General features: G+C 45.8%; 35 protein-coding genes, 1 tRNA gene and 1 pseudogene. 23 read left to right on the top strand and 14 right to left on the bottom strand.

Annotated features, from left to right (window positions below):
- Positions 1-141 precede the first annotated feature (141 nt).
- From QUA33_RS28300 to QUA33_RS19655, 9 genes are all read right to left on the bottom strand, one after another.
- Positions 142-327, bottom strand: a complete 186-nt coding sequence (locus QUA33_RS28300) for a helix-turn-helix domain-containing protein (protein WP_445243265.1) — start codon at positions 325-327, stop codon at positions 142-144.
- Positions 328-453: 126 nt separating this feature from the next.
- Positions 454-615 carry a hypothetical protein gene (locus QUA33_RS19620; protein ID WP_333100409.1) on the bottom strand — a complete coding sequence of 54 codons (162 nt, stop codon included), beginning with the start codon at positions 613-615 and terminating at the stop codon, positions 454-456.
- 85 nt (positions 616-700) lie between these two features.
- Positions 701-1,897 carry an LPS export ABC transporter periplasmic protein LptC gene (gene lptC, locus QUA33_RS19625; protein ID WP_333150439.1) on the bottom strand — a complete coding sequence of 399 codons (1,197 nt, stop codon included), beginning with the start codon at positions 1,895-1,897 and terminating at the stop codon, positions 701-703.
- Between the two features lie 183 nt (positions 1,898-2,080).
- On the bottom strand, positions 2,081-2,686 hold the full coding sequence (locus QUA33_RS19630) for a LabA-like NYN domain-containing protein (protein ID WP_006631885.1): 606 nt from the start codon (positions 2,684-2,686) through the stop codon (positions 2,081-2,083).
- A gap of 105 nt (positions 2,687-2,791) precedes the next feature.
- Positions 2,792-4,384, bottom strand: coding sequence for a methionine--tRNA ligase (gene metG / locus QUA33_RS19635; protein ID WP_333150441.1), 1,593 nt, complete (start codon positions 4,382-4,384; stop codon positions 2,792-2,794).
- An 833-nt stretch (positions 4,385-5,217) separates the two neighbouring features.
- Complete coding sequence (hrcA, locus tag QUA33_RS19640) at positions 5,218-6,360, bottom strand: heat-inducible transcriptional repressor HrcA (RefSeq protein WP_445243266.1); 1,143 nt, start codon at positions 6,358-6,360, stop codon at positions 5,218-5,220.
- Positions 6,361-6,721: 361 nt separating this feature from the next.
- Positions 6,722-7,591, bottom strand: coding sequence for an alpha/beta hydrolase (locus tag QUA33_RS19645; RefSeq protein WP_333150443.1), 870 nt, complete (start codon positions 7,589-7,591; stop codon positions 6,722-6,724).
- A gap of 1,173 nt (positions 7,592-8,764) precedes the next feature.
- The gene (locus tag QUA33_RS19650) at positions 8,765-9,490 is read right to left on the bottom strand and encodes a hypothetical protein (protein ID WP_006631881.1); all 726 of its coding nucleotides are present in this window, start codon (positions 9,488-9,490) and stop codon (positions 8,765-8,767) included.
- An 85-nt stretch (positions 9,491-9,575) separates the two neighbouring features.
- The gene (locus tag QUA33_RS19655; RefSeq protein ID WP_333068633.1) at positions 9,576-9,755 is read right to left on the bottom strand and encodes a hypothetical protein; all 180 of its coding nucleotides are present in this window, start codon (positions 9,753-9,755) and stop codon (positions 9,576-9,578) included.
- A 243-nt stretch (positions 9,756-9,998) separates the two neighbouring features.
- Here QUA33_RS19655 and QUA33_RS19660 point away from each other — a divergent pair, with 243 nt between their 5' ends.
- The 7 genes from QUA33_RS19660 (at position 9,999) to QUA33_RS19690 (ending at position 15,983) form a co-directional block, all read left to right on the top strand.
- On the top strand, positions 9,999-10,550 hold the full coding sequence (locus tag QUA33_RS19660) for a GNAT family N-acetyltransferase (RefSeq protein ID WP_172187348.1): 552 nt from the start codon (positions 9,999-10,001) through the stop codon (positions 10,548-10,550).
- Between the two features lie 326 nt (positions 10,551-10,876).
- Positions 10,877-10,950, top strand: a tRNA-Pro gene (locus QUA33_RS19665).
- Positions 10,951-11,102: 152 nt separating this feature from the next.
- Entirely contained in the window at positions 11,103-11,939 is an 837-nt protein-coding gene (locus QUA33_RS19670) for a Tic22 family protein (RefSeq protein ID WP_333100417.1), read from the top strand.
- Between the two features lie 120 nt (positions 11,940-12,059).
- Positions 12,060-13,040, top strand: a complete 981-nt coding sequence (locus QUA33_RS19675) for a HemK/PrmC family methyltransferase (RefSeq protein WP_333150445.1) — start codon at positions 12,060-12,062, stop codon at positions 13,038-13,040.
- A 223-nt stretch (positions 13,041-13,263) separates the two neighbouring features.
- The gene (locus QUA33_RS19680) at positions 13,264-14,415 is read left to right on the top strand and encodes a YcxB family protein (RefSeq protein WP_333150447.1); all 1,152 of its coding nucleotides are present in this window, start codon (positions 13,264-13,266) and stop codon (positions 14,413-14,415) included.
- A gap of 13 nt (positions 14,416-14,428) precedes the next feature.
- Positions 14,429-15,022 (top strand): L-threonylcarbamoyladenylate synthase, encoded by a 594-nt coding sequence (locus QUA33_RS19685; protein WP_333150449.1) that lies wholly within the window; start codon positions 14,429-14,431, stop codon positions 15,020-15,022.
- A 25-nt stretch (positions 15,023-15,047) separates the two neighbouring features.
- Positions 15,048-15,983: a HAMP domain-containing sensor histidine kinase gene (locus QUA33_RS19690; protein ID WP_333100421.1), complete on the top strand. Its 936-nt coding sequence runs from the start codon at positions 15,048-15,050 to the stop codon at positions 15,981-15,983.
- A gap of 180 nt (positions 15,984-16,163) precedes the next feature.
- On the opposite strand, the gene QUA33_RS19695 is transcribed toward QUA33_RS19690, so the two are convergent.
- On the bottom strand, positions 16,164-16,652 hold the full coding sequence (locus QUA33_RS19695) for a GNAT family N-acetyltransferase (RefSeq protein WP_333100422.1): 489 nt from the start codon (positions 16,650-16,652) through the stop codon (positions 16,164-16,166).
- 515 nt (positions 16,653-17,167) lie between these two features.
- Positions 17,168-18,151, bottom strand: a complete 984-nt coding sequence (hemB, locus tag QUA33_RS19700) for a porphobilinogen synthase (RefSeq protein ID WP_333068624.1) — start codon at positions 18,149-18,151, stop codon at positions 17,168-17,170.
- Between the two features lie 439 nt (positions 18,152-18,590).
- Here hemB and QUA33_RS19705 point away from each other — a divergent pair, with 439 nt between their 5' ends.
- Both QUA33_RS19705 and QUA33_RS19710 read left to right on the top strand, forming a co-directional pair.
- A complete protein-coding gene (locus QUA33_RS19705) occupies positions 18,591-19,574 on the top strand; it encodes a DUF1517 domain-containing protein (protein WP_333150452.1) in 984 nt (327 codons plus the stop codon).
- 328 nt (positions 19,575-19,902) lie between these two features.
- On the top strand, positions 19,903-20,457 hold the full coding sequence (locus QUA33_RS19710) for a cyclic nucleotide-binding domain-containing protein (protein ID WP_333100424.1): 555 nt from the start codon (positions 19,903-19,905) through the stop codon (positions 20,455-20,457).
- 225 nt (positions 20,458-20,682) lie between these two features.
- On the opposite strand, the gene QUA33_RS19715 is transcribed toward QUA33_RS19710, so the two are convergent.
- Both QUA33_RS19715 and QUA33_RS19720 read right to left on the bottom strand, forming a co-directional pair.
- Entirely contained in the window at positions 20,683-21,129 is a 447-nt protein-coding gene (locus tag QUA33_RS19715) for a hypothetical protein (RefSeq protein ID WP_333150454.1), read from the bottom strand.
- Positions 21,130-21,495: 366 nt separating this feature from the next.
- Positions 21,496-22,266 (bottom strand): hypothetical protein, encoded by a 771-nt coding sequence (locus QUA33_RS19720; protein ID WP_333150456.1) that lies wholly within the window; start codon positions 22,264-22,266, stop codon positions 21,496-21,498.
- 952 nt (positions 22,267-23,218) lie between these two features.
- Between QUA33_RS19720 and QUA33_RS19725 the strand changes: the two genes are divergently transcribed.
- The 9 genes and pseudogenes from QUA33_RS19725 (at position 23,219) to QUA33_RS19765 (ending at position 31,071) form a co-directional block, all read left to right on the top strand.
- Positions 23,219-23,917 (top strand): class I SAM-dependent methyltransferase, encoded by a 699-nt coding sequence (locus QUA33_RS19725; protein ID WP_333150458.1) that lies wholly within the window; start codon positions 23,219-23,221, stop codon positions 23,915-23,917.
- Between the two features lie 357 nt (positions 23,918-24,274).
- A complete protein-coding gene (locus QUA33_RS19730; protein ID WP_333150460.1) occupies positions 24,275-24,901 on the top strand; it encodes a 7-carboxy-7-deazaguanine synthase QueE in 627 nt (208 codons plus the stop codon).
- Between the two features lie 121 nt (positions 24,902-25,022).
- On the top strand, positions 25,023-25,466 hold the full coding sequence (locus tag QUA33_RS19735) for a retroviral-like aspartic protease family protein (RefSeq protein WP_333100431.1): 444 nt from the start codon (positions 25,023-25,025) through the stop codon (positions 25,464-25,466).
- Positions 25,467-25,539: 73 nt separating this feature from the next.
- Positions 25,540-28,500, top strand: a complete 2,961-nt coding sequence (gene uvrA, locus QUA33_RS19740; RefSeq protein ID WP_333150462.1) for an excinuclease ABC subunit UvrA — start codon at positions 25,540-25,542, stop codon at positions 28,498-28,500.
- A 182-nt stretch (positions 28,501-28,682) separates the two neighbouring features.
- Entirely contained in the window at positions 28,683-29,525 is an 843-nt protein-coding gene (locus QUA33_RS19745) for a hypothetical protein (protein ID WP_333150464.1), read from the top strand.
- 57 nt (positions 29,526-29,582) lie between these two features.
- A pseudogene (locus QUA33_RS19750) lies at positions 29,583-29,962 on the top strand (element excision factor XisH family protein).
- Complete coding sequence (locus tag QUA33_RS19755; protein WP_333150466.1) at positions 29,950-30,270, top strand: XisI protein; 321 nt, start codon at positions 29,950-29,952, stop codon at positions 30,268-30,270. The pseudogene QUA33_RS19750 and the gene QUA33_RS19755 overlap by 13 nt, the downstream one beginning before the upstream one ends.
- Positions 30,271-30,385: 115 nt before the next feature.
- Positions 30,386-30,679: a type II toxin-antitoxin system HigB family toxin gene (locus tag QUA33_RS19760; protein WP_333150468.1), complete on the top strand. Its 294-nt coding sequence runs from the start codon at positions 30,386-30,388 to the stop codon at positions 30,677-30,679.
- Positions 30,680-30,693: 14 nt separating this feature from the next.
- Positions 30,694-31,071 carry a transcriptional regulator gene (locus QUA33_RS19765; RefSeq protein WP_333150470.1) on the top strand — a complete coding sequence of 126 codons (378 nt, stop codon included), beginning with the start codon at positions 30,694-30,696 and terminating at the stop codon, positions 31,069-31,071.
- Between the two features lie 91 nt (positions 31,072-31,162).
- Here the strand turns inward: QUA33_RS19765 and QUA33_RS19770 are convergent, their stop codons facing one another.
- The gene (locus tag QUA33_RS19770) at positions 31,163-31,657 is read right to left on the bottom strand and encodes a GAF domain-containing protein (RefSeq protein WP_333150472.1); all 495 of its coding nucleotides are present in this window, start codon (positions 31,655-31,657) and stop codon (positions 31,163-31,165) included.
- Between the two features lie 387 nt (positions 31,658-32,044).
- Here QUA33_RS19770 and QUA33_RS19775 point away from each other — a divergent pair, with 387 nt between their 5' ends.
- The 5 genes from QUA33_RS19775 (at position 32,045) to QUA33_RS19795 (ending at position 42,251) form a co-directional block, all read left to right on the top strand.
- Positions 32,045-32,917, top strand: a complete 873-nt coding sequence (locus QUA33_RS19775; RefSeq protein WP_333150474.1) for an alpha/beta hydrolase — start codon at positions 32,045-32,047, stop codon at positions 32,915-32,917.
- Between the two features lie 422 nt (positions 32,918-33,339).
- Complete coding sequence (locus QUA33_RS19780; RefSeq protein WP_333150475.1) at positions 33,340-34,629, top strand: glycosyltransferase family 39 protein; 1,290 nt, start codon at positions 33,340-33,342, stop codon at positions 34,627-34,629.
- 118 nt (positions 34,630-34,747) lie between these two features.
- Positions 34,748-34,978: a hypothetical protein gene (locus QUA33_RS19785; protein WP_333150477.1), complete on the top strand. Its 231-nt coding sequence runs from the start codon at positions 34,748-34,750 to the stop codon at positions 34,976-34,978.
- Between the two features lie 122 nt (positions 34,979-35,100).
- Positions 35,101-36,207: a hypothetical protein gene (locus QUA33_RS19790; protein ID WP_333150479.1), complete on the top strand. Its 1,107-nt coding sequence runs from the start codon at positions 35,101-35,103 to the stop codon at positions 36,205-36,207.
- A 548-nt stretch (positions 36,208-36,755) separates the two neighbouring features.
- Entirely contained in the window at positions 36,756-42,251 is a 5,496-nt protein-coding gene (locus QUA33_RS19795; protein WP_333150481.1) for a response regulator, read from the top strand.
- Positions 42,252-42,390 lie beyond the last annotated feature (139 nt).

Genomic DNA, 42,390 nt, shown 5'->3' on the forward strand with positions numbered 1-42,390 from the left:
TGATTTATAGATCACACCAAACTCTCGCTCTACATAAGTAACCAGCTCATCTAAATTCCAATATTCTTTATTCTTTAACCACTCGATTACTTCAATATTTTGTCGAGCTGTTAAATACCCTTTTGACCCTTTATCTCCTAGTTAGATTCCGGCGAGGCCTTTGGTTTTAAATTGTTTTTTCCAATAACCAATAAAAAAATTACTTACACCTAAAATATTGCTGATTTCATGGTATATATTACCTGAGAGCGCCATCCTTACAGCTATTGCTCGTTTTAGTTCTCTTGCATCGATATCGCTTCTAATGAAAGATTCTAAACAATCTATTTTTTTTGCCTATCTTTTTGTTGCAGCTGTAAGTTATTCATTTTTTTATGGTCACGATCGAGTATTGCATATAATTGTATCACAATCATGATAATGATTTAGGATTGCTATAGTACAATATGCGTTTTAGATGCTGAACAGCTTAATCTCAAATACCCTATCTAAAAACTGCAGTCTCACCCCGGAACGCGAGAGTAACTTTTCAACAGCCTTAAACTCTCTACAACTGAACCCATCAATTAAGATAGATTCATCGAGTCCTTCTAACTTTTCTAAAGTTGTTGTCATCCCAACCGCTCCTTACTAAATCTAATCTTAATTAGATCCGTTTTCCCCTGCGTTAATCTGCCAACATCTGCAGTTGCAACTCCCTCTACTGTCCCAAATTTCCCTTATACTCGTCCGGTACAAATTCCGTAACCACTTGGCCACCGCCACCGTCGCCTTTGACAATCACAGTTTGATTTTTCAGCTCTCCCGCTGCCCTCGGTCCAGTCAAATTAAACACCGGATGTAGTTGCTTGTAAACCACATTTCCTTCGGCGTCGAAAGTCTGGTTAGTTAAATACCACGTTACTCGATCGGTATTTAATTGAGCTTGACGTTTTTCCCCAATTCCTACCACATTGCCCGTCAAATAAAATATTTTTTTCTCTAAATCTCCGCGCCCCGTATCGCCAGTCATCGTCACCTTTTCCACGCGGTGCAAAACCTTCACAGGCCCGGGCGATATCACATATTGCGCGGGAAAATTCCAACTCATCAAACTGCTTTCTATTTGCAGCGGTGGGTCTGATGGCATCAACTGAGCATTTTTTGTCAGCGTCGCAATCTTGGTCTTTAAGTCTACATCTACTTGGTCGGCAAAACCGCTGTCTGTTACTATTTTATCTTTGTATCTGTCTATTTGAGTGGGTTTGTCGCTGTTTACCTTTTGTTGCCCCACAAACCACACTAAGTGCTCGGTTCGCAATTGCAAAATCGGATCTTTAACATTGGCCACCACAGAACCGAATAACTCCATCCTCTTAGCCCTGCTGAAAACCCGCGCTTCCTTCGCTGAAACCGTCACCTGTTTGTTCTCTCCCGTCAAATTGTTACGGACAACTAAAACATCCTCCTTTGGTCGCCACTCCAACTCATTTCCGCGTAACACCACTCCATTTTTCAGGTCTGTAGCGACTATGTTACCTTTGAGAAAAATCTGATTTCCTTCCTGAAATACCTGCCCGGTTTCTCCCTGAATGTCATAAATCTCTTTGCCGTCCTGAAACAATTTGCCTACAGGTTTCTCAACGTTAACTATCTTTTTATCTTTGCTGTAAACGGCATTTTGCGAGTTTACTTTCCAGAACGTCTCGCCCTTTTCGTTTGCTTGTTCTAGAGTTACTTTGTTTAAAGTTAAAGTGCTGTTTGACTGTTGAGCAGTTTGGAGATCTTCAGCTAATTTATTCTTTTGAGTCTCTTGCGGAACTGAACAAGAATCAATCCCCAAAAGCAGTGCTGCTAAAAATAGCAGCCTCCATTTTGGGGATTTGAAATGGGAAAGTTGGGATGTGAGATTAATCATTGGGCATTGGGAATTGGCAATCGGTAATTGGGAATCGGTAATTGATAATTGGGTATTGAAAAACACTTAATCAAAAATTAAAAAAGTTTCATGCTTTGTTAAAATTTTTAACTTCTAATTCTCCATTATTCAAACCATTAACCATCACCCATTACCCGTTACGCATTATCCATTACCAAATCCCTATCTGTCGTCGTGTTCCTCCATCAAGCTCAGACCAGACAAAGGGCGGTAAGCATAATTAGGGCGCGATGTTTTTTGGATGTCGTCCTTAATCATTTCCAAATCGATATAGCGATCGGCTACATTAATCAAACTGTCGCTCGTCATCGATCGCAAACTCACCACCTCCACCCGCACACCGCGATAGCTCACAGCGTCTACAGCATAAGCCAAATCGCCGTCACCGCTCACCAGTACCGCCGTGTCGTAAGACCCCACTAAAGCCATCATATCCACCGCGATTTCTACATCTAAATTCGCCTTCTTAGAACCATCTGGCAACTGTACCAAATCCTTAGAAATCACGCGGTAGCCGTTGCGGCGCATCCACAGCAAAAACCCCTGCTGTTTCTCGTTAGTGCGATCGACACCCGTGTAGAAGAAAGAGCGCAGCAGCCGCGAACCCGCAGTTAAACGGCACAACAGCTTAGTGTAATCAATCTCAATTCCTAACTGCAAAGCTGCGTAAAAAAGGTTAGAACCGTCAATAAAAATTGCCACTCTACCCCGATTTTCTAGAACCTGTTCCGGCGTAAAAAGGTCGTTGCTTTCTATTCTATTCAACATGATTGTTATGCCTCAATTTTTATGAAAGATTGGTAAGGAAATAACTGCTAATTCGTAGTCTGTCATAACACCTAGATCGCTGACTGCCAACTATGAAGGTACTGTTTACAGCAGTTCGAGCCGCTTAAAAACAGGTTGGGGTTCCCCCAGAGTTTGGTTTGCAGGCAAAGCGCCCCAGGCAGCATGAGCTGCAAAATTCGCTAAACTGTTAACTGTAACTCGATCGTTAAAGTCAATTGAAAAACCTAGCTGCTGATAGATAGCGTTGCTGATATTGGGAATAATCGGCGATAAAAGGTAAGATGCTAGTCTAACAGATTCCAGAACAGAATATAGCACCTGTGCGACACTTTCGATCTGTCCCTGCTTGTACAAACTCCAAGGTGCTTGCACGTCAATAAACTTGTTCCCGGCTCGAACTAATGCAAGTACGGCTTCGCAAGCCTTGCTAAAAGCCAAGTCTTCGTAAAAACCCGCTACTCGGTCGCCCAAACCCCGGCTCATAGCCTTGAGAAGGTTGTCGTCCTCAATGTTTTCTCCCAACACATTTGGTACGCAGCCACCACAATATTTGCGAGCCATGTTTAAGGTACGATTAAGCAAATTTCCCAAATCATTTGCTAGCTCAGCATTCAATATATTGATAAACCGAGTTTCGTTAAAATCGCCGTCCTCTCCGAACTCAATTTCTTTGAGGAAATAGTAACGTACTGCATCAGCGCCGTATTTGTTGACCAATTCGACAGGGTTTAAAGTATTACCCTCCGTTTTCCCCATTTTTTTGCCGTCTTTGGTCAAAAACCCGTGTGCGAAAACGCGACCCGGCATCGGTAGATCCGCTGACATCAGCATTGCCGGCCAGTAAACTGCGTGGAAGCGAAGAATATCTTTGCCGATCAAGTGCAAGTCAATCGGCCACCATTTAGATAAAGCATTCTCCAAGATTGGGTCACTGTCCGGATCTAGCAAGGCGGTGACGTATCCCAGCAAAGCGTCAAACCAGACGTAGATGCTGTGACTGGGGTCAACTGGCATTGGTAGACCCCATTCGAGATTCACTCTAGAAATCGAAAAGTCTTGCAGTCCAGAGTTGACGAAACTGAGCACTTCGTTGCGTCGGCTTTCCGGCGCGATGAAGTCGGGACGTTCTGCGTAAAATGCCAGCAGTTGGTCTTGATAGCGCGAGAGACGGAAAAAGTAATTTTCCTCGTCGCGCCACTCAACTTCCTTGCTGGTGTGGACGGAACACCGATTGCCCGGCAACAATTCCCTTTCATCCTTAAATTCTTCACAGGAGACGCAGTACCAGCCTTGTTGCTGGTTCAAGTAGATGTCGCCGGAGTTCCAGACGCGGTGGAAAAATTCTTTGACAATGTACTCGTGGCGTCGCGAAGTTGTGCGGATGAAGCGATCGTACTGGATGTCGAGTTGCTCCCAAAGCGCCTCAAACGCCGGAACCACTGAATCGCAGTGAGCTTGGGGCGATCGTCCCAAACTCTCGGCTGTCCGCTGAATTTTCTGCCCGTGTTCGTCGGTCCCCGTCACCAGCAAAACAGATTTACCCCGCAGCCGCTCAAATCTGGCTAGGGCATCTGCAGCCATAGTCGTGTAAGCACTGCCAACGTGAGGTAAATCGTTTACATAATACAGAGGCGTTGTTATCGCAAAGGTATTCTTAGTTTTATCAGTCGATTTCATTGAATGCTAAAAGAAAATTCCCTAAATTTAGTTTCGAGCTTAACTCAGCAGTTAATTTTTTTTTGAATTGCAATCAAGCCAAATTCACTGCAAGTTATTTGCAATTGTCTAAGCCGGGCTATTCCCAAAAGAAATATTGCTTTCATCTCCACACTAATCTTTTTTAGTTGTTTTTGACGAACTCTCTAAAATGTCTTAATATTTTGACATTCTGCTGCCTTGGGAATCGACGATCGCGGGCTTCGCGCCTCCTCAATTTATTTGTCGCAGCCGCTATCCCTAGGGCGGGGGATCGCCCACCCGGTTTGCAACAAAACTCATCGGTTAAGCTGCTAAACCTCCCATTCGACTAACACTCCGCGACCACTTTCTCTAAATGCGCGATCGCTCACCATCGCCATCTCTTGCTCCCGATCGCTGGAAAGTCGATCGCCCGCAACTCCTGCCACTTTCCGAGTCGCTCATGGACGCAGAAACCGGGTTGTTTACGAAACTCTCTGGTCAAGCGCGAAGCTTTAGTTTCTTACCCCACAAAGAGTATAAAACCACATTGCGCACCCTCAAGTGTCACTATCGGTTTTTACTTATTTTTATGCAGCAATAAAACTATAAGTTATACTATAATACCGTAGATTAACGTATAAAAAAAAATTAAAAGCATAATTTATTACTTTAAAGATATAGTTTTCTGCGTAAATATGCTGTGTAACACCCCAAGGTGCGGAATGTGGGATAAAAGCCTAAGTTTTTTGTCACAAAACCCGGTTTATAAAGGTTGCGAGTACGTCCACAGACAATAAAACCCCAAGCCAGTTAAGCTTGGGGATATCACATCAGGGTGCATCTAACAAGGGATGATCCGATCGCCCTCGATCGCCATCAGGAAAACTAACTCGATTTCCACCAATAGCTTCTGACAAATAATCGGCTGCCGCTTCCACCACCGCGATCGCATTTTCGTAAACCATCCGCGTCGGTCCCAAAACCCCAACACTACCCACCGGGACCGATCCCCGGCGGTAAGTCGAAGAAATCAAAGTACAACCACGAATTGGTTCTAAGGAATTTTCCGAACCAATACGCACCGTTACCCGCTTGCCGGGGGTGTCTAACTCAGGCGATTCAAAAATCAAAGGCCAAAGCAGTTCCTGCTCTTGTTCGAGCAATTGCACCAAAGTTTGAACTTGCTGCAACTGCGAAAACTCAGGCAAGCGCAGCGCTTCTGCCAAACCGCCGATTAGAATACGCGTGTAGGTTGGATTGCTTTGGCGGCTGCTCAAAGCAGTCAGCATCGTTCCCACCCACTCAGCGTACAGCTCAAAGTCCCGGTCTAACTCGCTCCAGTCTACAGCCGAGAGTTCCAAGAGCGATCGTCCGCGCAACTTGGTGTTCAAAAAATTCGACAAAATCTGCAATTGGCGATCGACAATTTCGGCATCAGGCGTGTTACCTTCTGCGTCCCTCGGCAACTGCACCAAAACCGATTGAGTTTCGTAAGCATCCGTCACCACGATCAGCATCACCTTTCCCGGCTCTAGCTGCACCAGTTGCAAGTGGCGCAAGCAAGCCATATTGGTTTGCGGTATGGTGATCATGGCTATGTAACCGCTGATAGTTGCCAGGATTTGAGCAGCGCCACGGAGTGCCGCGTCCATGCGACCATCCGACCAATTGAGTTGGTCTAGTACCTGTTCCACCTTGCGGGCGAGCGTATCAGAGGGCTGAATCAACTGGTCTACATAAATTCGGTAGCCGGAGTCAGAGGGGACTCGTCCTGCCGAAGTGTGGGGCTGATAAAGCAGTCCAGCTTTTTCAAGAGTCCCCATCGCATTGCGAATTGTAGCTGGGCTGACGCTGAGGTTGAATTCGTCAGCCAAAGCTTTTGAGCCAACGGGTTCCGCTGTAGCTATGTAGTGGCGAACCGTTGCCCAAAGGATGTGTTGTTGCCGATCGGTGAGGTTAACGCGCACAGATATTTAAGCAGAATTAGAATTTAGAGTTGAAAGCCACTATTTAATCGAAACGTCTGTCCGAAGAGGGCGAGCGGGCAGACTTATCTATTTAAGATAACAGATTTAGGCAAAGGCAGAAGGAACAGGCAAGAAGGAAGAATGTTTTAACTTTTAACTTGTATAGCAACCGCCCGGACGCTTAGGACGTTCTTAATCGCACTTTCCCCATCTGGCCCATTACTTTCCTCTCTCCTAGAGAACAACTCAAGCCTTCTTCCTTATTCCTTTTTCCTTCTGCTATAACTTTCTATTTGGGAGCTTCGTTTCCCCGAACCGGATCTGGGTCCAATGCCTGATTCGTCGGCTTTCCTTGACCCAATTCGCTTTAAGTGTGTTCTTTCAGAATATTTTGCAGGTAACTAACCACTGCATCCGGCTGTTCCACCATTGCCAAATGGCCACAATCGGGAAGCTGAAGGACATTCTCGCCGCAACCTTGGAACATCCAATGAAAGCTAGCCAAATGCAGCACGTATTTTGGTTCCATAATTTTGTCTTTAGTACCGGCAATAAAATAAACAGGCTGCTTGAGTTGGGACACAATTTGTGGCAAGAGGTGAATCTCCGCTTCTGTGGTCGAGTCCAACAAAGCCCCCAAAGCTGCCTCTGGATGAGCTCCCACGAAATCTATTAAGCGCTGCCGTCCCCAAGATCTTCCGATCGAGCGGGCTACAGAATCGCGGGCAAAGACGAAATCTGCTAAGGGCAAGCGAGGCAGCCAGGCCGGACGCATTGTTACTAGCTGCTTGCCGACCGCTCGAAACCGCTCGAATTCTTCCTTAAGATAGATGCCACCCCCTGCATTGATGCAGACCACACCTTTAATACGATCGGACAATTGGCTGGCTCCCCATAGAGCGATCGTACCGCCCAGAGAGTGTCCCACCAGCCAAGCAGAAGATATATCGAGTTTTTCGAGTAAAAGTTCCAAATCGCGAGCGTAAGCTGCGGGAGTGTAACAGGAATTTAGCGGTTTGGAACATGGACGAGCATCGCCTGCGTCCGATTGAGAATCGCCAAACCCCCGTAAATCATAGGTAAGGCACTGATAGTTTGATGCCAAGCGATCGGTCAAAGGTTGCCAGTAGTGGCGGCTTAACAGCCAGCCATGGACAAATACCAGAACCGGGGAAGTAGCAGTCGGAGCCGTCAAATCGTAAGCGTGCCGAACCCCTAGGATGTCGATTGTTGCCATACTTTTATCCTACCCGCTCCATAAGACCTATGTAAACCTATGTATAGCCTTTCTCAGAAAGAGAGAGTACGCCGAAACCCTGTTTTCTAAAGCTTTTTCAGTGAAATTGCTTACCTCATCTACTCAAGAAGCGCTATAAGTAAGTCAAGAAGACTCAACTTTATCGATTTACCTCTTACTTCCTGCTGCAACGCGCGGTCTTAAGTTAACGCTACAAGATTTTTCTCCACTTCACTGGCAATCTTGGCCTAACTTGCCCTTTTATCCGATCGCCCTGGAATAAATATTCCTTCTCTCCCAGCGTTATATGTTTTTTGCAGTATTCAATTTTCTGTCTGCTGTATGATACTCGCAAGCATGACATACATCAGCGCGATTTTTTGAGCGCATTTTTCGACAACAATTTTCCCAGTTTTAGCCGATTTGGAAATCGTAAATCTTCGGAATCTCAGTATCAATTTTGATTACAAATATTTTGGTAGTCTAGTCCAAATTAAATTCGTACTTTCCACATTCAACTATTAAACCAGAAAAATTGTGATGATTCAACAATGCTTTAATCTATCACTTATATAGCTAAGTAGCCTTACTTATACCTAGTTTTGAAAGAGGTAATACGTAATTTTAGGGGATTTTTGCGAATACTTACGACTTTTGCGTGTAGTTCCGCAAGCTGATTTTACGAACTAAAAAAAGTCAGCAATATAGCAATCCTCCCATCATTGGTGAATTTATTAAAAACTCAGAGCGGGTTCGGGGAGGGTTGGGGTGGGGTAAAAAATTTACGACTCCTGCAAGAATTGCTATATTGCTGGTGAAACTCCCCTATGTCTCTGGCATATCTTTTCTATTAATACCAATTCACTATGAAGCTGCATTTAATATAACGCTAAGGATATAGTTCCAACCAGAAAGACATCAGCCTCATTTAGTGTATCTTCATAGTGAATTGGTATAAGGCGGTTATTTTGTAGATAAAGTACGCCATCAAGCTTAAAAAGCTTGACAACATCGTTTCGGGGTCTCCCGTGTTTATAATAACCGCTATCTAGACTCGTTTGTACGAACAATGGTAATGGTGTCGATCTTTTTGCCCTATCTCACTGGAAAACTTCTGTAAACTAATGTCTACTTAGAGAAATCTAGTTATTTAGATATCATCGCTAACTTGCCCTAAAATCGCTCGCCCAGCAATCTTTGTCGCACCCCCTCAGCGATTTTCTGCCCCAGATATTCGGGAATTAAACTTTCATTGGGCCCCAACAAGTAGAGAATTAGGCGAGTTCGCCCCCGCCAAACCAGCAAATTAGCATTTACGACCAACAAATCCTCTTGCCAGATGGCATACATAACTTTGTAAAAAAGTCCAGGTTGATTATCTGCTTCAATCAGCAAAGCTGGCAAGTGGAAAACCGGATCGACGTAGAATTCAGTTGCCACATCTTCCAAACCCGCGTCTAAATTAAATTCCACCGCCAACATCTCTTCAACCTCAAAATGTCCCGCCAAGGCCTCTCGAACGGCTCTACAGACGTTTTCTGCTGTTTTATCTGCCAATACCTTGCCACCGCGAGATACGACCAATTTGATAAATACCAGCATGGGCGGGTAAATTTGACCGTACAGACTCAGACTGTGAATTGTCAGTCCGTAGGCCGCGAGCACTCCAAAAATATCGCTCAGTAGAAAAGACTGGTTCCGGTAAGCAAAATGCAGGGCACTTTTGTTACCTTCGGCTCGGATTTCGATGACTGCTTGCCGAGTTTTGTAAAGCTGGTAAGCTAATTTGAGGTTTTGCAACTGGATTTCGCTGCTGACAAATTGCTCATAAAACTGCGGAAACGCTCGGTTAAAGCGCTTGAGGAGTTCTAGTGTAGATGGTTTTAAACCCGAAGCCATAATTGAGGAGAAGGTGCGGGAGATATATGAGGTATTGACTCTTCCATGCCTTATGGCAATGGGATTTTCGATTCGACGATTCGACTTAAATTGTGCCCGTCTCCTCACTAAAAGCAAAAGTCAAATCTGTCTGAGAACTTATCACGAGAATGTCACCGTTGCGCCATTCCAGTGGTATTTCCCACCAAGGGTATAAGTTCCGACGCGATCGGCGGCACTCAAAAGAAGCAATTCCCAAAATGCCTCTGTCCTGGTTCGGCAACAAATTTTACCTTAAAAGCGGGTTGTCCGGGCACTGGCTAGCAGAACAGTTCTACCAAACTTGACAGAATCAAAAAAGCGCAGACTCAATGTTGGACGACAAATCCCTGTTTTCGGCGTAAGATGAGTGTACCGTAAACTGTTCCTCAAGAGGTTACCCGCAATTCATCCCACGCCGATCGGAGTGGATTTATCTTTCGGGTTCTCTTTCTCGTGGTCCAACTTCTACTACCTTAACCGCGCCTGCATGGGTTTTTGGAAAAACTTATTTAGTAGTTCTGAGTCTGCCTCTGTACCCCAAACAGCGGATTTTGAGGAAGATGTGGCTGTTGGGTTAGGCGATCCGCTTTCCCCAACGTTTCGCAAACCCGCCAGCGGCAACGCTCGCATCTTTTTCAGTTGCGATCGGGACATTGACCTCTACGAACTCGAAGAACTTTGTAATGCAGTGGGTTGGTCCCGCCGTCCCCTGCGTAAAGTCAAAAAAGCTATTCAGCACAGCTTCCTAGTCGTCTCTATGTGGGAGATGCGGGGCAGCCAGCGACGGCTGGTGGGTTTCGCCAGAGCGACTTCAGACCATGCTTTTAATGCCACGCTTTGGGATGTGGTAGTTCATCCCGACTACCAGGGCAAGGGCATGGGCAAAGCGCTGATGAAATACATCATTAAAAAACTCCGCAGTGAAGATATCAGCAACATTACCTTATTTGCTGATCCTCAAGTGGTGGACTTTTACCGCAATTTGGGCTTTATGTCCGATCCAGAGGGGATTAAAGGTATGTTTTGGTATCCAGATTAGCGAGCGAGGTGCAGGTCGGCGTTGATTTGTTGAGGAAATACAATACAATATTGACGCTGCCAACACCGAATGCACCTGTGCGCTGCGGTCAGTGAGGCGTGGATGTATCTCGGTATCAGGGCCCTTATGAAGCTGTGCAAGTATTGTCAGTCGATTTGAGCCGAACACGATAGGAGTTAGGGGCTGGTATCGGTTTTTGGGTGGGGTCAAACCGCACAACCTGAAAAAAACTTTGCCTTAGCTGCATCTAGAGCTAAATATTTAATAAAGCTTGACAAGCAAGCGGTTTTGTGTGTTAATGGTTAGAGGTTAGCTAACTATAACACCGGGATGTAGCGCAGCTTGGTAGCGCGCCTGCTTTGGGAGCAGGATGTCGCAGGTTCAAATCCTGTCATCCCGATCGCACAATGTTAAATAATAGATTTAAGCAGAACTGTCTCAGATGTTTACATTTCGTCAAAATGAAAACAAATTGAGGCAGTTTTTGACGATCGTGTTAAGTCGCCAGTCTTTGCGTTAATGTGTTTCAGGATCGCTCCTGATGGAAAAAACATGAAATCATTAGTTCGTTTGGGCGCAATATTGGGAATTGTCGGCAGCACTCTGCTGGGCCCCTCCCCAATTGGCAAGATGTCTGCACTGGCACTGCCGGAGCCGCAAATTTTGGAAAAATTGCGATCGGTGCCAGTATTTACGATTACAGACGCTCAGGGTGCGCCCCTGATCGCTTCTGTTCCCAAGCAGGGTCAGGGTCAAACTGGTAATGCTTCCGTGGCGGGAATTTTCATCAGCCAAAAAGATGCTCAAGCTTTTGTCGATCAACTGAAAACCAGAAATCCTCAGTTGGCGGCCTCGGTGCGCGTGATGCCGGTGTCGCTGGGGGAAATTTATCAGATCACTCAAGCAAATAAAGGCAAGCCGGAGGAAGTGCAATTTGCTTTCGTTCCGGCTCCGCAGCAGGTGCAGTCGGCTAAAACTGTACTTCAGCAGACTGGTCAACAAGTTAACGAGTTCAACGGTGTACCTCTGTTTTTGGCCAGAGGCGGTGCGGAAAATGGTTATTTGACGATTCAGCGGGGTCAGCAAGAGGTGATTCCCTTGTTTTTTAACAAGGAGGATTTACAGGGCATGGTCGATCGTTTTAAGCAGCAGCAGCCGAACGTGACCGCCACAATTAAGATTGAGGTGGTGAACTTGGAGAGCGTTTTGGAAGCTTTGCGTACTGAGAACGACCCGTTTTTGACCCAAATGATTTTGATTCCGTCGCGGGAGTCGCTGGAATTTGTGCGATCGCTCCAACCTTCTGGTGCGGGCCAAAATCAACAGGTGGCTCCGGCTCCAGCTCGGCCGGCTCCAGCCTCTCCGGCTCCAGCTCGACCGGCTCGCTAATAGTTAGCCAGCAGTCATCAGTCATCAGTTATCAGTCATTGATTAGTAGGTTGGGTTTCTCGACTCAACCTACTATTTACGGATTAGAAATTAGCAATTAGCAATTATTACCAAAGTCTTATGTTAGTTTCGGGTTTAGAGGTTTGGCAGTGGATGAATCAAGCTAAAACCGAGGCGATTACCTATGACATTCCCCTGGCAGAAATCGACTGGCTGTTGCAAGAGCTGGCTGGTTTGGATAGGTTGGCTCTGCGTTTGGAGTCGTTTAAAGATTTGCCAAAAATAGAATTAAAGTTGTCTTTATCTGAACTTGCTCAATTGTGGCAGCGGCGCTTGCAGGAACGGGTGCCGGTGCAGTATTTAATGGGAGTTGCACATTGGCGGCATTTTTCGCTCAAAGTAACGCCGGCGGTGCTAATTCCGCGTCCTGAAACGGAATTGCTGATCGATTTGGCTGTAGAAGCTGTTAAAAGCCGTTTAGAAGCAGAAAATATTAATCAAAAATCTACCCCCCCCAACCCCCCCTTACTAAGGGGGGGAGAAAATTTAAACTTCTGGGAGCTTCGGGGGGAAGAATTTGCCAAATCGCATTGGGTGGATTTGGGGACGGGCAGCGGGGCGATCGCGATCGGCTTGGCTTCTGCGTTGACAAATGCTAGGGTTTATGCCGTAGATTGCAGTTCGGAAGCTTTGGCAGTTGCTCGACTAAATGCTGAGAATTTGGGTTTTTCATCGCGAATTAATTTTTATCAAGGTTTGTGGTGGGAACCGTTAGCCTTTCTCAAAGGTCAAGTCAGCGGCATGGTCTCTAACCCGCCTTACATTCCCAGCAGCACCGTGCTGACTCTGCAACCGGAAGTTTTGAAGCACGAACCTCATTTGGCGTTAGATGGCGGTTTGGACGGGTTAGATTGCATCAGGCATTTGGTAGAAACGGCTCCCGATTATTTAGAATCCGGGGGAGTTTGGTTGGTGGAGATGATGGCGGGACAAGCTGAGGCGGTAGCTGATATGCTGCAAAGTCACGGGAGTTACCGTGAAGTTCAGATATTTTCTGATTTAGCAGGAATCGATCGGTTTGCTTTAGCCTATCGGCGGTAGGAAGCAAGGCTAGCAAAGAGAGAATTTTTCGACTCTGTATACTTGCTTGATTTTGAGAGATTATAGTTGGGGTAAAAACTGCGATCGCACTCAGCACCCAAGAGGTATCACTGTGAAGTTGGAATACCAGTTTACTTTCAAAGAATATTTAGAAGCTAATAGAATTTCCCGGAAATTGAATCCTTTCGAGACAGTCAAGTTGTGGAGTCTTCCTATCGTTCTTGTGGGGTGGGGAATTGTCAATATTATCGCTGACCAACATCCCCTATGGGGTTATTTCATTCTAGGTTTTGGCATCTGCTACCTCCCTCTTGTGAATTTCTTAAAGTGGTGCAATATCAGCTCCTTCAATCGGTTGTTCTTTTGGTATATGCTTTTCTTTCCGACGATAAAATTTGGCATCGAACCGGGAATTTCAGTTGGACCTTTTTTGTTAATAGGGGCAATTTTACAACTTCTTCATTGGCTATTTCAATTTTTGGTACTCCTGTTACTCTCTCCGTGGAGACAGAAAACTAATATTTGGCACGAACTTGTTACTCTAAAAATGACTGAATGTGGACTGGAGTTAGAAACTGCAAAGGTTAGCCTCAAACTCAAGTGGCTATTTTACTCGCACTGGTTAGAGACAAAAAGTTTGTTCGTTATCTATTTTGACGAGTTTTCCAACATACCGCATTTTTTTCCAAAAAAACCATTTAATCAACAGCAGCTTCAAGGGTTTAGAGAATTGCTATACAGCAATATTCCGCCAGTTCCTCAAGTTGTTGATATGCAAGCCAGAAATTTTGAGTTTCAACTGAATTTTCAAGATTCCATGGAAGCTCTTGATGGGGATACAGAACAAACCTCAAAATCTCTCAATAGAAAATTCGTTAAAAGGGAATTACTAATAGGAGTCTCCTTTATTGTGATAGCAATTATATTCAAAGAAATCTACTTGTTAGTGGTGGGCGTTTTTTTTGTAGCCCTGCTAGTCTTATTGGGTAAAATTGTAGATATTTTTTTTGTGAACCCCCGCGACATAAACATAGAGATGCCTAGGGGCTTCATGGAGATGAACTGGGGGGAACCTACGACTGTGGAAGTGATAGGAGAGCGGCTGACATTTAAAACTCCGAGTTGGGAAGGAAACTTTAAAGGGGAAGCTTTTAAAGTCTTTATTGAAACCAACAATTTATTATTAATTTATCCTTTCCCGTCTCTCTATCCTGTGTCAAGACAAGCATACTTTATAGTTCCCAAGCGTGCATTCAGCGGTGAAGAGGAATTGTCGGATTTCAAAAAAATGCTGCACAACAAGATCGGGAAAAGCGGCTATAATTATTTCAAGAAAATGCAGGCGCAATTTCTCAATCTAAAATCTAAAATCTAAAATCTAAAATCGAATGGCGCAAGTTTCGATCGACTCCTTGATTCAAGGGGCAATTTCTGGTAATCATATCGTCAGTTTTCCTACAGATACTGTACCCGCTTTGGCTGCGCGTCCCGATCGCTCGGAGTTGATTTTTGCAGCTAAACGCCGCAGTCAAGACAAACCGCTGATTTTGATGGCAGCATCGGCGAGGGCTTTGTGGCCTTACGTGCAGGGAAGTCCAGCAGAGTTAAACTTGTGGCAGCAAGTAGCCGAATCCTATTGGCCGGGGGCGTTAACTTTGGTGCTGCCGGCTTCGCCAAAAGTCCCGGCGGCCATGAATCCCATCGATCCGACTACAATCGGAGTACGAGTTCCTAACTTTCCCCTTGCGCTCAAGATTCTAGAGCAGACAGGCCCTTTGGCTACTACCAGTGCTAATGTATCCGGCCAGCCGCCTCTGGAATCGGTGGCAGAAATTGAGGCTCAGTTTCCGGAAGTGTTGACATTAGTTCCTTCTGAATTAGCAACAGCGACGACAGCTTCGAGTTTGCCTTCGACTGTGGCTAAATGGACTGGCAGCGATTGGGAAATCTTGCGACAAGGCACTATCGAGTTAGAATGCTAAAAGCTAAACTCCAAGGCAAAGCAATATGGCGCCGATCGGCTGGAGCGACTTTATATATTTAGGTATGGGACTGGGGCTGGGTTTGGGAAGCAGTTTGATTTGGCGCCTGCGGCAAAAAAGCTCGCAACAGCCCGAACCTGCGCCCAAAGTGGCACCTCCTCCTCAAGAAATTCACTTAGAGAAGTTTGATGCCCTTTCCGAGCAACTTAAGCAAACTCAATTGGCTTATCAGATGGCATCGGAGATGAGCCAATTTAAGGCGGGTTTTTTGGCTCGAACTTCTCACGAGTTGCGATCGCCCCTGAGCACTATGATTGGTACGCTGCAATTAATTCTCTCGGATTTGTGCGACGATCCTGCTGAGGAACGAGAGTTTGTCGAGCAAGCTCACGCCGCGGCACTCAAGTTGGTGAAATTAATAGATGAAATTATCTCTGTTGCTAAAACTGAACACGGCACTGAAAGGATGGATATTGAGCCGATTCAGTTAGCTAAAGTTTTTGACGAGGTTGATGATTTAACTTACTTGCAAGCTGCTAATCGCGGCATTCGTTTGGAGATATTGCCGCCCGATCCTGGGATTTATGTATTGGCAGATTTGCCGAGGTTTAGACAAGTTTTAGTAAATTTGGTAGATACTGCTGTTGCTCAGATGGAGGAGGGGAGTATTTCTGTGTCTGCCCACGCTTCACCGGAATCTGGGTACGTTCACATTTGGGTGGACGATCAGCGTTCAGTGAGTGCTTGGAGCGAGTCTTGGGATTTGCTGAAGCACGATTTGGAGTGTGATGTTACCAAGAGCAGTGATAATTCTCAGGTGTCTTCTGGAATGAGGTTATTGATGAATCAGACTCTTTTAAGTTTGATGAGCGGCAAGTTGGAGGTTCTGGCCGTGCCTTCTGAGTCCGAAGAGTGCAATTTTAACCGAACTCAGTGTTCTATTCCTTTGGCAAATTCGTGAAGAACGAAGAAGGGAATGGATTGTTTAACGGATTGAGGGATGGAGGGAAGAAGTCAAGCGTCAAGATGAAAGAGTGAAGAAGGAAGGAAGAGGGAAATTATCTATCGGGAGTAAGGTGCGCGCTGCGCACCCTACATTTAAGAGATTTTGAGGCAATTTGGGTGCAAGTTTTCTGCTTATTTAACAATTAGCAGTTAGCAATTCGCCGTTGCTAATTTCTAATTCGAGATTCTCTTCTAGAAGCTGATTTTCAAGTACCATGGTGGTGCTAGCGTTTTTCTGAAAACCGATGCGCTCGTAGAAGCTTTGTTTGTAAGTTGTCATCAGGTAAACTCGCTCTACTCGGCACATCCGAGGGTGACTCAAGACGGTTTGCACTAATTTACGGCCGAGTCCTGCACCTTGGTAATCCGGGTGAATGGCGACATCCCAGATGGTAGCTCGATAGATCCCATCTGAGGTGGCTCTGGCAAAGCCGATCGCCCGTGAGCCGTCCCAAACTGTAACCACGGGTTCGCTGTTGGCGATCGCAATTTCCCAATCTTCTATCTTGCGTTCCCTCGCCCAAAAGGCGGCGGCTTTAAATAGTTCTTGGATCTGTACGATGTCTGCGCGATCGCGACCTATACAAAATTGAATGTGACTGGAATCCCTAGTCGTTGATGTCATGCTCAATCTGCCTTCAAGTTGTATCTAAACTGTGTTACTTTTACTGTTTTACAGGAGTGAAAGTTGATTTTGCTTGGGAACTATCAATGGTTGAATTCGCCATTTACAAAACTATTTTTAGTTATACATATTTTCTAACTAATTTCAGTGATTATTAATACTTTTTGGGGTAAATTCTGTAAAAAATTCTTTGAGTCAAAATTCTCAACTTATAACTCATACCATTTGAGATTTTAGATTTCAGATTTTAGATGGGGAATGACTGATTTTTTAGGGTTTGGAGTTTGTCTACAGAGAAACCGGGTTTTTTCTAACGTCTATTTCGTTACAGCCCACCGAAACTGTAAAAACCCGGTTTCGAGGCATCGTTTATTGGTAAGCGTAAGCGATAGCTAGTCTGTTGCCTAATTGCTCGCTCAAAAATCATCTATCGATAGAGGTATTGACTCCACGAAAACACCCGAAGATTGTGCTGTGGAGTCAATTCTTTAATCTCTAATCTCAAATCGAGGGAATCAGTTTTGCAGCCAGCGGGCGGCGTCTTTGGCGTGATAAGTCAAAATCAAATCAGTACCAGCACGCTTAAATCCTGTCAAAGTTTCCATCACTACTCTTTCTTCATCTATCCAACCGTTGAGGGCGGCGGCTTTCACCATCGCATATTCTCCAGAAACGTTGTAAGCAGCAACTGGCAGGTTAGTTGCTTCTTTCACGCGCCAGATGATGTCCATGTAAGCTAAAGCCGGTTTAACCATCAGCATATCTGCGCCTTCGGCAATGTCGAGAGCAATTTCTTTGAGAGCTTCGCGACCGTTTCCGGGGTCCATTTGATAGGTGCGCCGATCGCCAAATTGCGGAGCAGAATCTGCAGCATCCCGGAACGGGCCATAATAAGCTGAGGCGTATTTTGCCGCGTAAGACATGATGGGAATATCTTCAAATCCAGCGGAGTCCAATCCTTCGCGAATTGCTCCGACAAAACCGTCCATCATTCCCGATGGTGCGATAATATCTGCACCGGCTTTAGCTTGAGCAACTGCGGTTTTCTTGAGCAATTCTAGGGTGGGATCGTTCAAGACTCGGCCGCTTAAATCTCCGACTTCCAAATAGCCGCAGTGACCGTGACTGGTATATTCGCACAGACAAGTATCGACCATGACGATTAAATCTGGTACGGCTTTTTTAACTGCTTCCGTCGCTTGTTGGACGATGCCGCAGTCGTGCCAAGCACCTGTAGCATCTGTGTCTTTATCTGCGGGAATGCCGAATAAAATAATAGCGGGAATGCCTAGGTCGTAGACTTCTTTTGCTTCTTCTACTATTTTATCTACCGATAGCTGGTAAACTCCGGGCATCGATGTGACTTCTTTAGCAAAAGCTTCCCCCGGTACGGCAAATAAGGGGTAAATTAAATCGCTGGTTGTCAAGATATTTTCCCGTACCATCCGGCGGAGTTGGGGATGGTTGCGGAGGCGGCGGGGGCGGTGAGTTGGAAACATTATGTTTGTTTACGGTAGATTAAGTCCTGCTTTCTAGGACTGGCGGCGTTTATTTAAAAGTCTAAAGCTTCTTGTTGGCCGATCGCCCTGTACTTAAGTAAAGTTCTGTAAAAGCCAGGAGGTCGATTGTTTGTAGTAACTGAGATGTTGCACCATTGTCAATAACCATTTTATGGGCGGGCTAGAATATCCCAACCCGTACTCGCCACAGGAAATTCAGTCTTTGTGGAACAGGTCCGAAAGCCGGCTCTTGAGAATGGTGCCAGAATGAATTAGTAAGGAATGCAAGTTCTTTACAGCTTTTCTCGTTTGCAAACTCAGGCCTAACTGTGGTTGGATCGGTTGGTACGGATATCTCGCTGGCTTCATACCTATAACCAGGCTGCCCAGAAGCCAGGATAGACGGTAAATTATAAATGTATCGAATAGTAACGGTCTTATGTACAAGCAACTAATTTCAAAGATCAAACCGCTTTTGAAATCACTATTTGCGATCGGTCTGGTACTGACGCTAGCCCTCGGTAACGCTGATGGAGCTCTGGCGGCCCGCAGTGGCGGACGCATCGGCGGCGGATCTTTTAGTGCTCCGGCGCGCAGTTACTCATCCCCGAGTCGCACTTACGCGCCGTCGGGAGGAGGCTACTATCCGGGCGGCGGCTTTGGCGGTGGCTTCGGTTTCCCGTTCTTGCTGCCGTTTTTTGGCTTTGGGGGCGGGTTTGGCGGCCTGTTCTCGATTTTGATTTTTATCTCGATTGCTAATTTCCTCGTCCAAAGCTTCCGCCGCGCCGGGGGTGGAACTGACGAACTCGGCAACAGCGCCCCTACTACCACTGTATCTGTCGCCCGCTTGCAAGTCGGTTTGCTAGCAGAGGCCCGCGGTTTGCAAGCCGAACTCGACGCCCTAGCGCTAAAAGCGGATACCGATACCGCAGCAGGTCGCGCTCAAGTGCTGCAAGAATCTACCCTGGCGCTGCTGCGGCATCCTGAATACTGGGCTTACGCGGGCGCTGAATCTGTGCAAACTCGCTTGGAAGCAGCCGAAGCTAAGTTTAATCAATTTTCTTTGGCAGAACGCAGCAAATTTACTGAAGAAACGCTCTCGAATTATAACAACCAGCTCCGACAAGCAGGGAGCAGCAAGATCCTGCCTGGTTTGCAGGAAAATGGTGCGCTGGTTGCTTCTGATTTGAATTCAGATCCCGGAGAATATATTGTGGTGACGGTGATTGTCGGTTCTCAAGGTAAATTGCAATTGCCAGCCGTGAAAAATTCTGAAGATTTGCGCCAAGCTTTGCGCCAGATTGGGGGAGTATCGAGCGAGCAGTTGCTGGCGGTTGAGGTGCTGTGGACTCCTCAAGCCAACGGGGACACTCTGACCGCTGACGATATGTTGGCCGGCTATCCTGATTTGCGATCGATTTAGTGAGCAAGACTGGGCGCGGAGCATTGTCTGTCGCGCCCCATGCCGTACCAAAGCTGTGTGGACGAACCCGATGGCTTTGGAGAGGGCATTTGGCGGGATGTTGGGGAGGCAGATCGAGTTAAAGAAGATTGTTTAACAAATGCTAGTATTTAGAGATTATGATTCAGCGTGATTCATCTGCTATGGGCCAAGCCTACCTCATAGGGGTTTTGCAAAGAAGTTAGGCAGGATAAAAAACTGTATTGAGCGAGGACTGCTTCGGAAGAAGTGGCGATCGCGTGCCATCTAAATTTTATATAAAAGAAGAAGCGATCGAGAGCGAAAACTTATGGCCGACAGCAGCAGAAAAAAAGCACTTTTTATTTTGAGCCAGTTAAATAATGACGATATCAACTGGATCGTCCAAAAAGGCAAAAAGGAAGTTCTCGATCCGGGCGGGATTTTAATCCATGAAGGGAGACAGATAGATGCGCTCTACATTGTTTTGAAGGGGAGTTTGAGCGTTTTGATCGAGGCTGAACGGACTAGAGAACTAGCTAAAATAGCCAGCGGAGAACTTGTGGGAGAAGTCTCTTTCATTGATGCTCGCCCTCCTTTGGCAACGGTGAAGGCAATGGAAGAAACTCACTTGCTGGCAATTCCCCGGCGACAGTTAGTAATCAAACTTCAACAGGATATGGGCTTTGCTTCCCGGTTTTATTATGGAATTTCACTGTGTCTGGCAGACAGGATGCGCGGTACGATCAGACATATAGAATACGGTCGCAATATTGAATTAGATCAACCAGAATTTGAACGAGAGGATATCAATCCTAACGTTCTGGAAAATTTGGCGCTAGCTGAGGCTAAGTTTAATTGGCTTAGGGAAAATGTTAAAGCTTGAGGAATTTTAAGGCGTTTTTGAGCAGGCTGTGAAAACTGGCCGATTGATACGGTAATTGAGAGATGTATGATGTAACCTCTCAACTCAAAAAACCGATATGCCAAACAAAATAGGGGCGGGCTGTACCGGAAATATCGATCGATAACTGCCGGAACTATAAAAACCTGCCCCTTGGGTTTGCAGTTGCAATTTCGCGCGCTGAAACGCAACTACCAACCACACAATCTAGATAATGCCCGGCCCTTTGCCACGGGTGTCTGCATCCGTTGTCAGTTTTCCTTCCTCGCCTTTTTTATCTTTAACTTCTGCTAGAATTCGAGCGCGTTCTGCGGCTTCAGCTTCTTCTTTTGCTCTCAAATCGCCCGGTTCGTTGATGTACATTTCCGGTTCGATCGCGTAATTGTTAACGAGACCTTCTTTGTCTACTGTATAACCATCGGTGGTGTGAATGCTTTCGTCATCGGTTTGGTCATCAGTTTTGGCACTTTTCTGCTTCCCTTCGGTGGTGGCGTGCATAAAGTTAGCCCCTTCCCGTTCTTGCCGTGCTGCTGTCTCCGCAGGAGTAATGCCCCTATCGTAGTGGGGGGCTTCCATATTGGCTTCGATTTGTTCGTCAGCCGGTGTTGATTTGCTAACTTCTTCTTTGGGGGGTATTGGTTGACGATTAGTCATGATTTATTCCTGTGTTATCTTTTCAAAAAGGTCTTTGCGCTATATTTAAATACTAGGTCAAAGCTAGCTCATTCACAAACTATCTTTGGTTATAGTTTACGAAAAATTGCTGTTAGGGAAAATACCTTAACTGAGTCTTCCTGAAGACTGATAAAATTCGGTTTTTCTTAAGATTTTAACTACCTGTGACTATTTGTCATCCATCTAAAGATAGGTAATTGACAAGTGGATGTTGAGGATTGGGAATTGGACTAATGACTAATGATAGCAGTTTAGAGCCTGAGTTTTACGGTAGGCCAGCTCTCAAGCCAGATAGTCATCAGTCATTCCCAATTATTCAATTCTTTAATCTAAAATCATCTGAGTTTACGATTCTTTAAAGAAGCGGATGATTTCGCGGACATGGTTGAGAAATTGTCCGTCATCGGTGAGTTGGGCGATCGCACTTTCTGCATCTCTTCTCAGTTTAGTGTGTTCTGCCTGATTTGTCGCTTGCAAAGATTGTAGAGATGCGGATACAGTAGTTAGTTCTCTTCTGATAGCTTCCCGTTCCCGGTTTTGGACAGCCACCCACGAATTCGGATTGTCTGAACTTAATTGATTGGTCAAGTCTCTAACTGTAGACTCTAACCCTGCAAAGCGGCTGCGGAGTTCGACAATATCTTCGCGGGGATACAAAAATTGGCTGCGGATACTTGTCAGCCGTTGGGCTAAATACTGATAACCTCGGATAGCTGGACGCAGTACAGTTAACAGCAGTGCAGCACCGGAACTGAGATAGCCAATAGCACTAATTCCGGTGGCGGCTAGGGCGTAAAGTGCGATCGCGCTAAACAGGTGAAGTGCGATCGCCGCAAAGAGCGATCGGCTAACTAATACAGTAACGTATTTGACTTGTTCCCGATCGACAGCAATGTTTTTTTTAGTCGATTCTGCGGCTTGCGCTAAAACTTCTTTTGCTTCAAAATGAATATTCCAGGGAACTGTAACTATCAGCAACAGCCATTCAAAAATAGCAATGGCAATTACCCAATCAATAAAACTGCCGGCAGGGACGTGCAGCCATTGGAGAATGGCAAAAACTAGCAGCAAAAATATGCCTGTGACGGCACCAAAACCTGCGAAAGTGTAATACATAGCGATGCCTTGGTGGAATGTTGTTTTGATTTTGGGTAGCTTATTTCGGTATAGAGGAATAAGCTGTGACAGTTAAGTAATCGTCCTATTAATCCCGGTTTCTAAGTTATGAGTAATAGTGCGGCTCAAAGGTTGCTACAAGCCGGGCTTTTGCCCACAAATACTTGCTCTACCTCAATCGTGAAATGTTATTTTGATTGTGGGTAGCTTGTTTAGGTGTGGAGGAATAAGCTGTGACAGTTAAGTAATCGTCCTATTAAACTCAGTTTGTTAGTGAATAGTAATACTCTGAGACACCCGGATTTCCCGACTCCTGGTTTGTTTCAGGAAAATAAATCGGCTTTAACCCATAAATAAGGCTTAAAGGAAACGGTTTCTTTTTTGGGAGTGCGTAAGTCCTCAATAATTAGTCATTCCGGGTTAAGTAGAGCGACACGAAAAAACTTAAAAATGTAACAAACTGTAAACAAATCACAACCTCTGGGATTGCTTCATTCCACTGGCAATGACATACTTATATTTTTCGCAGTTTGTCTACTTCGCGATCGGGATGAAGTCACTTTCTCCCCAACTCATACATTTGAGATTTATTTGAGATGCGAGATGGGCAATAGCTTATTGTGTATGGGCTTGCAGCTTGTCTACCGTTGCATTAATCTTTTGAAATCGTATCACTAACGGCGTTACACGGTGCTAGAAAAGCAGGAATCTCAAAACGCTCCCCTCTTCCATTTTTCTTTTCCAGAGCTGCTAAATCACCTGTAGCTGAGATAAACTGATTTGGAAGTAGATCTCGCGTTTTGCAATTTGCCTCTGTGTAACCGAGACACTGCTACTGCAACCTGTCATCAGCCACAGCAAAATAGGTGCCAAAATTAACTCTACAGTCTCCGATTTCCATTAACAGCGCATCTATAATCTAAAATCAAAAGTCAGCAGCAAGGACAAACCGATGGCGAACTCAACTCTTGGCTTAGAAAATCAACTTTACGATTATCTGTTATCTATTTCTCTGCGGGAGCCAGATATTCTCGCTTCACTACGGGAAGAAACTGCTAAACATCCTATGGCCCAGATGCAGATTGCTCCCGAACAAGGTCAGTTTATGGAGCTCGTGGTGCAGCTTATGGGAGCGACCAAAACCTTAGAAATTGGCGTTTTTACTGGTTATAGCTCGCTGTGCGTAGCTTTAGCGCTGCCTTCAAACGGTCAGATTATTGCCTGCGATGTCAGCGAGGAATATACTGCGATCGCACGACGGTATTGGGAAGCTGCGGGCGTTGCTAATAAGATTTCTTTGCAGTTGGGTCCCGCAATAAATACTCTCGACAAACTAATAGCCGAGGGACAAGCTGGAACCTTTGATTTTGCCTTCATCGACGCTGATAAAGAAAATTATGAGGCTTATTTTGAGCGATCGCTGCAACTTGTACGAAATGGCGGTTTAATTGTAATTGACAATGTTCTGTGGTCTGGACGAGTTGCCGATCCTCAAGTACAAGACGAAAGCACCACCGCCATTCGTACTTTTAACGACAAATTGCGTAACGATCCCAGAGTTACTCTCAGTGTTGTCCCCATTGCTGATGGACTGACTTTGGCCCTAAAACGCCGTTGGGCTACTCTGATGGAACCGGAACAGGATAATTAAAGAGTTATTTGCGGTTTGTGGTGGATTTCTAAGGACTCATACCAAAGCTATGAAGAAACCGGATTGCTGAGTCAGTCGATTTTAGATTTTAGATTTTAGATTTTAGATTTACCCCACAGATAAATCTGGGATCTTGAACTTTGGTCTAAAATTTTTATCTTTCCACGACAGGAGTACGTGGCACGGTATCCGTTTTTGGGCTGGGTCAAGCTTCTGGGATAAAACGGATAATTTTTTTTCATAAACCCCGTTTATAGGTTCAGGACTGTTTTTATTTGCTGCAAACCGCGAAGAAATAACAATTTAAGAATATTATATCTAAACAACGTAATTAATTGATTTGAGGCGTAACTTCTGGTGTCTAATTTACAACTAAAATTACCAATTCATGAAACTTTTCAGTGTACTGTTCAAGGCGAAGGTTATTGGACGGGGACTTTAGTTGATTTTATCAGATTGGCCGGTTGCCCTGTGCGTTGTCCTTGGTGCGACACAGGCTACGCAAATGGGGGCAAAGGTTTGCCGTCTGTGCCGCAGTCGATCGCCCAATTGCTCGCTCAATTGCAGTCTCCAAGGGTTGTCATTACTGGCGGCGAACCTTTCATTCACCGCGATTTGCCGGAGTTAGTTGAAGCTTTGTTAGAAGCTGACAAGCAGGTGAGTATTGAAACTTCCGGTGCTTGCTGGCAGGATGTTTCCCCCCAGGCTTGGATTACTCTTTCTCCGAAGGAACACGTCAATCCTAAATATCCGGTGCAAGAGCTTTTTTGGACGAGAGCTAATGAAATTAAGTTGGTGATTAGCACTGGCGAAGAAGTTGAATTTTATCACAAGCATTGGGAAGATAATGTGAATATTCCGGTTTTCTTGCAACCAGAATGGAACTCCCAAAAATCAGCAATTCCCATTATTTTGGGATTGCTCAAACAAAATCCTAGTTACAGGCTATCTTTGCAAACTCACAAATTTATTGGCGTGCAATAATTTGATAATTTAGCTATAGATATTCGTCAGGGCGGTGCAGAATGGGCAGTGCATCGTTGCCTGAAAATCTGTGCAAATATGTGCTATAATTAAAGCAGAAATTTATGATAATTGGAACGTAATGGAAACAACTACGGAAACTCCAATGGGAAAAGTTATCACAACCTTAGTAATTACGAATCGGCTGGATGAAGGGAAAGCCGAAGATGGTCTGATTCCAATGGAGCAAGTGAGGTCTGTTACTCTAGAAAATGTTTTGGTGGATACGGGCGCGACAACTTTGTGTTTGCCTAAAGATGTTCTCGCCAGACTGGGTTTGAAAATTCTCAAGCAAGTGGTTGTGGAAACAGCCACGGGTATTAGTGAGGCGAGGATTTTTCAAGATGCCAAGATTTCTCTGTGCGGACGCGAAGGGACTTTTGAGTGTTTGGAATTGCCAGAGGGGAAAACTCCACTTTTAGGGGTGATTCCGATGGAAGCGCTGGGAATTGAAGTGGATTTGAAAAATCAAAGATTGAAAGTTTTGCCCGACGGGCCGACGGAAACTTATTGGACAATTCTTTGATATTCTTGAGTTTGGATGCCAGCTATTCGATCTGCAGCGCTAAGATGGTTAAGCACTGTTTTGCACTACTCTCATGTCCCAACGCGCCGAAACCTCAAACAGCCAGCCAAGTGCATCCCGCAACGGGCATAATGTGACGAATTCTCACTCTAACAACCAAAATACGATTCGGGTTCGCGGTGCGAGACAGCACAACCTGAAAAATATCGATCTGGAACTGCCGCGCGATCGACTGATAGTTTTTACTGGCGTCTCGGGTTCTGGTAAGTCTTCCCTCGCTTTCGATACAATTTTTGCCGAGGGACAGCGCCGCTACGTCGAGTCTCTCAGCGCCTACGCGCGCCAGTTTTTGGGACAGTTGGACAAACCGGATGTGGACGCGATCGAGGGGTTGAGTCCGGCTATTTCGATCGACCAAAAGTCAACTTCTCACAACCCGCGATCGACTGTTGGCACTGTTACAGAAATTTACGATTATCTCAGATTGCTCTACGGCAGAGCCGGCGAACCGCACTGTCCGATTTGCGATCGCTGCATTGCGCCCCAAACAATTGATGAAATGTGCGATCGAGTCATGGCACTTCCAGACGGCACTCGCTTTCACCTTCTGGCACCAGTTGTGCGCGGAAAAAAAGGCACTCACCGCAAATTATTGTCGAGTTTAGCTGCGGAAGGATTTATTCGCGTCAAAGTTAACGGAGAAATTTTAGAACTTTCGGAAAATATCGAATTAGATAAAAATCATACGCACAATATCGAGATAGTTGTCGATCGGTTAATTAAAAAACCCGGTTTAGAAGAACGTTTAGTTGATTCTCTGGCAACTTGTTTGCGCCATTCTGAGGGAATTGCGATCATTGAAGAGTTACCGACTGATGAAAATTCCCAACCACAGGGGCCGATCGTATTTTCCGAAAACTTTGCTTGTCCCGAACACGGCGCAGTAATGGAGGAACTTTCACCCAGGTTATTTTCGTTTAATTCGCCCTACGGCGCGTGCCAGAACTGCCACGGTTTGGGGAGTTTGCGGACTTTTGCGCCGGAGTTGGTAGTTCCCGACGAGAAAGCGCCTCTTTATTGTGCGATCGCACCTTGGTCAGACAAAGACAATTCCTATTATCTCTCTTTGCTTTGCAGTATTGCTGATACTTGCGGGTTTGATATCGACACTCCTTGGTATCGATTAAAGCCCGAACACCAGCGGGTAATTTTGTACGGCAATGAGTCCAAGCGCAGCGCCGAAGGTAAAAAGCGCGACGGCAGCACTGATTTGAGGAGAGATTTTAATGGCGTGATTGCCATGTTGCAGCGCCAGTATGACGATACTGGTTCTGATTTGATAAAACAGAAGTTGGAACAGTATCGGGTCGATCGCTCTTGCGAGGTTTGTCACGGCAAACGCTTGAAACCCGAGGCACTTTCGGTGCGGTTGGGACAGTACGGAATTGTGGATTTAACCAGTATTTCGATACGCGAATGTCGCGAACGAGTAAATAATTTGGGATTGAGCGATCGGCAATTCCAAATATCCGATTTAGCCCTGAGAGAAATCAAAGCAAGGCTGCAATTTTTGCTTGATGTCGGGTTAGATTACCTGACTTTAGACCGCGCCGCAATGACACTTTCTGGCGGAGAAGCCCAGCGAATTCGGCTAGCGACTCAAATCGGTTCTGGTTTGACTGGTGTTCTCTACGTTTTGGACGAACCGAGTATCGGACTGCACCAAAGAGACAACTTTCGCCTGCTGCAAACCTTAACAAAATTGCGCGATTTAGGCAATACTTTGATAGTCGTAGAACACGATGAAGAAACCATGCGAGCGGCCGACCATATTGTCGATATCGGGCCCGGTGCTGGCGTGCACGGCGGCAAAATCATCTCGGAAGGAAGTTTAGAAAATTTGCTAAGGGCAGAGGAATCTTTGACTGGTGCTTATTTGTCGGGAAAACGAGTAATTGAAACCCCTAATGAAAGAAGAAAAGGCAACGGCAAAGCTCTCTCAATCATAAATGCGACGCGCAACAATTTAAAAAATATCGATGTGGAAATTCCTCTCGGAAAACTCGTCTGCGTGACGGGAGTTTCCGGTTCGGGAAAATCAACTTTAATCAATGAATTGCTGTACCCGTCGCTGCAACATTATATCACCAAAAAAGTTCCTTTACCACCCGATATGGAGGCCCTAAAAACTAAAGGGGAACGCTCTCTAGAGGATGTGGTTGATAAGGTAATTGTTATCGATCAATCTCCCATCGGCCGCACTCCGCGTTCTAATCCCGCTACTTACACGGGAGTTTTTGATGTAATTCGGGATTTGTTTGCCGAAAGCATTGAAGCGAAGGCAAGAGGTTACAAAGCGGGGCAGTTTTCTTTTAACGTGAAAGGGGGAAGGTGCGAAGCTTGCGGCGGGCAAGGCGTGAACGTGATTTCGATGAATTTTCTGCCGGATGTTTACGTGCAGTGTGAGGTTTGCAAAGGTGCACGGTACAACCGGGAAACCCTGCAAGTTAAGTACAAAGGCAAGTCGATTTCTGATGTTTTGAACATGACCGTAGAGGAATCTTTGGAAATGTTTAAAAATATTCCCAGGGCGGGCGCTAGACTGCAAACTTTGGTTGATGTTGGTTTGGGTTACATTCAGTTGGGACAGCCGGCGCCGACGCTTTCTGGAGGCGAAGCGCAGCGGGTAAAATTGGCAACAGAACTGTCGCGCCGCGCTACTGGGAAGACGCTTTATTTGATCGATGAACCGACGACGGGTTTGTCGTTTTATGATGTTCACCATTTGTTAAATGTGCTGCAAAGATTGGTGGATAAGGGGAATTCAATTTTGGTAATCGAACACAATTTAGATGTGATTCGGTGCTGCGATTGGGCGATCGATTTGGGGCCTGAAGGGGGAGATAAGGGCGGCGAAATTATTGTGGCGGGGACGCCGGAGGATGTGGCGGCAAATCAGAGGTCTTATACTGGCAAGTATTTGCAAGCGGTTTTGCAGCAGCATCCTTTAGGGGAGGCTGTAGCTGTTAGTTAATACTAACAGGAATTACGCAATTCTCATAATTAGTAAGGTGCGTCAGATATTTAAACCTTCAATAATCGTTTAAGAAACTCACCTGACGCACCCTACAATTAAAATACGTCGTATAATTGATAGAATATAGGTGCGAATCCTTCGCCCTTCCGGATATATTGACAAAATTGGGATAATCGTTCATGAGTCGGAAATACTTTTCTCATCGTAAAAATCATGATGCGAGTCGCCTCGATCTACCCATGCTCGTTAACCTTTTCAAAACTGTTTACCTTGATTTTCTAAAGAACGATTATTTTTATGAAAAGTCGGGAGCTGTCCCAGGCAAGCTAGGTGCTGATATAGAAGCACAAATGTTTATCAAGCTCAGGAAATCTGACTTATGGCCAATTGAGGAAAAATGTAATAATTATTTAGAGGATGACTTGTTTGATGTCATCGAGTTTCTTTACGATTGTGTTTCTGAGCCGATTCATCGATACGATGAATGGAGTAATCATGGAGATTCTTATGACACCTTCGATAGGGAGACTGGTAAGCAAGAATTTAGAGATAGAATTAATCAGCTCTTGTGTGACTATAGAGAGGGATATGAACTCTCCGAAAATGGTCAAATTCTAGAATCTCCAGAGCAAGGATTGGAGGACTTAGTTCTTGCAAACTTGCCTCTCCACGAACCTGAAAATGTTGAGCAGCGAGTTGAATCCGCCATTCTTAAATTTAGACGTTCTCGCTCATCTCTAGATGAAAAGCGTGATGCAGTTCGAGACTTAGCTGATGTTCTTGAGTTTCTGAAGCCTCAAATTAAGGAAGTAAAATTAAACGAAGCCGATAGGGCTTTATTTAATATAGCCAAGGACGATTTATTTAAAATAGCTAATAACTATGGAATACGACACCACAATAAAAAGCAACAGCAGGATTATGACAAAGCCATTTGGTATAATTGGATGTTCTATTACTCTCTGGCAACGATACACGCTTGGGTAAGGCTAATTAAAAAGGATGAAAGCCAGTCACCATAAGCGCTAGGGGTAACAGTTTATGGCAGCGGACGAGCAAAAACCACTGGTGATGAATTCATCGCCCTACAAAAAGATGGCTGGAAGATTACCCACGATCCCTACCAGTTACGCTATGGTGTTGCTGATGTCTACATCGATCTTGCAGCCGAAGAAGCGATCGCCGCTGAAAAAGAAGGACGTAAAATAGCTGTAGAAGTCAAAAGTTTCGCAGGTGGCTCTACCATTTCTGAATTCCACACCGCCCTCGGTCAATTCCTCAACTATCGGGTTGCCATCGAAGTCTCTAGCGAACCCGAACGTATGCTTTATCTGGCAGTGCCCACTGATACCAAATGTTTTTCAGATTTGAACCCGCAAAAACAGTCATCGAACGTTATGAAATCCGACTAATTATTTACAATCCAACTCGTGAGGCGATCGACCAATGGATAGACTAAACGAATACCGCAAAATTGTTTGTGACTTTCTCGAAGACTTTTCTAAAAATGACGCAAATGCTCAGCTCATATTCGATTTCGCCCGCGATCGATACCTCGTTATGCACAACGAATGGCGCGACGAATATCGCATCTATGGGTGTGCCATGCAGCTCGATATCATCGAACATCAAATCTGGATTCAACACAACAGTACCGAAATCTACATCGATCGAGAACTGATTCAACGTGGCGTGTCTCCTCAAGATATCATTCTTGGGTTTCGCTCCCCCAGCATCCGAAAACTCCTTGCCACCAACTCTTCCTAGAGATAAAGATTCTGTGATAAAATGATGAGATAGCACGTTATTCTTTGCCCTATGAGAAAGGCAGAACCGATATTTCAATTGTCTCGTGTTTCGGGAGTTCCAGTCACAAAGTTCTATGCGTATTTTGTCCCGCAGCACCTTGCGAAACTTCTGGGAAACTCATCCAGATGCCTCAGAAGCACTACAAACTTGGTACTACGAAGCGTCTCACGCCAATTGGCAGAGTCCAGTCGATGTTAAGTCCGCTCATCGTAATGCCAGCATCATTGCAAACAATCGTGTTGTGTTTAACATCAAAGGCAATTCCTATCGGCTGATTGTTGCCATTCGTTATGACATCGGCATTATTTTTATCCGCTTTATTGGCACTCATGCCGAGTATGACAAGATAGATGCAGAAACAATCTAAACAGAAATTGATATATGGAAATACGTCCAATTAGAAGCCAAACTGACTATCAGGAAGCCCTTCGAGAGGTTGAGTTGCTGTTTAATGCACCTCCTAATACACCTGACTCCGATCGCCTAGATGTGCTCAGTACCCTAGTAGAAGCTTACGAGAAGGCACACTTTCCGATCGCAATACCCGATCCCATTGCAGCCATTCAATACTACATGGACGCCCGCGGATGGTCTGGTAGCGATTTGGAACAATGTATTGGCAGTCGAGTTAAAGTTTCTGAGATATTATCTCGCAAACGATCCTTGACTCTGGAAATGATTCGGAAGCTGAATCAAGAGTTAGGAATTCCCGCTGAGATTCTCATCCAGCCCTATGAGTCGCTACAAACCTCCGCCTAACAATAGAACACCATATTTTGGTTGGTTGGTAATTTTCCATTGCACAGACAATGCACCCCAACTGTCACAAAGCCTGATTTTGGATGAAAGATTAACTATCTTGAATTGTCGGAGACATTGCAATATTTTGTGCTTGTTGCTGCATAAATTCAATGTCCGATCGCGACCAAGTGCGGGGCCCGCTGCACTGATGAGCAATTAACAGCCCCCACAGTCCTTTGTTCGTTAAAATTGGCACGACTAAATTGGCGCGAACTTTCAGGCTACGCAGAAAATCTCGGTGGCATGGGTTAATTGCTTCTACTTCAATATCTGCAATTGCTTTAACTCTGCCGGCTTCGTACAAAGCAGCGTATTCGCCATTAAAACAATCATCTGGCCCCGTTGAACCCAAGATTGAGAGTTCGATCGCACTCAACATCTCGTAAGTCACTCGACCTTGCCACCGTCTGTAAAAATAGTACAGTAAGGCGCGATCGCTCTGCAAAACTTCTCGAATGTCGTAGAGGGATTTTTCAACTAATACATCGCGCTTTAGACGATCTGTCAAGCGGTTAACAATGTTTTGCAGCCGATCGCCCGACATAGTATTAACTCCTTTAATTCCTAGTACACTCGCCCGATCTTAATTATTGAACTTGCACAATCACCATACCTCAAATTGTTGCGCCTCTGGATTTTCTCGCGCTCGAAAATGAGTAATTTTTGGCTTAACAGTTGTCTGGATGCCAGCAACATTATACTATTATTTTGACAGAGATAGCAATCTTTTTGGGAAACGGGCAATGGCGTCGGGCCCCGCCAGCTACGGCTTTTTTTGCGCGAAGAACCACCGACGGGACGCCTGTTCCACAAATGAAGAGAAAAGGAAGAGTTTACAAGTGCTGGGATAATTGCTAGATATGCCTAAAGTTGGTTCCTCTGAAACAGAGGAACTGCTAAGCTATCTCGAAAGCTAGAGGAAGCATCAAATATGTCTGTGCTAAAAGCTGCTTGGAAACACGAATTTATCGCTACGAACGGCATCAAACTGCACTATGTCACTCAAGGTTCTGGGCCGCTGATGCTGATGCTGCACGGATTTCCTGAATTTTGGTATTCTTGGCGGCATCAAATCCCAGAATTTGCATCAGATTATAAAGTAGTCGCTGTAGATCTCAGGGGTTACAACGACAGCGACAAACCTCACGATCAATCTGCTTACGTGATGGCAGAGTTTGTGCAAGATGTCAAGGGCATTATTCAGGGTTTGGGATACGAAAGTTGCGTCTTAGTTGGTCACGACTGGGGAGGCGCGATCGCCTGGAATTTTGCTTATGCTTATCCCCAAATGGTGGATAAATTCATTGTGATGAATCTACCGCATCCTGCCAAGTTTGCTGAAGGGTTACGCACTCCCCAACAATTGTTGAAAAGTTGGTACATCTTTTTGTTTCAGTTGCCAGTTTTGCCGGAGTTGTTAATTCAGTGGGACGACTATCAGGCAATTTCTGCTGCTTTGGAAGGTATGGCCGTTAACAAAAACACCTTTAGCCCCTCAGATATCGAAGCTTACAAAGATGCGGCTGCCAAACGGGGCGCTCTGACTGCTACTATCAATTATTACCGCAATATTGCTCGCGGATTTGTCGATCGCCAGAATTGGAGCGTGCTGCAAGTTCCGACGCTGATGATTTGGGGAGAAAATGATGCCGCCCTCGGCAAAGAGTTAACCTATGGAACCGCAGATTACGTCCGGGATTTTCAGATTCATTACATTCCTAATTGCAGCCACTTGGTGCAGCAGGAACAGCCGCAGTTAGTGAATCGGTACATGAGAGATTTTTTGGCAAGTAAGTTTATTTAATATCATATCCAGTTTGATCGGAATGCTACTGAGCCGGCGAGTAGGAAGATCGCGATTCACTCAAAAAATTATTATTCCCATGCCAGCAGAAACGTTCACCGACTGCTGATTCCCTCCGTCGTGCGCCCGCTCATTTCCCAGGGCTGAATGCGGTAGATTGCGATGACCTCCGCACGCCCCAGCGAGTCAGTCCAGGTGCGATTGATGGCGGGCGAAAGTGTGGGGTTGTGTTCTTTGACCAATTGCATCGCGCGATGTCTGGATGTTGCGTAAGGCTTTCTGCTCGCTCGTTCACATTAAATATAATCCGTGGGATAAAAACATGAATTCTCGCTAAAGATGGAAGCTGGAATGATATAATTTATGACATTCTCAACCTAAAAAATTGGGAGCAGCCCATCAAATCTTCGTAGTCGGTTTTTATGACACCAGACATCTTGGCAGCGCAGCAGCAAAGAAATCACCGCATAATTGTCTCGGCACTCATTTGTCTGACGCTGCTGGGACTGGCATTGCGCCTTTATTTGGCGTGGCGCACCAACCAAACTCTCCCCGATACCCCTGCCCGTCTGACGGGCGACGAACCGGGCTATGAGGGTTTGGCATACTGGTTGTTAAAAGGTCATTTTTTTGAGTGGCCGGGCAGGACACCAATTTATCCATTTTTTGTGGCTGGATGCTATGCAATTTTTGGTCGTTCTCCCGCATCTGTAGTCTACGTACAAGCTTTTTTGGGGGCGACAATCATCCCGCTAACTTTTATCCTAGCACGGCGTTTTACTGGCCCTCAAAGTTCCTTAGTAGCGGCTGGATTAGTTGCGCTGCATCCCTCCCTCATTTTTCATGTCAGCCGGGTGCAAACAGAGGTTTTATACACGCCTTTAATACTTTTAACAGTGCTGGGCCTGTTGCGGGCATTGGAACAGCCGCAGTGGCAAAATTTTTCATTAGCAGGTGCGCTGTTGGCAATTACGAATCTTTGTCGGCCGACAGCGATGTTGCTTCCAGCAATTGTGCCACTATTGATGCCGCGCCAATGGCATTTTAAGCGCAAGATAGCTTTGTTTCTTGCTTATTTGGGCGCAATTATCATCATTACCGCACCTTGGACTTACCACAATTATCGAACACACAAAACTTTTTTGCTTTACAGCGTTTCTACGGCGCTACTGTGGCAAGGAAGTCCAGAGTTTTATCATTTGGCTTATGAAAAACTGCCAAAACGTCATATTGTTCAGATTTGGGAGGAAGAACTCAATCCTGCTCGGAATGGGGGACACGATGCTTTTACAATTGAGGGCGATCGCTATTTTACCAAACGGGCGATCGCTTCAATCCTCCGCGAGCCTGCTGTCTATCTCTGGTATTGTTTGCAAAAGGCAGTTTTTTTCTGGTTGGGAAACCCTATAAGTGACTTGCCTTATCACGCTATGTTTAATGTGGAAGCAATGCGGTCATTCTCGCCGCAAGGGATGGTCGGCATTTTAGCGTCGCGAAATTTGCCTGTATTTGCTGCTTTGGGCATGATAGTTTTACGGCATCGCTGGCGGGAGTTTTTGCCACTGTTGCTAGTCTGTGCCTATTTTACTGTGATTCATGCGCTCACTTATGCAGAAGTTCGCTACAGCCAGCCGCTGCACCCGATTTTGGCGGTCGTAATTGCTACGGCGGCGGGAGAACTTCAGCGTCGCTTGAAGTTAATTAGTCAGTAGGTATTAGGCAGTTTGTCATGAGTTATTAACCCAGTGTTCTCAAAAATAATTATTCGGAATTTTACCATCGCCATTTTAAGGGCTCTTGGCATAGGGTTGTTCAGCGTCACGACCACTTTTGCTCAAAACATCGAAACAGTTAAATTTTCCGGTACTGCTGCGGGTTGTTAGCACTCGTTACATCGGTGCAGTCGAGGGCAATATCAATTTCGACATCAAAGATTTGCAAGATTTGGGAATTAATACTTACCGCATTTACGGCGGGATGTCGCGGTGGGAAGCTGAAGACGACGACGGTAAATACGGTTGGCCATCTCTTGACGAAATTAAGACAAATCCAAATATATAGCAATCCTTGCAGGAGTCGTAAATTTTTTACCCCACCCCAGCCCTCCCCTTAGTAAGGGGAGGGAGTAAGAAATTCACAAATGATTTAGCATCGCTATAATTAATTGGGCGCATTGGGATCAGATGATGACTAATCCGCCCCAGGGTAGCGATTATTGGTGGTCGGGACAACCCGATAGGGTTTGGCAAGGCAATGCCAAAACTATTTTTAATAGTCTCAAACAAGCAAATATTCGCCCGGTTGTCAGTATTCGGAATGTTGATAATGACTGGAATCCGAGTTGGGCGCTGCAACTGAATCCGCCGCGCACAGGAGAAGATTGGAATGAGTGGTGGGAACGCGTTTTTGCTACGGTTTATTGGCTGAATGTTCGCAATGATTACCGCGTTGATGATTGGGAAATTCACAACGAACCGGACAATCGCGCTCAGGGTTGGGGCGGAACTAAGGCTGACTATTTTGAATTGGTTAAGGTGGCAAAAGATGCGATCGACTTTGTTTACCAAACTTATTTACCTTGGCGCACTTACCGTATCCACGGCCCGAAAACCGTAGGCGGCAGCAATTGGCCTGCTAGTGCTTTGCAGGAAATACCGAATTATTTCGATACAGTCAATGTCCACAACTACGATGCAGATATTTCTAATTACACCCGCAAAGTGCGCGGCTGGATGAACGGTACTGTCCGCGCTAACTCGCAGCTTTGGGTAGGAGAATGGGGAACCTACGAGATTAGCTACGGCGATTTATCTTTAGCTTTAAATTTGATTAAGAATCTGATTCGAGGTTCCCAACTGGGGGATAATTATACTGACAGTAATCACATATTCTGTCTGTACGACTGGGGAAAGCCGGGACTGGGGGAAGGTTGGCTAGGGGACGGGGGGAAACGGCGCGCGGGCTACTATGCTTTGCGGATGGTAATTAGGACTTGGCAGGGCGGGAGATCTAGCTTTTTTCCTATTACTAACAGTTCGGATTTAATTGCAGTTGCAACTCTTGATGCTAGCAAGAATGTTTACTTGCTGGTTGTCAATGACCGAGCAACATCTTACACTGTTAATGCTGATATTTCGGAGCTGATAAAAACTGGTAATGGCACGGTGCGGGAGTTCAGTTCTAAAACAATGGATGAGGTTGTTAGTAACTTAAGGCTGAAGGGCGGAAATGCGAGTTTTGCACTGGCTGGGAACACCGCTATTCTCATCAAGTTCGATCGCCAGAATTGAAGCTCAAATCCTCTGGGTCATAATTGGGATAAGATAGAATTAGTTATACTCAGAATTATTTATTTTCTGCCTGTTTAGCCCTAGAACCCTGAAACCCTGGAACCCTGGAACCCCTAATTGCACAGTTGCCATACCTAAGTCGTCCTGTTGTGATTCCCCTCCTGTCGCTGGTAAATTGGTAGCGTGCAGGTATCTTGCCTCAAACAGAATGCGAGCGAGAGTTCCGTTGAGGGGCAGAAAGTAGGGCGCAGTCTAGACAATCGCAGAAATTCTTGCTCGTAAACCTGCAGCAGTTAGGCTAGGCGAGGAATTACCCGCCTGCCTTCATCTAACCCTCTGGCAGATAGCATTGGTTCTGAAAGTCAGAAGCCGTCAATTATCAGGATATGGCACGGAATTAATTTTAAATGCCAAGATGCTGGAAGTAGGGGTGAGTTTAATCGTACAGAAACTTTGAGCGCGCTTGGAAATCTCGCGGGCAAAGCCTCTCAATCAATCTGCTGCTTGCGATCGGGTTTTTCCAACAAATATCACTTTTATGCCCCCTGATGTTTATTCCCTCCCTCAGTCAGGTCATCAACCGCAATCCCCTCACCGTCACCCCTGAGACGCCCGTAGAAAAGGCGATCGAGCTGATGAGTAGCACAGGAGCCAGTTACGTCCTCGTGGTAGAACCGCGCGGGCATTCTCAACTCGGAAATCCCACGAACGGCACTTCCCTACAATTGCGGGAACAGTCGGGTTTCTACAACGGTGTACCGCGTGCGGTACAGGCAGGAGGCAACGGGCTGCGTCTCAACGGCTCAAAGGCTCCCTATGCGGGTGGGCAGACAGTGCTGGGGATTTTTACAGCGCGAGATATCGTACAGCTAAATTCGATCGGCGCTGCTTTGAGGGGATTTGCGATCGAGCAAATCATGATCAGAACCGTAACTGTAGCCCGAGAATCGGAAATTCCCGACTTTTTTGCCTTAGCAAATCTGCTAGAGAAAAATCAGATCGGCCATTTGCCCGTAGTCAGCGACACTGAAGAACTTGTCGGTTTAATTAGCTCTCAAAGCTTGGTGCAAATGTTGCAGGGAATTGGGGAATCGACACCAAAAGCAATTAGCAGCGCTTCGCCACCTGCGGCTTTCGCGTTCCCTCCGCCGCTGCCAATTCTGAATCAGAAATTAGAGCTACCCGCAAGTTTAATTAAACTTTATCAAATCCCTCAAATCGCAGGATCGCGAATAATTCACGCTCCTTCTAATTCTTCGGTTCGCTATTTGGCGCAACTGATGTTTAGACACAATGTTAGTTATGTATTAATCACTGAAACCCCCGATCAACACTCGACTGGTGCTGCTCATAATTCCAAATTTACAAATCCCAACCTTCACAAACTGGTTGGGGTGGTAAGTTCGCGGGATATTGTACAGTTGCAGGCGCTGGGAAGAGACTCTAACAAAATTAAAGCCGGAGCAATTTGCAGCAGTTCGCCGCCGCTGGTGCGATCGCACTCTACCCTCGAAGCAGCCGTCGCGCTGCTGCAAAAACACTACTGCCAGTTGCCTTTATTAGTCATCAACGAAACAAATCACCCGATCGGGATTATCAATCCTAAAACTATCCTTTTACAAGCGCTTGATTCAAAATCTCTGCATTCTGGCTTGATCGCTTTGCAGCGCCAGCTAGAATCTAGCAACGCTCAATACAAAAAACTCTCTGCAGAAATACAGCGGACAGCAGCAAATAGCCACGAGGTGGCTGAAATTTCTCACCACAGTTTCGTAGAGCGGTCAAATCTCCCCCCTGCAGTCAACAATCAGGGGATTTGGGACTGGAATCTCGAAACAGATGAGTTTTTTTATTCGGCGCGGTGGCAAGAAATGCTGGGCTACCAAGAAGGGGAAATCTCGAATCGCCGATCGGAATGGTGGAGTCGCATCCACCGAGATGATATTGACTCCGTAAAGGCAGCTTTAGAAGAACACTTCGCCCAAAAGACACCGGATTTTGCAGCAGAATATCGGATGTACTGTAAAGACGGCAGCACTGTCTGGGTGCTGAACCGGGGTCAAGTTTTACGCAGCGCTACCGGCAAACCGCTGCGGGTAGTAGGAACTCATACAGATATTACTCTAAACAAGGAGTTTGAAGTCAAAAACCGCGATCGCGATCGAGAACAATTCCATCTATTTGACTCTTTGAAAGCAACAGTAATTTTCCACATAGATGCGGCGGGAGTTTGGAAATTTCTCAACCGCGCTTGGACGGAAATTACGAATTTTTCGGTTTCCGAAAGTTTGCAAACAAATTTTTTAGAGTGGGTGCATCCAGATGAGCGCGAGCAATGTGCAAATTTATTGGAGTCTTTGCTGTCAGGGAAGTCGGAATTTGAACGACGAGAACTGCGATTTAAGTCCAAGTCGGTTTCGGGTAAAAACTCCTTGGGAATTCACAGTAATTCCGGCTTTGTTTCCGTGGAACTATTTGCCCAAGTCCGGCGGAATTCCCAAGGTGAAATAGCGGGAATTTTCGGGACTTTGCACGATGTCTGCAACCGCCTCGAAGGAGTTGAGGAACTGCGGGAAAGTGAGCGGGCAATTCGATCGCTCTACGAGGTAATGGTGAGCTCGGAAGGCTCTTTTGACGATCGAACGATCCGGTTGCTGGCAATGGGCTGTAGTCAGTTTGGGATGGATATCGGGCTGTTGGGCAGGGTTTTGGGCGATCGCTACGAAGTGATTGCTGCTTATGTACCGGAAGATTTTCCGTTTGGATTTGCTAAAGGAGACGGTTTTGCTTTGAGCAGAACCTTTGAGCGAGAGGTTTTGCGATCGAGCGAACCTATTTCTGTTGAATCAGCCGGCACTACTCAGTGGCGCAACCACCCTGCTTACAGCGTCCGCAAGTTGGAGGCTTTTGTGGGGACGAGGGTAATGGTGCAAGGGCGAATTTTTGGCACTTTGAGCTTTACTTCCCGCACCACTAAATCTCCTTTTAAACCGCTGAATTTTGAAATTTTAAAGTTGATGGGCAATTACATCGGCGCAGAAATTGCCCGCGAAGAGCGAGAGCGAACTTTGCAACGTCAGTACCAGCGCGTTTTACTACTCAAACAAATTACTCAAAAAGTGCGATCGACCTTAGACACTCAAGAAATTTTTCAAACTACCGCCACCCAAATCGGCCGCGTATTTGGTGTCAATCGCTGTACAATTCACACCTATCTTTCCGAACCTTATCCCCACCTTCCTTGCGTCGCGGAATACTTAGAACCCGGCCACGAATCGGCTTTAGATTTAGAACTTTCTGTCACTTATAACCCCTACACAGAAAAACTCCTCGCTGAAGATATCGCCCTGGCATCTCCCGATGTGTTTGCAGATCCTTTGCTCGAATCTTCGGGGCCGATGTGCCGCCGCATCGGATTAAAATCTATGTTGGCTGTTCGCACTTCCTATCAAGGCGAACCGAATGGAATTATTACTTTGCACCAGTGCGACGCTACTCGCCAGTGGAATCCCGACGAAATAGAACTGTTAGAAGATGTTGCCGCTCAAGTTGGAATTACCTTAGCTCAAGCACAACTTTTAGAAACGGAAGTTCAGCGACAGCGACAGTTAGCAGAGCAAAATGAAGCTTTGGATCAAGCACGACAAGCGGCGGAAGTTGCTAATAGAGCTAAGAGCGAATTTTTAGCGACTATGAGTCACGAAATCCGCACTCCGATGAATGCGGTCATCGGGATGACGGGCTTGCTACTGGATATGGAACTAACTCCTGAACAGCGGGATTTTGTGGAGACAATTCGTACCAGCGGCGATGCTTTGCTGACTATTATTAACGATATTCTCGACTTTTCCAAGATTGAATCGGGAAAATTGGATTTGGAACGCAGTCCCTTCGAGCTGCAAAACTGTATAGAAGAATCTCTGGAATTATTGGCTCCTAGAGCCTCAGAAAAAGGTTTAGAGCTGGCTTACTTTATTGATGATTCTGTTCCGAAAAACATTTTAGGAGATGTCACGAGGTTGCGCCAAATTTTGGTAAATCTACTGGGCAATGCAGTTAAGTTTACAGAATCGGGAGAAATTGTGGTGTGCTGTACGGCTAGGAAAATTGAACAGGTAGCTGCTAATAGTTCGCCGGAAAGAATTAATATTCTAGAGCCGCAACCGCTAGCAATTAACCAGGGAGAGTTGGCACGTAGCAGACAATACGAGATTCAATTTGCTGTCCAAGATACGGGAATTGGCATTCCGCCAGACCGGATGGATCGCCTGTTTAAAGCTTTTTCGCAGGTGGATGCTTCGACAACGCGACATTACGGCGGGACGGGTTTGGGACTGGCTATCAGCCAGCGTTTGAGCGATATGATGGGCGGTACAATGTGGGTGGTCAGCCAGGTTACTCCGGGAAGTTCTAAGTCTCAACCGGCCGTTTCTGCGATCGGACAAAGTATCGCTGGAAGGTCGCCTGCAGAATTTACTCCGCCGTCGATATCGGGTTCGGGTTCGATTTTTTATTTCACGGTGACTGCTGAAGCGAATGACATCCGGGCTGAGGAAAAAAGACCCGAATTTGCTGCTGGTAAGCGCTTGTTAATTGTTGAGCATCATGCCATTAACCGGCAAGTTTTGATCCGTCAGGCAGAGTCTTGGGGAATGATACCCGTGGCTGTAACTTCGGGTGCTGAGGCTTTGGAAATCATCAAAGGAAATTCGCCGCTCGATTTAGCTATTTTGGCGATGAATCTACCAGATATGGACGGTGTGGCTTTGGCTGTGCAGATTCGGAAATTTGAGCTGAGCAATTTGTCGCGCGACGAAGGTCTAAATCCGGATGTCATCCAAGTTAAAAACCATCGTAAAATAGCACTACCTTTGGTGCTGTTTACTTATTTAAGTAAGGCGGAAGTTTGGAAAAAGCTTGAAACTACAGAAGTACATTTTTCTGCTTTTTTAACTAAGCCTTTAAAACAGTCCCAATTTTATAATGTGTTGTTGCAAGTTTTTGGATATGTTACTGGCAGAAGCGGCAGGGGAGAAGTTTCAAATGTGGTGACTTTGACTTCTGGATTGAAGTATTTTGAAAATTCTCAAGAACAGCACCGCGTGCAGCGGACGCCTGCTGTTTTGAGGCAGGTTGCGGCGAATTCTGCCGGACAGGATGCAGCTAATTCTAGTCAGATTCGGATTTTGCTGGCTGAGGACAATGTGGTGAATCAAAAAGTCGCTACGCATTTACTCGACAGGATAGGATATCGGGCTGATATTGCAGCTAATGGGTTGGAGGTTTTGGAGGCGCTGAAGCGGCAATCTTACGATGTTGTGCTGATGGATGTGCAGATGCCGAACATGGATGGGTTGGAAGCGACGCGCCGCATTTGTCAGGAATGGCCTGCTAACAAGAAGCCGAGAATTATTGCGATGACTGCTAATGCGATGCAGGGCGATCGCGAAAAGTGTCTGGAAGCAGGTATGGACGATTATATTACTAAGCCGGTACGCCGGGAAGAGTTGGCGATCGCCTTGAGCAAGTGCTCACCTCTGATTCGGGATGAATTGGATGCGGTTACTGAGCCAAACAATCAAGATATTTCTGATAAAGTTGACAGTGATGCTGCGGCATCTTCGAGCGTTGAACCGGGAGCTGATTCGCCGATTGATTTTCATATTTTGCAAAATCTCCGCGAGCTAGACGATGATGAAGACCCAGATTTTTTGGGGGAGCTGATTAAAATATATTTGGTAGACGCACCGCAACATTTAGAAACTATTAAGGAGGCTATTTTTCTGGGCGATGCTGATAGTTTGAAGCTGGCTTCTCACACGCTGAAGTCGAGCAGCGCCAATTTAGGAGCCGTGTCTTTTTCTGCTGTTTGCAAGGAATTGGAGTATATGGGCCGCGCGGCGGTTGAGTCTGGAGGGGAACAGGTTTTTGATGTGAGTACGGCGCGCGATCGCCTGTTGGAAGCTCAAGCGGAGTGGGAAAAGGTGCGGGCGGCTTTTGAGACGGAATTGGAAACGGGGAAGTTGCGATCGCAAATAGGGTAATTTGTTATATCAATTCCGGTTACACTCCTCCGGAATTGTTGACTGTTGACTGTGGACAGTTGCTGGGGGGGTGACAAAAAGGTCTACGAGATAGACTGTATAAGGGTTGCGGCCCGCATACCTTGTTGATAAAAGCGGC

The organism is Microcoleus sp. Pol14D4, assembly GCF_036701245.1.
Taxonomy (GTDB): Bacteria; Cyanobacteriota; Cyanobacteriia; order Cyanobacteriales; family Microcoleaceae; genus Microcoleus.

Excerpts from the sequence above, each read along its gene's own strand:
- QUA33_RS19620 (WP_333100409.1), bottom strand. The coding sequence starts at position 615 with ATGACAACAACTTTAGAAAAGTTAGAAGGACTCGATGAATCTATCTTA.
- lptC (WP_333150439.1), bottom strand. The coding sequence starts at position 1,897 with ATGATTAATCTCACATCCCAACTTTCCCATTTCAAATCCCCAAAATGG.
- QUA33_RS19630 (WP_006631885.1), bottom strand. The coding sequence starts at position 2,686 with ATGTTGAATAGAATAGAAAGCAACGACCTTTTTACGCCGGAACAGGTT.
- metG (WP_333150441.1), bottom strand. The coding sequence starts at position 4,384 with ATGAAATCGACTGATAAAACTAAGAATACCTTTGCGATAACAACGCCT.
- QUA33_RS19645 (WP_333150443.1), bottom strand. The coding sequence starts at position 7,591 with ATGGCAACAATCGACATCCTAGGGGTTCGGCACGCTTACGATTTGACG.
- QUA33_RS19650 (WP_006631881.1), bottom strand. The coding sequence starts at position 9,490 with ATGGCTTCGGGTTTAAAACCATCTACACTAGAACTCCTCAAGCGCTTT.
- QUA33_RS19660 (WP_172187348.1), top strand. The coding sequence starts at position 9,999 with ATGGGTTTTTGGAAAAACTTATTTAGTAGTTCTGAGTCTGCCTCTGTA.
- QUA33_RS19670 (WP_333100417.1), top strand. The coding sequence starts at position 11,103 with ATGAAATCATTAGTTCGTTTGGGCGCAATATTGGGAATTGTCGGCAGC.
- QUA33_RS19675 (WP_333150445.1), top strand. The coding sequence starts at position 12,060 with ATGTTAGTTTCGGGTTTAGAGGTTTGGCAGTGGATGAATCAAGCTAAA.
- QUA33_RS19685 (WP_333150449.1), top strand. The coding sequence starts at position 14,429 with ATGGCGCAAGTTTCGATCGACTCCTTGATTCAAGGGGCAATTTCTGGT.
- QUA33_RS19690 (WP_333100421.1), top strand. The coding sequence starts at position 15,048 with ATGGCGCCGATCGGCTGGAGCGACTTTATATATTTAGGTATGGGACTG.
- QUA33_RS19695 (WP_333100422.1), bottom strand. The coding sequence starts at position 16,652 with ATGACATCAACGACTAGGGATTCCAGTCACATTCAATTTTGTATAGGT.
- hemB (WP_333068624.1), bottom strand. The coding sequence starts at position 18,151 with ATGTTTCCAACTCACCGCCCCCGCCGCCTCCGCAACCATCCCCAACTC.
- QUA33_RS19705 (WP_333150452.1), top strand. The coding sequence starts at position 18,591 with ATGTACAAGCAACTAATTTCAAAGATCAAACCGCTTTTGAAATCACTA.
- QUA33_RS19710 (WP_333100424.1), top strand. The coding sequence starts at position 19,903 with ATGGCCGACAGCAGCAGAAAAAAAGCACTTTTTATTTTGAGCCAGTTA.
- QUA33_RS19715 (WP_333150454.1), bottom strand. The coding sequence starts at position 21,129 with ATGACTAATCGTCAACCAATACCCCCCAAAGAAGAAGTTAGCAAATCA.
- QUA33_RS19720 (WP_333150456.1), bottom strand. The coding sequence starts at position 22,266 with ATGTATTACACTTTCGCAGGTTTTGGTGCCGTCACAGGCATATTTTTG.
- QUA33_RS19725 (WP_333150458.1), top strand. The coding sequence starts at position 23,219 with ATGGCGAACTCAACTCTTGGCTTAGAAAATCAACTTTACGATTATCTG.
- QUA33_RS19735 (WP_333100431.1), top strand. The coding sequence starts at position 25,023 with ATGGAAACAACTACGGAAACTCCAATGGGAAAAGTTATCACAACCTTA.
- uvrA (WP_333150462.1), top strand. The coding sequence starts at position 25,540 with ATGTCCCAACGCGCCGAAACCTCAAACAGCCAGCCAAGTGCATCCCGC.
- QUA33_RS19745 (WP_333150464.1), top strand. The coding sequence starts at position 28,683 with ATGAGTCGGAAATACTTTTCTCATCGTAAAAATCATGATGCGAGTCGC.
- QUA33_RS19755 (WP_333150466.1), top strand. The coding sequence starts at position 29,950 with ATGGATAGACTAAACGAATACCGCAAAATTGTTTGTGACTTTCTCGAA.
- QUA33_RS19760 (WP_333150468.1), top strand. The coding sequence starts at position 30,386 with ATGCGTATTTTGTCCCGCAGCACCTTGCGAAACTTCTGGGAAACTCAT.
- QUA33_RS19765 (WP_333150470.1), top strand. The coding sequence starts at position 30,694 with ATGGAAATACGTCCAATTAGAAGCCAAACTGACTATCAGGAAGCCCTT.
- QUA33_RS19770 (WP_333150472.1), bottom strand. The coding sequence starts at position 31,657 with ATGTCGGGCGATCGGCTGCAAAACATTGTTAACCGCTTGACAGATCGT.
- QUA33_RS19775 (WP_333150474.1), top strand. The coding sequence starts at position 32,045 with ATGTCTGTGCTAAAAGCTGCTTGGAAACACGAATTTATCGCTACGAAC.
- QUA33_RS19780 (WP_333150475.1), top strand. The coding sequence starts at position 33,340 with ATGACACCAGACATCTTGGCAGCGCAGCAGCAAAGAAATCACCGCATA.
- QUA33_RS19790 (WP_333150479.1), top strand. The coding sequence starts at position 35,101 with ATGATGACTAATCCGCCCCAGGGTAGCGATTATTGGTGGTCGGGACAA.
- QUA33_RS19795 (WP_333150481.1), top strand. The coding sequence starts at position 36,756 with ATGTTTATTCCCTCCCTCAGTCAGGTCATCAACCGCAATCCCCTCACC.